Here is a 54,566-nt window from a genome sequence, read left to right as displayed (position 1 = left end):
GGCCGACGGTGTGCGCAAGACGTTTAAGCGGGTATACCGCCAGAACCTGGCTCGGGCCCTCACTCTTCTGGCCGACGACGCCGACCCGGAGCAGGCCCTGAAGGGGATCATGGCCCGGATCGAGGCCGATACCGGCCTGTGCCCCACCCTCAGCGGGAATGAGGCCTATTTTGCCGCCGAGCGCTCCGCACTGGTGCCGGAGTTCGGGGACGAGGCCACGGTGGCCAGGGCCCAGGCCTTCGCCCAGCAGCGGGCGGAGAAGGAGACCGACCGGGCCACCTATCAGGCCATGGAGGCCCTCATCCACAACCTGAACACCATGCACTCCCGTGCCGGCGCCCAAACCCCCTTCTCCTCCATCAACTACGGCATGGACACCTCCCCCGAGGGTCGGCTGGTGATGAAGAACATCCTCCTCACCACCGAGGCGGGACTGGGCGGCGGCGAGACGCCCATTTTCCCCATCCAGATCTTCCGTGTGAAGGAGGGGGTCAACTACAACCCCGGGGAGCCCAACTACGACCTCTTCCAGCTGGCCATCCGGTGTTCGGCCAAGCGGCTCTTCCCCAACTTCTCCTTTATCGACGCCCCCTTCAACCTGCAATATTACAAGCCCGGCCACCCCGAGACCGAGATCGCCTATATGGGCTGCCGCACCCGGGTCATCGGCAACGTGTATGACCCCGAGCGGGAGATCTGCAACGGCCGGGGCAACCTGTCCTTTACCACCGTCAACCTGCCCCGGCTGGCCATCAAGGCCAAGGGGGACCTGAACACCTTCTTCGAGTCCCTGGACCGGATGATGGACCTGTGCGTGGACCAGTTGCTGGAGCGCTTTGAGATCCAGTGCCGGAAGCATGTCTACAACTCCCCCTTCCTCATGGGTCAGGGGGTATGGCTGGACAGTGACAAGCTGGACTGGTCCGACGAGGTCCGGGAGGTCCTGAAGCACGGCACCCTGTCCGTGGGCTTCATCGGTCTGGCCGAGACCCTGAAAGCCCTCATCGGCGCCCACCACGGCGAGAGCGAGAAGGCCCGGGTGCTGGGTCTGGAGATCGTGGGGCATATGCGTGCCCGGATGGACGCCGAGAGCGAAAAGCGGGGACTCAACTTCTCCCTGCTGGCCACCCCGGCGGAGGGCCTCTCCGGCCGGTTTGTCCGCATCGACAAGGAGAAGTACGGCGTCATTGAGGGAGTCACCGACCGGGAGTACTACACCAACTCCTTCCACGTGCCGGTGTATTATCCCATCTCCGCCTACGACAAAATCAAGATTGAGGCCCCCTATCACGCCCTCACCAACGCCGGCCACATCAGCTACATCGAGATGGACGGCGACCCCACCGACAACCTGGAGGCCTTTGAGAAGGTCATCCGCTGCATGAAGGAGAGCGGCATCGGCTACGGCAGCGTAAACCACCCGGTGGACCGGGACCCGGTGTGCGGCTTCTCCGGCATCATCGGGGACCAGTGCCCCGGCTGCGGCCGCACCGAGGCCGACGGGGTGCCTTTTGAGCGCATCCGCCGCATCACCGGCTATCTGGTGGGTACCCTGGACCGGTTCAACAACGCCAAGCGAGCGGAGGAGCACGACCGGGTCAAGCACAGCGTGTAAGGGGATGGAAGAGATGAAAGAAGCGAGCATCCGCCTGCGGCGGGGGGAGGGCCGGTCCTTCAAGGCCGGCGGTCCCTGGATCTATGACAACGAGATCGGTGAGATTTTAGGGGACCCCGCCGACGGAGACGTGGTGGCCATCGAGGACTACAACGGCTATCCGCTGGGTGTAGGCTTTCTCAACCGGGCCTCCACCATCGCCGTGCGGGTCCTGTCCCGGAAGCCGGGCACCGTTATCGACGAGGCTTTTCTGGAGTCCCGGGTCCGGGCGGCCTGGGCCTACCGGAAGGATACGGTGGACACCTCCTCCTGCCGGGTGATCTTTGGGGAGGCTGACTTCCTCCCCGGCCTGGTGGTGGACAAGTTCTCTGATGTGCTGGTGGTGGAGTCCCTGGCCCTGGGCATCGACCGGCTGAAAAAGACCATTCTGGACCTCCTGGTGAAGGTCCTGGCCGAGGACGGCATCGCCATCCGGGGCATCTACGAGCGCAGCGACGCCAAGGTGCGTCTGAAGGAAGGCATGGAGCGGGTGAAGGGCTTTCTCTCCGAGCCCTTCGACCCCATGGTGGAGATCGTGGAGAACGGGGTCCGCTACCAAGTGGACGTGGCCGACGGCCAGAAAACCGGCTTCTTCCTGGACCAGAAGTACAACCGTCTGGCCATCCAGCCCCTGGCCAAGGGCGGGAAGGTGCTGGACTGCTTTACCCACACCGGGGCCTTCGCCCTCAACGCCGCCAAGGGCGGCGCCCGGGAGGTGCTGGGGGTGGACGCCTCCCAGCTGGGGGTGGATCAGGCCACCCGCAACGCCGGGCTCAACGGCATGAGCGACCGGGTCCGGTTCGAGTGCCACGACGTGTTCGAGCTGCTGCCCGCGCTGGAGAAGCAGGGGGAGCGGTTTGACCTGGTGATCCTGGACCCGCCCGCCTTCACCAAATCCCGCTCCTCGGTGAAGAAGGCGGTGACCGGCTACCGGGAGATCAATCTGCGGGGCATCAAACTGGTGAAGAACGGCGGCTATCTGGCCACCTGCTCCTGCTCCCACTTCATGACCCCGGAGCTGTTTACGAAAACCATCGGGGAGGCCGCCCGTGACGCCCGCCGCCGTCTGCGGCAGGTGGAGTACCGCACCCAGTCCCCCGACCATCCGGTGCTGTGGGGCGCCGACCAGTCCCTCTACCTGAAGTTCTACATCTTCCAGGTGGTGGACGATCAATAAACAAAACGGGCTGCTTTGCAGCCCGTTTTTTCAAAGAAGGCAGGTTTTTGTCATGCGCATCGCCAATACGGTATCCGACTCCATCGTGGACGGCCCCGGTCTGCGGTTCACCGTCTTCACCCAGGGCTGTCCCCACCACTGTCCTGGCTGCCACAACCCGGACACCCACGACCCCGCCGGGGGCCGGGAGGTGACCGTGGCCGAGCTTGCCCGGCGGATGGCGGGCAATCCCCTCACCGACGGCCTCACTCTCTCCGGCGGGGAGCCCTTCCTCCAGGCGGAGGACTGCGCCGCCCTGGCCCGGCTGGCCCGGGAAAGGGGCTTGAACGTGTGGACCTATACGGGGTATACTTATGAGAGACTGCTGGAGGGGGACCTGCCCGGGGCCCTGGCCCTGCTGGAGCAGACCGATGTGCTGGTGGACGGTCCCTTCCTGCTCTCGGAGAAGTCCTACGAGGCCCTGTTCCGGGGCAGCGCCAACCAGCGGCTCATCGATGTAAAAAAGAGCCGGGTGGCTGGCCGCGTGGTGCTGTGGAGCCGCCCCGACCCTCTGGCCCACTTTACCGTCCCGGAGTCGTGAAAGGAGGCAGCCATGACCATTTCTGAGCTGGAAGGACGTTTTCTGGACCGGGTCCCCGGCATCATGGGGGTGCGCACCCACTACGCTGTGCTGGTGCCTGTGGTGGAGTGGAACGGCAGGCTCCACCTGCTCTTTGAGGTCCGTTCTGACGCCCTGCGGCGGCAGCCCGGAGAGGTCTGCTTCCCCGGTGGGCGCATGGAGGAGGGGGAAACCCCCACCCAGTGCGCCCTCCGGGAGACGGGTGAGGAGCTGGGCATTCCACCGTCGTCCATCCGCCCCATCGCCCGGCTGGACGATGTGTTCATGCCCTCCCACGGCCTCATGCACCCGGTGCTGGCCCAGGTGGACACCGGCGCGGTGGTCCACATGCAGGCCAGCGCCGCCGAGGTGAAGGAGACCTTCCTGGTACCCGCCGACTTTTTCCGGGATCAGCCGCCCCTCCTCTACAATTTTCCCCTGGTGCCCAAGGTGGACGACGACTTTCCCTACGACCTCATTGGCTTCCCCGAGGGCTATCCCTGGCGGACAGGCACCCATCAGGTGCCCATCTGGACCTACAAGGGCCACGCCATCTGGGGCCTCACCGCCCGTATCCTCCTGTGGAACTTCACAGACCGCGGGCAAAATAGTCCTGCCGCCGGGTCTCTCTGAAACCGAAGGACTCATAGAGGGCACGGGCAGGCCGGTTTCCGCTGTCCACCTCCACCACCAGGGCCCTGTCCCGGGGCAGCACGGCCAGCAGACCGGCCATGAGCCGCCGCCCCAGGCCCTGTCCCTTCCGGGCGGGGTCCACCGCCACGCTATAGATGGACAGGCCCTCCGCTGCCGGGCCCACCCCGGCCGCGGCCAGGAGCCGCTCTCCCTCCCATAACCCCCAGCACTGCCGGGCCGGATCGGAGAGGGTGTTTTCCGCCATGGAGAGGGCCTCCGCCGGGGTGTCGCCGAAGGCCGCCTCCGTGAGGGCGGCCACCCGCTCCAGGTCCGGGAGACCGGCCAGCCGCAGGGCGGGGTCTTTCGTCCCTTCCGGCCGAGGCCCTTTGCACACCATCACGTACTCGCTGTGGTCCAGGGCCAGTCCCCAGCGGGCCGCCACCGCCTGACCGTCGCCGCTCTCCCCGCCGCAGACCAGGAGGAGCCGCTTTGCCCCCTGAGCCCGGCAGGCGACCTCCGCCTCTGCGAGGAGGGCGGAGAAGATCCCCTTCCGCCGGTGTTCGGTGGGGACGAAGACGCTCACCTGGGCGGTATGGCCCAAAGGGATGAAGAGGGTGAGGGAGCCTATCAGCCTGCCCCCCTCCCAGGCCTGAAAGCCGCCGAGCAGGCCGGCGGGCCCTCCCGGAGCCAGGGTGGTGACGGCGCGGATGTCCATGCGATCATTCCTTTTCTCTTTTTTTTCATTTTTCTCATTTTAGCACAAAAGGGGGCCAAGGGCCATGGAGCGGACGGAGCGGCTGGGCCGCTATACCCTCCTTCTGACGGAGGACTGCTTTCCCCTGGGGGGCGACAGCCTGGCTCTGGGCCGGTTCGCCACGGTGCGCCGCCGGTGGAAGGTGTGCGACCTGGGCTGCGGCTCGGGGGTGCTGGGCCTGCTGCTGCTGGACAGGGAGGAGAGCCTCTCTCTCACCGGGGTGGAGGTCTCCCCCGCCGCCGCCGACGTGGCCCGGCAAACCTTTGCCCGAAACGGCCTGGACGCCCGGGTGGTCACCGGGGACCTGCGGGACCGGCGGCTCTTTCCCGCCAACGCCTTCGACCTGGTGATCTCCAATCCCCCCTGGTTCCCCACCGGGGCAGGGAAGTCCGGGGGACCGGCCCGCAGTGAGGAGGGGTGCACCCTCACGGAGCTGTGCGCCACCGCCGGATACCTGACCCGGCCCGGGGGCCGGTTCGCCCTGGTCCACCGTCCGGAGCGCCTGCCCGACCTCTTCGCCGCCCTGCGGGACCACGGCCTGGAGCCCAAGCGTATGGTCCTCCTCCAGCACAGCCTCTCCGCGCCCCCCTCCGCCGCTCTGGTGGAGGCGGTGCGCCAGGGCCGTCCCGGCCTGGAGGTGCTGCCTGTGCAGTTACAGGAGGGGCCCCAGTCCGGCGCCGGTCCGCAGGCCTAACAGGAACCCCTGGCAGGCGTAGCGCCGCAGCACCGCCTCCACATCCCGCCGCTGCTCCGGCGTAACGCTGCCATCCAGCAGGGAGCAGCGGAGAGTGTCCCCGTCGTCCATGGGCTGGGCCAGGATGTGGGGGTGGATGTAGTGGTCGTAGAGCCAACACAGGAAATCATTCATTTCTATCCCTCCTTAAACACACAATTTAATTGTGTGTTTATTATATGCAGAGGGAACTATTTTGTCAAGAGGGGGGATCCGCATGGAGCCTTTGACCACCTTTGCCGCCCGACTCAGAGCCCTGCGTCGGCAGAAAAAACAGACCCAGAAGGACATGGCGGCGCTGCTGGGCTGTACCGTCAGCAACTATCAGAAGATGGAATACGGCCAGGTCAACATCCCCATCACTACCCTCATGGCCCTTGCCGACTATTTTAGCGTTTCAACTGACTACCTGTTGGGCCGTGCGGAAGGGGAGCTGAGAGAGAAATAATGGACTTTTCCGTTTTCTCCGCCCGTCTGCGGGCACTCCGAAAGGAGAAAAAGGCCACCCAGGAGGACCTTGCCCGTCTTTTGAGCGTGACTACCAACCACTATCAAAAGATCGAATACGGCCAGATCAACATTTCCGTGACAGCGCTGGACGCCCTTGCCGACTACTTCGGCGTCACCACCGACTATCTGCTGGGCCGGTCGGAAGAATAATCATGTACAGGAGGCATCATCATGCCCGGAACCCTCTACCTTGTCCCCACCCCCATCGGCAACCTGGGGGATATTTCGGCCCGGATGGCCGACACCCTGGCCGAGGCGGACTTTATCGCCGCCGAGGACACCCGGGTGACCCTGAAGCTCCTCAACCACCTGGGGATTAAAAAGCCTCTGGTGAGCTACTACCGCCACAACACCGGCGAGAGCGGCGCCGCTGTCCTGAGCCGCCTCCTGGCGGGGGAAAGCTGCGCTCTGGTCACCGACGCCGGCACCCCGGCCATCAGCGACCCCGGAGAGGACCTGGTCCGCCAGTGCGCCGGAGAGGGCATCCCCGTGGTCTCTATCCCCGGCCCCTGCGCCCTCATCACCGCCCTGGCCGCCTCCGGGCTGCCCACGGGGCGCTTTACCTTTGAGGGCTTTCTGGCCATGAACAAGAAAAACCGCCGGGCCCACCTGGAAGAGCTGAAGGGAGAGACCCGGACCATGCTCTTCTACGAGGCGCCCCACAAGCTCCAATCCACCCTGGCCGACCTGCTGGACACCTTCGGCCCGGACCGGCGCATCGCCCTGTGTCGGGAGCTCACCAAGCTCCACGAGGAGATCCGCCGCACCACCCTGGGGGAGGCGGTGGCCTGGTACGAAGAAAATCCCCCCAAGGGGGAGTTTGTACTGGTGGTAGAGGGCGGCACGCCCAAGGCCGAAAATGTCCCCACTCTGGAGACAGGCCTCCTCCGTGTGGAGGCGCTGCGGACCTCTGGCGCCTCTCTCCGGGATGCTGCCCGGCAGGCGGCGGCAGAGTTGGGGCTCTCCCGCAAGGCGCTCTACGACCTGGCCTTGGGGAAAGGCGCGTCAGATCTCGTCGTTTGAATTCCTTTTTTGTAATTTTATGGTTATCATGCATATACTATTTGTATATACAATCCACAATATAACTTCGGATGCGAAAGACCTTCAGTAATACAAATGGATTTCGACCGAAACCATTCGAACACGAAAAAACATTTGTTATGTAAAATCTACGTAAAAAATCCGGAGCGGCAGCCGCCACTCCGGATTTTTTGTCCACAGGAAAGGGACACCGAATTCATTTATTCATGAGCTCGCGAATGCAGTTGGGGCATACATTCTTCCCCTTAAAATTGATAACATCTTTGGCATCATCACAGAAAATACAGGCAGGCTGGTACTTTTTTAGGACAATGGAGGCCCCATCCACGTAGATCTCCAGGGAGTCCTTTTCTGCAATGTCGAGGGTGCGGCGCAGCTCAATAGGGAGCACGATCCGTCCCAATTCGTCAACTTTCCGTACGATCCCGGTTGATTTCATAGTTCTGTTTTAGCTCCTTCCCAGATAATGGCGGCGCATAAGCGCGTTTCCGGACCAATATCTGTCATGTATTATAACATGTCGTATAGAAAAGTCAATCAGAATATGGAAATCAGTGTAAAAATATGTCTATCTTACGAAAATGGTGGGTCTCGGATATGTTTTAGCCCATTCTGGCATAGATTTCTGAGTGATAGGGGGGCTTGAAAATGGGGATGTCTGGAATCTGGACGGGGATGGTGGCCGTTTCGCTGGTGTGTGCGCTGGCCACCGGTCGGGGTTCGGAGGTGGCCTCCGCCGCCATGGAGGGTGCCTCCGCCGGGGTGGAGCTGTGTCTGGGGATGGCGGGAGCGCTGTGTCTGTGGATGGGGGTCATGGAGGTGCTGCGTCGGACAGGAGCCATGGGGTGTCTCTCCCGGCTGCTGCGGCCGGTATTGAGCCGGCTCTACCCGGACTTCGCCCGGGACAGCGGCGTGATGGACGCCATCTCGGCCAATGTGTCGGCCAACCTGCTGGGTCTGGGGAACGCTGCCACCCCCTTAGGGTTGGATGCCGCCCGCCGCATGAGCCGCCGCTCGCCGGGGGTGGCCTCCGACGCCCTGTGCATGCTGGTGGTGTGCAACACTGCCTCCATCCAGCTCATCCCCACCACAGTGGCGGCGGTGCGGGCGGGGGCGGGAAGTACCGCCCCCTTTGACATCCTGCCGGCAGTGTGGCTGGCCTCGGCCCTATCGGTGACGGCGGGTATCCTGGCCGCCCGGCTTTTCGCGCGGCTGTGGAGGGACTGATGATGGATGTGCTTGAACTCACCGTCCCCCTTCTGCTGGCGGGGGCGGCCCTGCTGGGCCTGTGGCGCCGGGTGGACGTGTATGACGCCCTTCTCACCGGGGCCGCCGACGGCCTGGGGGTCCTTATCCGCATCGTCCCCGCCCTCATCGCCCTGCTGACGGCGGTGTGGATGCTCCGGGCTTCGGGAGCCTTGGAGCTGCTGGCGGGGCTTCTGGCCCCGGTGCTGGAAAACCTGGGCATCCCCCCGGAGACCGTAGCCCTTTTGCTGGTGCGTCCCGTAAGTGGCAGCGCCGCCCTGGGGGTGGGGGCCGACCTCATCCGTACCTATGGCCCCGACTCCACCGTGGGCCGGACAGCGGCGGTGATGCTGGGCTCCACCGAGACCACCTTCTACACCGTGGCCGTCTACTTCAGCGCCGCCGGCATCAAAAAGACCCGGTACGCCGTCCCCGCTGCCCTGTGCGCCGACCTGGCCGGCTTCGTCTCGGCGTCCTGGGCGGTGCGGCTCTTTTTCCCCACATGACAAAAGAGCGGGCGGACCCAACAGGTCCGCCCGCCCTTTTGCTGTTCAGGTGTCGAAGGAGCCGTCCCACACCGGCAGATTGGTGAGGAAACGTCCCTCCACCGCCGGCACATAGTAGGCCCCGAAGGTCTGGAGGCCGTCCTCCTCCGTCTCCTCCGGAAGCCGGACGTAGAAGCGGTAGTAGGGCATCCAGCAGCCCTCCAGCGCCCCGTTCCGGTAGACCAGCTCCACCTTCTCCACGTACTCCAGCCCCGGCAGCTCATAGGGCACGCTGGTGATGTAGTGGCCCTCTCCCAGCAGCGCCTGCGCCTCCTCCACTGTGATGATGGGGTAGTCCCCAAGCTTCTGGGAGAGGTCGGCCTGGTAAAACCGGATCATCCACAGCCGCCCCTCCTCGTCCGGGTAGAAGGCCACCCGGCGGAAGTGATAGCCCACCAGCTGGTTGGTGAGGTCCCCCACCCCTTCGTAGACTTCGATCTGATACCCCTGCTCCCGGTAGATGTTGTAGTCGCCGCCCCAGAGGCTGAGGGTGGGCGTTTCCATGTCCAGCAGGGTATCGTAGGTCTCCATCAGGTATTCTCCCGCCGCCTCCATAGCGTCACAGGGGGCGTGGTAGCCAAAGTCATATCCCTCCGGCAGGGGGCGCGGGGGCTCGAACTCCAGGGTGACGGGCAGGATGCTGGTCACATCCAGGGTGAGCCCCTCCCCCCGGATGGTCAGCGCCCCCCAGTCAGTCTCCTCGATCTCCGCCCCCTCCAGGCCCAGGCGGCCGGCCGCCTCCTCCAGGGCGGCCTCCATGGCTGCCCGGTCCCCCACCGGCTGTCCGTATTCATCCAGCTCCAGCGGATTTGTGTACACGGGCAGGATGGTGAGCCCGGCCTCCTCCGTCCAGGGGTTGCCGCTGACCAGCTGGGAGATGTCGTAGGCCATGTAGCCCTCAAAGCCCATGCCCGTCTCCCCCAGCTCAATGGTGAGCATGGGCAGGCCGTCCACCGTGGGGACGGGGGCGGCGGTGGTCTGCTCTGTCTCTATCGGAGCCGTAGTCTCTGCCACCGGGGCGGTGGTCTCCGCCGCCGGGGTGGGGACCGGCTCCGCCGGACCGCCGCCCCAGCGGATTGCCCCGAAGAGCACCACCCCGGCGCAGGCCGCCAGGGCGGCCAAGCCCTTCCAATGGTTCCGTCTCACACCTCCGGCACCCCGAACGGCGTCCGTCTCCTCCAGGAGGTCGTCGCCGATGTAGGCCATGGCGTCACTGATGTCCTCCCGCTTCATACCGAAAACCCCTCCCTTCGCAGGTGCTCCCGCAGCCCCAGTCGAGTCCGGTGGAGAAGGCTCTTGGCTTGGGACAGGCCCAGGCCCTGGTCGACCGCCACCGCCCGGATGGGGTCCATGTAGTAGTACCGGGCCACGAAAGCCCGGCGGGCCGGGGGAGGAAGGGTACGGAGGTAGGTGTCGATGGCCTCCCCCAGCAGGTGGAGGTCCACCGCCTCCTGGGTGGCGTCCCCGTCGGAGAGGCATTCGGCCAATTCTTCCAGGGAGAGGGCGTACTCCGACGCCTGGCGCTTCTGCCGGTGCCTGTGGCGGAAGCGGTCGATGGCGCAGCCCCGGACGATCTTCCCCAGGTAGGTGGAGAGCACCGTCGGCCGCTGGATGGGCATAGAGTTCCACGCCTTGAGATAGGTGTCGTTGACGCACTCCTCGCCCTCCTCCCGGTCGTAAAGGATTTGCCAGGCGATCTTGCTGAGATAGGCTCCATACTTTCCCTGGGTGACCCGGATGGCCTCCTGGTTCCGCTGCCAGTAGAGCGCAACGATGGCCTTGTCCTCCATATATAATCCTCCCTTCTGCCCTATATCCCGACAAACGGAGCCGTATGGTTGCACTAAGGCAGAATTTTTTTAAGAAAAACGGCGCGCGGAAAACCGCACGCCGTTTTGGCTTCATTGGCTGTTTTTTTCCTGTCGGGTCAGACGCTTACGCACGTCCCGCTTCAGCAGGGCGTAGAGGATGGAGGCCACCGGCACGCTGAGGAGAACGCCGGCCAGGTCGAAGAGACCGCCGCCCACGGTGACGGCGGTGAGGACCCAGATGCCGGGGAGTCCCAGGGAAGTCCCCACCACTCGCGGGTAGATGACATTGCCCTCGATCTGCTGGAGGCAGACCAGGAAGATGAGGAAGATGAGGGCGTCGATGGGGTCCACCATGACCAGCAGCAAGGCGGAGGTGATGGCACCCACATAGGCGCCCACCACGGGCACCAGAGCGGAAACGCCGATGAGTACAGCGATGAGGAGGGCGTAGTCCAGCCGCAGGATGAGCATGCCGAGGAAGGTAAGTCCACCCAGAATACATGCCTCTGTGATTTGGCCACTGACAAAGCGGCTGAAGGTATCGGCGGTGAGGGAAGCTACATCCAGCACCACATTGTAGACCTTTTTAGGGGCGTATGCCTTGAGGACCCGGCGGCACTGTCCCAGGAGGGTGTCCTTGCCGGAGAGCATATAGACGGAGAAGACCAGAGCCAGCACCATGGTGACCACCACGGAGACCAGTCCGCTGGTGAGAGAGAGGAGCTGAGGGACGGCGGTGGAGAGGGCAGAGAAGAGGCTGTTGACGAATTCCCGCAGCGTCTGACCAAACTGGGAGAGGTCCAGCTCCTCCAGATGGAGCCAGGCCGTGATGTCGTTGATCCAGACTTGGACCTGGGCCAGATAGCTGCTGAGGTTGGCGGCGAAGCGGCCCACGCTGCTGGTGAGCTGGGGAATGACAAAGGCGAAGATGGCGGCAACCACGCCGATCAGAAGCACATAGGAGAGGGCCACAGCCAGAGGAAGGCTGAAACCGGTCAGAGGTGTGCCTTTCAGGCCACGGTCCAACGTCCGCCGGAAGAAGGCACAGGGCCTCGACAGAATAAAGGCAATGGCCAAGCCGGCAAAGAGTGGGGTCAGCTGGGAGAGGATCAGACGGACCATGTGCCAGAGGTCGTCGAACCTGACGATCACGAAAACCAGCCCCACGGTGAAGGTGATGAGGAGTAGGATGCTGCGGAACATTTTTTTGTCCATGGAGGAATTTCCATCCTTATCCGTATGATTTGGGTGACACCAATATAGCATCTCCCCCATGGGGAAGTCAATGCACCACCGGCAAGATGAGAAAAAAGCTCACTCCAGATCCATGTGCCGTTTCCGGTCGGCGGACCAGGCCAGTTTCTTGGTGAGGGCGGCGGTGTCACCCCGCTCCAGCACCTGGCGGTAGGCCCGCAGGTTGTCCTCCAGGTTACGGATGACCTTGGTGAGGGCGGAGGCATTCATGGAGAAGAGCTCGGTCCACAGGGGGACATCCAGGGCGGCAACCCGGGTGCAATCCCGAAAGGAGCCGCCCTCAAAGCCCCTGCATTCGAAGAGGTCGGGGTCGTCGCACACCGCCACAGCCATGATATGCATGACCTGGCTGGTATAGGCGATGATGGCGTCATGTTTTTGGGTGGTGGTCTCTACTACGTCCCGACAGCCGATGTAGGCGGCGATACGCCGGAGAAGGTCCAGGTGCTCGGGACGGTGTCCGGGCCGTGGGGTGAGGATGTAGTGGGCACCCCGGAAGAGATCTCCGTCAGCGTGGAAGATACCCGAGGTCTCCTTGCCGGCCATGGGATGGCCGCCAATGAAATCCACCTCGTGGGGTAGTACGGCGGCGGCGTCCACGATGGCGGTCTTGATGCCACACACGTCGGTGACAAGGCTGCCAGGCTTGAAGTCTCCCCGGTGGGTCTGGAGGAAGTCCACGATGGCGCCGGGGTGGAGGCAGAGAAAGACCACATCGGCGGTGGCGATGACCGCCCCGGCGTCGTCGGTGAAGCGGTCGGCCACATTGTGGGCGGCGGCAAAGTCCAGGGTGGCGGGGGAATTGTCCACCCCCACGATCTCAAAGTCCTCAAAGCCCCGGAGGGCCATGGCCATTGAGCCGCCAATGAGGCCCAGGCCAATAATGGCAATGGTTTTATTCATTGGAAAAACCTCCTAAAAGCCGCAGCAAATCGGGCGGCTCTTTCGCGCGTATGCGCGTCCAAGCGTTTTGCCGGAACCGACAAAACCTTGATGCCGGGGCAATTCATTTGCCCCGAGCAGATGAAATCCAATGGGGTCCCCGCCAGACTTCAGTCCGGTGGGGCGCCGCCAATGAGGCACAGGCCAATGATGGCAATCGTTTTATTCATTGGAAAAACCTCCTGAAAGCCGCAACGAATCGGGCGGCTCATTCGCGCGCAGGCGCGTCCAAGCGTTTTGCCGGAACCGGCAAAACCTTGATGCCGGGGCAATTCATTTGCCCCGAGCAGATGATATCCAATGGGGTCCCCCGCCGGACTTCAGTCCGGTGGGGCGCCGCCAATGAGGCCCAGGACGATAATGGCGACCTGTTTTTTCATCGTCCCTTCTTCCTCAGATCGTCCGGCCCACGCAGGGGGCCAGGGTGCGCAGCTTGCCCATAAGGCCGTCGAACTGGGCGGGGGTGATGGACTGGGCGCCGTCGCACTTGGCGTGAGGGGGATCGTTGTGGACCTCGATGATGAGGCCGTCGGCGCCGGCGGCCACGGCGGCCAGGCTCATGCGCTCCACCATCCAGGCCTGGCCGCAGGCATGGGAGGGGTCCACCACCACGGGGAGGTGGGAGAGCTTTTTGACCGCCAGCACAGCTGAGAGGTCCAGGGTGTTGCGGGTGAAGGTCTCGAAGGTGCGGATACCCCGCTCGCAGAGGATGACCTTGTCGTTGCCGCCGGCCATGATGTACTCGGCGGACATGAGCCACTCCTCGATGGTGGAGGAGAGGCCCCGCTTGAGGAGGATGGGCTTGGTGGTGCGGCCCAGCTGCTTGAGGAGGTCGAAGTTCTGCATGTTGCGGGCGCCCACCTGGATGACATCCACACACATCTCGAACATCTCGATATTGTCGGTGGACATGATCTCGGTGACGATGGGCAATCCGGTGGCGGTACGGGCCTCCTGGAGGAGGCGAATGCCGTCGTTGCCCATGCCCTGGAAGGAGTAGGGGGAGGTGCGTGGCTTGAAGGCGCCGCCCCGGAGGGCGGAGGCGCCGCTCTGCTTGACGGCCTGGGCCACGGCCACGATCTGCTCCTCGCTCTCCACGGAGCAGGGGCCGGCGATGACGGCCAGCTTTTCGCCGCCAATCCGGGCGCCGCCGCCCAGGTCAATGACGGTGTCCTCGGGGTGGTATTTTCGGTTGGCCTTCTTGTAGGGTTCGGTGACCCGCATGACCCGTTCCACACCGGGGAGCAGAGAGAGCTTTTCCTGATCGATGTGGGAGGGATCTCCCTCAGCGCCCAAAATGGTGGTCTCAGAGCCCTTGGAGACCATAACCTTGACGCCGCCCTCCTCCATGGCGTGGATAGCGGATGCCAGCTGCTCCTCGGAGAAGCCCGGCTTCATAATAACGACCATACTTATTCCTTCCTTTCTGTCGGCACGGATAAGAAAAACGCGGCAGCCCCGGTTGGGACCGCCGCGTTGTGATGTCCACACACATTCATAGCGGGCCAGATCCAGGGCACGACAAAACGCCGTTGCCAGCATAGCGGCAGCGGTAGGAATACCCATAGACGTGACCCTGGAACCGTTTCATGTGACACACTTCCTTCTGTTGTGGTACTTTAGCACTTTTTGCCGTTGAAGTCAAGGCCCATGCACCGAATTTTTTTCCATGCTACCAAAATGCTACCAAGAAATTGCCTCAAACCCTTGGGGCGCAAGGGATTCAAAAAACGGCTGAAATAAAATGCTACCAAGATGCTACCAAGGGAACTTTTTTCATCAAAACGGGCAGTCTTTTCCACATTTTGTGGAAAAGACTGCCCGTTTTTTACGGTGTAAGGGGCGTTATACGCCCGTAGTACGTGAAAAAGTTCGTATTTTCAGGCGTTTGACCCCTAAAACCCCAAATTTTAGAAGGAGGAATTCCGAATGAGAAACCTCAAGCGGGCTCTCAGCCTGGCTCTGGCTTTCGTCATGGTTATGTCCATGATGGTCGTTGGCGCCGGCGCTGTGAGCATTGACGACTTCTCCGACAAGGACGAAATCGTCAACAAAGAGGCCGTGACCACCATGGTCTCTCTGGGCGTCATCAACGGCAAGGATGACGGCTCCTATGATCCCTCCGGGATCGTGACCCGTGCCGAGATGGCGAAGCTGATCGCCGTCACCCTGAACGGCGGCAAGGACCCCACCCTGGGCGCCATCACCGCCAACTTCACCGACACCAAGGGCCACTGGGCTGAGTCCTACATCGCCTACGTGTCCAGCCTGGGTATCATCGACGGCCGCGGCGACGGCACCTTCGGTCCCAACGACCAGGTCACCGGCGCTCAGGCTGCCAAGATGATCCTCACCATGCTGGGCTACCGCAGCGACATCGAGGGCTTTACCGGCGCCAACTGGGCCATCAATGTCCAGACCAAGGGCAACGACATTGACCTGTTCGCCGACATGAAGATCAACCCCGATGAGGGCCTGACCCGTGACGACACTGCCCAGATGCTCTACAACGGCGTCCAGTCCTGGATGGTCGAGTACCGCAACCTGGAGGGCAGCTACGACGGTATCGTGTATCCCCAGCCCCTGAACAAGACCAAGGAAGCCTCCACCGTTCTCGTTGAGAAGTTTGGCGTGGTGAAGGTGGAAGGCGTGGTCGTGGCCAACGACGTGTTCGGCCTGGGCTACAACGCCGCTTCCGAGGGCAAGGCTCAGTTCCGCGACACCAACACCTACCGCACCGATGCCGGCCAGCAGGGCAACTACAATGGCGTCTATCCCGTTGATATCCCCAACGAGTACGTCGGTCAGCGGGTGGTCATCTACGTGAAGTTCCCCAACGCTCTGGCCCCCAACGCTGTGGACTCCGTTGTGGTTGGCAGCCCCATCCTCTCCGATAAGAACACCGTTGTCACCACCGGTGACCGGATGAAGGATGCCGATGCTGTCAAGTCCTTCCTGCGCGACAACAACCTGTCCATCAGCGACAAAGACAGCTCCGTTGCCAACGACGGCAGCCGCTACGAGGGCGTCAAGGACCTGACCAAGGATACCTCCGCCTTTGCTGAGGGCCGTGTCACCAGAGAGGCCGTGGCCGTGAACGATCCCGCCGGCCGCAAGGTGACCTTCATCGACCACACCGGCGACGGCACCGTGGACTACGTCATCACTGAGAATCCCACCCTGGCTCAGGTCACCGTTTACAACGAGACCGACGAGGAGCTGACCATCGCCGGCGATGGCTCCATCTCCTTCAAGGAGATCGCCAACCCCTCCGACGTGGCCAAGGGCGACATGGTCCTGTACGTCAAGTATGACGACACCTACTACCTGTCCAAGCCTGAGACCGTCACCGGCACCGTGACCGCTTTCGTCAACGGCACTCCCACCAAGGTGACCATGGACGGTACCAATTACACCCAGTCCAAGAACGGTCTCAATGCCACTGGTACCACTCTGGAGCGGCTGAACGCCGACCAGGAGCTCATTGGCAACAGCTATGTCTTCTATCTGGATGCCTATGGCAACGTCATTGCTAAGGACCTCTACGAGGAGGAGTTTGGCAACTACGCTCTGGTCATCAACTCCGCCGCTGGCGACGCCGCTGGCACCAACCTGGCCAACTCCGGCGAGGTTAAGCTGATGCTCAACGACGGCTCCACTGGCGTCTACAAGGTCAACATGCTGGCCTCCGCCGGCAAGTTCGGCATCGGCGGCACCGACGACCATAAGGAAGCTGGTATGGCCGCTCTCCTGGTGAACGGCGCCATGGCCGGCGGTATCGTCACCTACGTGGTGGACGGCAGCAACGTGACCATCGGCAAGCCCGATGAGATCAACGACCGCTACCACAGCGTGTACGGCAACGCTGCCGAGCAGGTCAAGCGTGCCACCGCCAGCTACGACATCGTTGACAGCACCGGCGCCACCACCAATGTGGTTGTGACCGACAACACCCTGTTCTTCGTGATCTCTCGCACCGGCACCGGCAACCGCTACTCCCTGATCCAGGGTCTGAGCAATGTGCCTGTCAGCCAGATCACCGGCGCTTCTGTGATTGCTGCTGCTTATCAGACCCGCACCGTGGACAACCACACCACCAACACCGCCAAGGCCGTTGTGGTCAACGACGTGAACGACCAATTCAAGGGCAGCCGTGAGTTTGTCTACATCATCGGCAACTACACCCAGACTCAGGACCAGATCAAGAACAACATCTATGAGTATCCCGCCGTCTTTGAGAGCGGCGAGAAGGGCTCCATCCTGGTGAAGAACGGCACCACCGCTACCGACGAGGTCAACGGCGGCACCGCCACCATCAAGAGCGGCATGATCTACGAGTACCGTATGAACGGCGACTATGCCGAGCTCTTCCTCACCTCCAGCACCCTCAACGGTTATGTCACCTCTCAGGTGAAGGGTAAGTCCATGGAGGTCCGTCTGGGCACCAATGGCTCCGACGCCAACAAGAAGACCCACACCCTGGGCACCACCGTCATCAATGTTGAGGACTCCGACCATGTCTACGTGATGGACAGCGAGCCCACCGACGCCATGTCCGTGGCTTACGGTCTGAACACCGACGGCTATGTCTCCCTCATCTTTGTCCGTGACAGCGATGTCCACTTCCGCACCGTCACCAACTGGACCACCAGCACCCTGAACATCAACGGTGCTAACGTGCCCTCCAAGGGTACCATCCAGGTGGCCAACGGCTTCTCCATCACCGTGAAGGCTGAGAATGGCGCCAACCTGGCCAACGGCACTCTGGTGGGCTGGGCTGACTACGACAGCTCCTCCGCTACCGACGAGTACCTCAAGGGTACCATCTCCAACGGCTCCGGCTCCATCACCATGCCCGCCAACGGCGATGTGAAGATCGGCAGTGTGGTCGGCACCCAGTTCGATCCCACCAAGGATCCCTCTGAGAGCGCCACTGGCACCACCGATCCCTCCACCGGCAAGGTGACCCTGACCCTGAACGGCGAGCTGGTTGATGCCAAGGTGTGGAGCGCCGACGGCAAGACCCAGCTGACCGCCACCAGAACCACCGCTTATGGCGCTGCTTATGAGCTCGCCAAGGACACCTCTGTCATCGTGATCGACTCCGATCTGAGCAGCGGCAAGATTGTCTTTGACAGCAACGGCACTCGGGTGGGTACCGTGGGTTCCCGCAATGACCTGACCATCAAGGTCACCGAGAACATGACCATCAGTGAGACCGACGCCGTGGCCACCTATGCCGTGACCGTTGGTTCTGACGTGACTGTCAAGGGCTTTAAGGACGGCAGCGGCAAGGATCTTACCGCTGTCGCTACTGGTGAAGACAACAACGGCAACACCGTGTACTACTTCGACCAGGCCAAGGCTCCCAAGACCTTCAACGTCTACACCACCGAGGCCAGTGCTGTGGTGCTGACCAAGAACGCTGCTACTCCCTTCGGCGGTACCAGCGGCAACGAGACCAGCATCGCTGTGGCTTCCACCAAGGGTGAGAGCAATGCGAAGGACCTCGTCCTGTACAGCGCTGTGATTAACAGCGACGTGTACCTGTACGCTGCCTCCGCTATTAACTTCACCGCCAGCGAGTATGACACCGTTCCCAACGTGGGCGGCAAGAACCTGACCACTGGCGACTATGTCAAGGTCGGCGCCACTGTCAACATGGTTCTGGATGCCGCAAACGGCTCTGCCGTCATTACCGAGACTGCTACCAGCACCACCGATGTGGCTGACGGCTACGAGGTTGGTGACGCCGATGCGACTCTGAAAGCTGCCTGGACTGTGACCCTGAACAACGTGTCCATCAAGGTCAATGCTGATAACACTACCTACACCAATACTGTGTATGTGGCGGCCGGCACCAACCTGAGCTCCGGCTACACCATCGCCACCGCCGGTACTGCTGGTACTGCTGTCCTCGACACCACCAGCGGCAAGGTGTTCGGTTATAACGCTTACGCTGGCGCTGCTGTGTCTGCCGACCTGACCCTGAGCGCTGCTGTGAAGGTCACCCTGAAGGATACTTCTGCACTCGTGGCTAAACTGGTGAACACCGGTGCTTCCGGCGGTCTGGTTGACATTGCTAAGCAGGAGAGCGGTGCTGCGGAGTTCTACATCCTGCCCGGTCAGACCATTGAGGTCACCGATCCCAATGTCGACGGCGCTATCAAGATCACTGAGGACGCTGGCGGCACTGATGTTACCGAGGGCGTTACCATCGACGGCAACCGCGCTGGTTGGCTGCGCTACCAGGTGAGCACCTTCGACGTGTCTCTGGACGACGCGACCTAATCTTTCCCCGCACATTTTATTCCCAGCAAAAAAGACACCCCGGGCCAAAATGGCCCGGGGTGCCTTTTTTGCATATCAAAGAAACATGACGCCATATTCATATACGGTGGCGGAGCTGCCGCTGGATGTGTCCAGGGTAATGCTGATCTCTGCGGAATCACTGCCTGCCACATCCCCTCCGAACTGGAGTTCCCGGCACTCGATGCCGTCTACCGTTTGAGTGGACCATGCTCCCTGTTTTTCCAGGGCCACGCCGTTGACCGCCATAGTGTAGAGTCCCCCCAGAGCGTATTTCACCCAGGCCACCACCCGGGCCCATTCCGCGCCCCCCAGGGAGAGGCGATAGGTGGTCATGGTGCCCATTTTCCCGGCACCGTTAAGCACCAGAGCACCATTCTGTACCACCAGCCCCCCTGTCAAAGAACTGATGTTGGCCTGGCTGAGAAAGCTGTCCATCAGCAGCGCCCGTCGGTAGCCGTGGTACTTGCTCTCGTAGTAGTCCTTCAATGCCAGGTCGTAGACGGTGTAGGCCAGGTTGGGCACCGCCCGGTAGAGCTCGGTGGCCATGCCGTCCACCCGGCCCAACTCTATGTCCAGCTTACTAAAGTCCTCATTGAAATCCGTCCGCAGGAACTTGTCCTCCGGCACCCACTGGTGGAGCCCGTAGTTCGGTGTGTATGTCGCCATAAAAGCATCCCTCCTCACCCCTGCACGCCCCACCGGTCTATGTTGCACGGCTCTTTTGTCCCCGGGCGGCGCCATGCCCGGGCGGCCTTGCTGGTCCCGGAAATGGTACCGCGCGCACGAAAAACACAAAAGACCCGCTGCCAAGGGAGACGAAAGTTCCCTCTGGCAGCGGGTCTTGTTTTGTGTTCCGTTCTCAGGTGTCCGCCTGCTCCGGGCGGATGTCGCCGGTGACGGCGTTCCAGTAGTAGGCGCCGTTGTCGGTGGTCACGTACCAGGTGGGGATCAGCCGGGTGGGCTCCGTCTGGGCGTCCATGGCGTAGCCGGCGGAAAAGCCGGTGATCTGGCTGCACACACGGCTGTTCTGCTTGACATAGTCGGCAAACCGCAGTAGCAGCGTCACCGTGTCCAGACAGCCCTCACTGCTGACGGGCTGGGGCGTGCCCACCAGGCGGTGGCTGGTGTCCCGCTGGATCTCCCGCAGCTCGCCGTCCTGAAAGACCAGGGTGGCGGTGCAGTCGAAGATGGGGACACCCTCCCAGCTCTCCCGGACGATGACCACCGCCTGCCGGGGCCAGGCGGCGGTGTCGGCCGCCTGCACCTGGGCGTCGATCCCAAGACCCTCCATGAGGGTGAGGGCAAATTCCTCCGGCGTGCTCTCGCCCACCGGATAGGCCCCCTGCACGAACTCCGCGGAAAAGGCGCCGTTGATATAAAATTGAGCGGCGCCGTTGGCCCCCTCATACCGCATGGAGTCCGACGGCGTGGCCGTCAGTTCACCCAGCAGCGCGGCGGCCTGGCTCTGCTCCAGGGCCTGATCCCGCTGCACCACCATGGGCAAAAGCTCCATCTCCTCCGGCAGCAGCTCCCGGTCCAGCTCAATCCGACAGGTGTTCCACAGCACGGTGATGGCATCCTCCCGGGCGTTCTCCGAGTAGCTCTGGATCTCCTGCTGGCGGTGGAGCACCAGCACCAGCAAAAAGAAGTTCACGCAGGCCAGCATGATGATGATGATATTCTTCAGCTTAGACCACTCCAGGATGCCTCGCCTCCTCTCGCGGCGCGGACTCAGAACGCGCCCCAGTCCGCGGTGACCTCGTCGCCGCGCAGATCGTCATAGTAGTAGAGCAGCAGCTCCGAGCCCTGGGCCTTCTGCGCCTCCAGTGCGGCGGTGGCCTGGAGCTCCGGCAGTACCTGGGGCCCCTGCTGCAAGTAGGTGTACTTGCGCAGCTGGAGCTGGAACCCGGTGATGGCGCCGTCGGAAATCTCGATGCGGGCGGCATAGCCCAGCTGTCCCACCAGCACGGCAGCGCCGTCCAGCTGGTAGCCGATGAGGACGGCCACACCGTCCTCCGTCTCCTCCAGGCCCTGGACATACAGCCGCGCGTCCCCGCACAGCGAGGAGGCGGAACTGGTCTGAAAGACACGCTCCACAAAAGCCCAGGCGCTCCCCACCAGCTCCCACTCCGTGGGGTTCTGGCTCAGGCCCTGGAGGGGAAAACGGGGATCGCTGCGCTCGGCGGCCTCGTAGGTCACCTGGCCGCTGTTACTGAAGCGCAGCTTCTCCGAGCCCTCCTGGATGGTGACGCCGTCCCGGCTCCGGTAGGACATAGACTGAGGCTGGAAGGACAAGCTCCGGACCAGAGCCTCAAAGGCGTCGCCGTAGTCCTCCTCGCCGTCGGTGATGGGGACCGGATTGGCCACGGAGAACCGGTCCGGCTGGGGCGGGACACCGCCCCCCAGCAGCGTATAGGGCGCCAGGCTGGCGTAGGCCTCCCCGCTTTGGAAGGCAAAGGAGGCACCGTTGGGCGAGACCCCTGCCACGAACCGCTCCAGCCGCTGGGCCAGATCGGAGGCCGTCTCGGAGACATAGCAATTGCCGGTGTTCTCGTCAATGAAGTAGAGCATCACCCGGCCGTCCTCATCCAGGGTGAGGAGCATCCGGCGGACGCTCTGGGTCAGATCGGTGTTCACTGCCCGGCCGCCGCTGAGCCAGGCCGTCAGGTTGGCCAGCGGCACCCGCCCCAGAAGATCCAGATAGATCCCGGGTCGCTGGGCGCTCAGCGCGGCCTGGAATTCCTCCTCACTGACCTGCTCCGGCGCTCCAGCGCCGGTGAGAGCGTCGGCCAAGGGATTGGTGAACTCCAGAAAGAGGCTGTCCAGAGCGGTGTTGTCGTACTGGATGCCGGCGCTGCCCTGGGCCGTGAGGACCACCATGCGGACCGGGCGGGGCAGGGTGCCCTGGCTCCAGTCCCCCAGCACCTGGCTGGGGGAGACGGGCTCCTCCTCGGAAAAAATGGACTTCAGACCGGACAGCAGGTGGCCGCCGCTGGCGGCGCCGTCTACGTAGAGCTGTGTGCGGCCCAACAGGTACAGCGCCGACAGGGCCAGCAGCACGATGAGCACGTTCTTCCCCCACTCGATGAGGGAGCGATTTTTCTCATTTCCCATGGGCAGGTCCCTCGATGGGCAGCTCGATGCGGATGGTGGTGCCGGGGCCCGGCCGGTCCACCAGGGCGATGATGCCCTCGTGGCGGTCTACGATCTCCTTGGCGATGGAAAGACCCAGGCCGGTGCCGCCCGACTCCCGGGATCGGGCCTTGTCCACCCGGTAGAAGCGCTCAAAGATACGGGGACGGTCGGCCTCGGGGATGCCGATACCGTTGTCGGACACCTCCATCCACACCCGCAGAGGATTCCGTCCGGCGGAAATGGCGATCTGGCCGCCGTCGGGGGTGTACTTGATGGCGTTGGAGACCACGTTCATCATCACCTGGAGCACCCGGTCCCGGTCGCCCACGATGTCGGGAATGTCCGCGGCGATCTCCAGGGTAAGGGTATGGCCGTGGCGCTGGGCGTCCATGAGCACGGCGTTGTAGATGTCCCGGACGGCGGCGGAGAAGGAGAAACGCTCCAGCTTGAGCTCGCTGCGGCCGGAGTCGAACCGGGACAGGGTGAGCAGATCCTGGACGATGTGGGTCATGCGGTCGGACTCGTTGAGGATGACCCCCAGGAAGTTTTTCTCCATGGCAGGGGGAATGTCCCCGGCGCTGTCCACCAGGGTCTCTGCGTAGCTGCGGATGTTGGTGAGGGGGGTGCGCAGCTCGTGGGACACGTTGGCCACAAACTCCCGGCGCATCTCCTCGTTCCGACGCTGGGTGGTGACGTCGTGAATGACTACCATTACGCCGCCCTGGCCGCTCTCCTGGTCAAAGGGCGCCAGCAGCAGCTCCAGGCTCCGGTTTCCGGCGGTGCGCTCGGCCTCCTGGTAGCCGGGCTGATCCAGGCTCAGGATCTGGTCCAGAGGCGCCAGGTCCCCGAAGAGGCTCTCATAGGTGTCCTCGGGCAGGATGCGGCGGCCCAGCATGTCCTCGGCCGCCGGGTTCTTCTGGATCACCCCGCCCTCCCGGCTGAAGGCCACCACGCCGTCGGTCATGTGGAGGAAGAGGGTGTCCAGCTTGTTGCGCTCGTTCTCCGCCTCCCGGATGGTGGCCTGGAGCTGCCGGGCCATGGAGTTGAAGGTGGCGGTGAGCACACCGATCTCGTCCTTGGAGGCCACCTCCAGCTTCCGGGAAAAATCCCCGGAGGCCACCCGCTTGGCGCCGGCGGTGAGCCGCTCGATGGGGGTGATCATGGTCTTGGCCAGCAGGAAGGAGAGAAGCACCGAGGAGATGAGGCCGAAGATCAGCGCCTGGATGATGAGCATGAAGATGGAGCTGTTGAGCTCGGTCACCGTCTGGCGGTTATCGTAGATCTGGATGATGTAGGGCACCTCGCCCCGGGTGATGGGGATGGCCACGTCCATGAAGTCGGCGGTGATGTCGCTGCCGGTGGCCGGTTCCCCGGTGGCCAGCGCCCTGAGCACGTTGGGACTCTTGTCCAGACTCTGGCCCAGCTGGTCGTCGGAGCCCGCCAGATAGGCTCCGGTGGTACCGTCCAGAATAAAATAGTAGCGGGTACGCCCGTCCACGCCCAACTCGCCCATATTGGCCCTGAGCACGTCCTGGAGACCCTCCACGCCGTTCTCCTCCCCCTCATAGGGGCTGGTGAGGTCCTCATAGAGGTCCTGGGCCGAGAACATGCTGCTCATGCGGGTATTAAAGTCGTCCAGGTAGTACCGCACCACAGCGTTCATCAGGAAAGCGCCCACTACCGTCATCAGGGAGATGATGAGCAGCACCATGATGAGCACCAGCTTCATATGGAGAGAGCGAAACATGGGAGCGGACCTCCTTTCTCAGGCGTGATTGGGGCGTGGGAGATGCTCAGGCGTTGAAGAGATAACCCAGGCCGCGGCGGGTCACCACAAACTGGGGACTTGCCGGGTCGTCCATCTCCCCATGCGGCTCCCGCCGCACGGGGACCCCGCAGAGGACTTGACATGCTCAGGGCAAATGAATTGCCCCTGCGCCAAGGTGCCGTAGGCACCCTGTACCGCCTGACGGCGGTCCCATCTGCGATGGGGCCCTGTGGAGGCCGACCCGGCCCGAGCGGTTTAGGGGTTCAGGCGTTGAAGAGGTAGCCCAAACCACGCCTGGTCACCACAAACTGGGGACTCGCCGGGTCGTCCATTCCCCATGGGGCTTCCGCCCCACGGGGACCCCACAGATGACTTCACATGCTCAGGGCAAGTGAATTGCCCCTGCGCCAGAGTGCCGCAGGCACCCTGTACCGCCTGACGGCGGTCCCATCTGCGATGGGGCCCGGTGGTGGACGGCCCGGCCCGAGCAGTTTGAGAATTCAGGCGTTGAAGAGATAACCCAGGCCGCGGCGGGTCACCACAAACTGGGGACTCGCCGGGTCGTCCTCCACTTTTTCGCGCAGGCGGCGGACGGCCACATCCACCGCCCGGACGTCGCCCACGTAGCCCTCGTAGTTCCACACGTTCTCCATGAGGGCCTCCCGGGAGAAGACCTTCCCCGGATTGGAGGCCAGGAACTTCAGCAGCTCATACTCCCGCTGGGTCAGGTCCAGAGGGGCGCCGTCCTTATAGGCCATGAGCAGGTCGGTGTCGATGGTGATGCGCCCCAGCTCCAGACGGCCGGCAGCCGGCTTGGCAGAGGGCTCCGCCGGGACCATGTTGCTGCGTCGGATGTTGGCCTTCACCCGGGCCATGAGCTCCCGCATGGAGAAAGGCTTTGTGATATAGTCGTCGGCCCCCAGCTCCAGGCCCAGGACCTTGTCGGTCTCCTCCTCACGGGCGGTGAGCATGAGGATGGGGGTGGTGCGCCCCGCCTGCCGGATCTCCCGACAGACGTCGAAGCCGTTCTTCTTGGGCAGCATCAGGTCCAGCAGGATGAGGTCGGGGTCCTGCTCCAGAGCCAGCTGCAGCCCGGCCTCCCCGTCGTAGGCCTCCAGGGCGGTATAGCCCTCTTTGGTCAGGTTATAATTGAGAATGTCGACGATGTTCTTCTCGTCCTCCACGATCAGAATGGTCTTTCCCATTTTACGCCTCCCAGCTTGTCCATGTCGGTGTCGGTCACAGGCCCAGCAGCACTTTGGTCTTGAGCAGCCCGGCCACGGTCTTGGCGTCCTGGAGCCGGCCGTCCATGGCCTGCTCCAACAGCGATTCAAAGGGCACCCGGTCCAATTCCAGAAACTCGTCGGGGTCGGGGTGGCAGGGTCCCTGGTGGAGCCCCCGGGCCAGATAGAGGTGAATCACCTCGTCGGAAAAGCCCGGCGAGGACAGCAGTCCGCCTAGATATTCAAAGGAATCGGCGGTGAGACCGGTCTCCTCCTCCAGCTCGCGGATGCCGGCCAGGCGGTGGTCCTCCCCGCGCTCCAGCTTGCCGGCAGGCAGCTCGGTGATGACCTTGCCGAAGGGGTAGCGGAACTGCCGCACCACGGTGACGGTGCCGTTGTCGTGGTAGGGCACCACGCACACGCCGCCCGGATGGGAGACCACCTCACGGCTTGACTCAGCGCCGTTGGGCAGGGTCACCCGATCCACCCTCAGGTCCACGATGACGCCTTTAAAGATCGGCTTGCTGGATACCGTTTTTTCATACATTTCCATGTCCACCGCTCCTGTTTGCAGAATCAAAATCAGTATACCACGGTTTGCTGTGGACTGCAATCACCGGCAGTCTCAGACACACCGGCAAAAGAAAAGATTTCCAGTGGAGAAAGCCGTAACATTCGTGTAAAATTTCTTTTGCTTTTACATACTAGGGATGGTATAATATCATCGCATCGGAGCGGGCACCTGTGGGCGTCCGCCTGTAAAAGAAACATTTACCGGGCCTGGGACCATTTCCCGGCCCTTGACGCGCCCCTTCGGCGAGCCGGAGGGTGCGGGAGAATAGAAGGTGCGGTTTTGACGAAGTATGTGATTCACGGGGGCAGACCGCTGTACGGAGAGATCGAGATCAGCGGCGCCAAAAACGCCGCGGTGGCCATCATTCCCGCCGCCCTGCTGGTGGACGGCGTGTGCCGGATCGAGAACATCCCCCAGATCAGCGACGTGACCCTTCTTTTGAAGATCCTCCAGGAGTTGGGCGCCGATGTGCGCACCGTGGACCGGACCACGGTGGACATCGACTGCACCCACATCCGCAACGCCAAGGTACCCGACGGGATGGCCCGGCAGATCCGGGCCTCCTATTATCTCATCGGCGCCCTGCTGGGCCGGTTCGGCTTCTCCCAGGTGCCGCCTCCGGGAGGCTGCCACCTGGGGGCCCGCCCCATCGACCAGCACATCAAGGGCTTTGTGGCCATGGGGGCCGACGTGGACGTGAGCGGCGGCTATATCAACGCCAGGGCCCAGGGGGGCCGCCTCCAGGGGGGGCAGGTCTACCTGGACATCGTCTCCGTGGGGGCCACCATGAACATCATGCTGGCCGCCGTGCTGGCCAAAGGTATGACCATCATTGAAAACGCCGCCAAGGAGCCCCACATCGTGGATCTGGCCAACTTCCTCAACTCTATGGGGGCCGACATTATGGGGGCCGGCACCGACGTCATCAAGATCCGGGGCGTGGACCGTCTGAGCGGCGGCACCTACTCCATCATTCCCGACCAGATCGAGGCGGGCACCTATATGGCCGCCGTAGCCGCCGCCGGCGGCGAGGTCCGCATCAAGAACGTGATCCCCAAGCACCTGGACTGCATCACCGCCAAGCTGGTGGAGATGGGGGTGGAGGTGGAGGAGTCCGACGACTCCGTACTGGTCCGCCGGGACCCCAACCGCCGGCTCACCCGCACCAACGTAAAGACACTGCCCTACCCCGGCTTCCCCACCGACATGCAGCCCCAGATCGCCGTGGCCCTGTGCCTGGCGGAGGGCACCAGCGTCATCACCGAGGGCGTCTGGGACAGCCGCTACCGCTATGTGGACGAGATCCGCCGCATGGGGGCCAAGGTACAGGTGGACGGCAAGATCGCCGTCATTGAAGGGGTGGACAAGCTCACCGGCGCCCCGGTGCAGGCCTGTGACCTCCGGGCCGGCGCCGCCATGGTCATCGCCGGTCTGGCCGCCGAGGGCACCACCGAGGTGGACTGCATCCACTATATCGAGCGGGGCTATGAGGACATCGTCCGCAAGCTCTCCGGCGTGGGGGCCGACATCCGCGTGGTGGTCACCCCCGACGAGGAGAAGGCCCAGGCCTCCGTGGGCTGAGAATGTAACATGAGGGCGGCGGTTTCAGGACCTGCCGCCCATGTTTTTTGCACATTTGCAAGCATACTGACATGAACACTGGGAGCGATTACCATTGCTGACATTGACCACACTGGCCAGCGGCTCCTCCGGCAACTGCGCCCTCCTCTCCGACGGGGAGACCCATCTGCTGCTGGACGCGGGCATCTCCTGCCGCCGGATCTGCACCGCCCTGGCCGGGCTGAACATCCCGCCGGAATCTCTGGCCGGGGTCCTCATCACCCATGAGCACGCCGACCACATCTCCGGCCTTGCCACCCTACATAAGCGGTTCCGCCTGCCGGTCTACACCAGCCCCGGCACCGCCCGGCAGCTGTGCTACCGCATCGCCGCCCTGGAGGACGTGGTCCGGACCTGCGCCCCGGGGAGCAGCTTCACCGTGGGGGGCCTGGACGTGGAGACCTTTCCCATCTCCCACGATGCCGCCGAGCCCATGGGCTTCGCCGTCTCCAGCGGGGACCGGAAGGCCGCCCTGGTCACTGACCTGGGGGTGGTGACCCAGGCCGTCCGGGACGGCATGGCGGGGGCCCAGCTGGTGCTGGTGGAGGCCAATCACGACCCCGACTGGGTCCGCTCCGGACGCTACCCCTACTACCTCCAGGCCCGCATCCTGGGGGAAAAGGGCCACCTGTCCAACGAGGACGGAGGCGCCCTGGCCCTCTCCGCCGTGGACGGAGGCGCCCGGGCCGTGGTGCTGGCCCACCTGTCCAGGGAGAACAACACCCCCCAGCGGGCCTTTGATGCCGTCAGCGCCATTCTGAGCGACCACGGCGCCCGGGAGCCGGGCCTCACCCTGGCGGTGGCCCCCCGGGACCAGACCGGACCCGTCTACACCGTATAAGGAGGCCGCTATGCTGGACGTTCACATCCTCTGTGTGGGGAAGCTGAAGGAGAAATTCTATACCGAGGCGGCGGCGGAGTACGTCAAGCGGCTGGGGGGCTACTGCCGCCTCACCCTGACAGAGCTCCCCGAGGAGCGGCTGCCCAAGTCGCCCTCCCGGGCCCAGATCGACGCCGCCTTGGAGAAGGAGGCCGCCGCCGTCCGTGCCAAGCTGCCCCCCAACTCCAGCCTGGTGGCCCTGTGCGTGGAGGGGAAGCTGTGCTCCAGCGAGGACCTGGCCAAGCTGGTATCCGACTGGAGCCTGAGCAGCGCCAAGCATCTGGTCTTTCTCATCGGCAGCTCCTACGGCCTCCACCCCTCCCTGAAGGCCCAGGCCTGGGTGAAGCTGTCCATGTCCCCCATGACCTTCCCCCACCACCTAGCCCGGGTCATGCTGCTGGAGCAGGTCTACCGGGCCTTCAAGATCAACGAGGGCTCCGATTACCACAAGTGAAGCCGTTTCTCTGTCAGTTTTCAACAAATAACCATTGTAGTCTACCCGGAGATTGTGCTATAATTTTGACAACAAAGATGATGGGAGGTCCTTCCAATGTCCTACCGAGATACATATGAAAAGTGGCTCCACAGCCCCGCCCTGTCTCCCGAGGAGAAGGCCGAGCTGGAGAATATTTCCGGCGACGAAAAGGAGATCGAGAGCCGTTTCTTCGCCCCGCTGGAGTTCGGCACCGCCGGACTCCGGGGCACCATGTGCGTGGGTCTGCACCAGATGAACGTCCATGTGATCCGCCACGCCACCCAGGCCTTCGCCGAGGTCATCAAGGCCGAGGGGAAGGAGGCCATGGAGCGGGGTGTGGCCGTCTGCTTCGACTGCCGCAACCATTCCGCCGAGTTCGCCCGGGAGACGGCCTGCGTCATGGCGGGCAACGGCATCAAGGTCCGGCTCTTCGAGTCCCTGCGTCCCACCCCCGAGGTGTCTTTCGCCGTCCGGGAGTACCACTGCATCGCCGGCGTCAACGTCACCGCCAGCCACAACCCCAAGGAGTACAACGGCTACAAGGTCTACTGGCAGGACGGCGCCCAGCTGCCCCCCCACCACGCCGACGCCATCGCCAAAAAGATGGCCGAGCTGGACCTCTTCGACTCCATCGTCCGCATGGACTATGACGAGGCGGTGAAGGCCGGCCTCATCACCCTCATGGGGGCGGAGACCGACGAGAAGTTTTTGGCCAACGTCATGGGCCAGGTCAACGACAAGGCGGCGGTGGAGAAGGTGGCCGATACCTTCAAGATGATCTATACCCCCTTCCACGGCACCGGCTACAAGCTCATCCCCGAGGTGCTCAAGCGCTTGGGCATGAAGCACGTCATCTGTGTGCCCGAGCAGATGGTGGTGGACGGCAACTTCCCCACCGTGGTCTCCCCCAACCCGGAGAACCCCGAGGGCTTCTACCTGGCGGTGGACCTGGCTAAGAAGGAGGGCGCCGACTTCATCCTGGGCTCCGACCCCGACGCCGACCGTGTGGGCATCATGGTGAAGAACGACAAGGGCGAGTATGTCACCATCACCGGTAACCAGACCGGCGTGCTGCTGCTGGACTACCTCATCGGGGCCAAGAAGCGCACCGGCAAGATGCCGGAAAAGCCGGTGGCCCTCAAGACCATCGTCACCACCGAGATGGCCCGGAAGGTGGCCGAGACCAACGGCCTCCAGTGCTATGACACCTTCACCGGCTTCAAGTTCCTGGCCGAGAAGAAGGACAAGCTGGAGAACGCCGGCGAGGGCAAGGTGATCTTCGCCTACGAGGAGAGCTACGGCTACATGCTGGGCGACTACGTCCGGGACAAGGACGCGGTGACCGCCGCTCTGTGCCTCACCGAGATGGCGGCCTGGTACGCCGGGCAGGGCATGACCCTGTACGACGCCCTCCAGAAGTGCTATGAGAAGTACGGCTTCTACGCTGAAAAGACCCTCAACCTGGTCATGCCCGGTCTGGACGGCCTCAAAAAGATGGCCGACCTGATGGCCGGCCTGCGGGAGCACCCCCCGGTGGAGATCTCCGGTGTGGCGGTCCTCCAGCAGAAGGACTACAAGGACGGCTCCGTGGTCAACGTCTCCGACGGCGCCAAGTCCGCCATGGAGCTCTCCGGCTCCAACGTGCTGCGCTATGAGATGGCCGACGGCACCAGCCTCATCGTCCGGCCCTCCGGCACCGAGCCCAAGGTCAAGGTCTACATCCTGGCCAACGGCGCGACCCAGGCCGAGTGCGACGAGAAGGTGGCCAAGTACGCCGTCTGGGCGGAGTCCCTCAAGGGCTGAGCACAGACCAAAACGACGACAGCCCCGCTGTCTCCTACGGGAGATGGCGGGGCAGTTTTTGCCTTTTTTCGTTCTGTAGATCCCGGTTATGGGACTGCTCCCCGTAAAACAGCAGCAGAGTTTCCTTTATCTTCCAAAAAGTACAACTTTACCGGCTGGTACAACTATGGTTGAGGAGGGATGCAATTATGGCAACATACACACCGAACTACGGGCTCCACCAGTGGGCCCCGGAGGACAAGTTCCTGCGGACGGATTTCAATGAGGACTTTTCCAAACTGGACACGGCGCTGAAGGCGGCGGAGGGGGAGATCGCGGCGGCGGAGGCGCGGAGCACAGAGCGGCTGGCGGTGGTGGGACACGATGTCTACAATCTGATGCTCCAGAGCCACTATGACGGTAAGGTCACAGGTTGGAAAAAGGCCCTGGTTTTTGACGGTTTTCAGGACAAGAACCTGGTGGCAGAGGCGTCAAATAGTCTGGCTTTTTTGGATCGTGAAGTAGGTCTGGGGCGGACGGCACAAAATAGCATCAGTCTGGGTTATGGAGCGCAGCCACTCTTCCTGTCTAATATACGAAAAACACCTGTCCGTAGCAGCCTGGGGTATGCCCTGCTCACCGGGATCAAGGTCAAGACTCAGGTACAATATGTAGAACAAGATTCCGCAAAGACCAATTACCAGGTGGACATCAACAATGTGGAGGCGGCGAGCGGACAATCTTCCCTTGTTTTTCAAGGAACCCCGTTGGAACAGACCGTACTTTTTTCTTCTCCGGTGATGCTGTGCCCGGGGGATTCTGTAACGGTGAGCCTGTCGTTCAGCGCCAACTCCTGTATGGTCTTTCCCAGCGCCGGCGGCACAACCGACCTGGGCGGTACTCTGCTGATCACCCCGCTGTATGGAGAAACGGGTACGATCACTACCCCGGCGCTGACATTACCCGTCCGTCAGTCCTGCCGGGCGTGGGTACGCCACATGGGCGGGCAGGTGGCGCTTACAGTCCGGGACCAGGACGGAGCGGAGACGCCCCTTCCCGCTGTGGGCAGCCGAACCACGGTTAACGCAGCCGGGAACGCCTGTGTGGAACGGGAATTTTATCTCCCGAACGCCCCGCAATCGGAAACACTCGCTTTTTCCCTGAATCTCCAGCTTGGGGAAAGCGATGCCATGCAGGTGTATGACTACGGTATTTTACTGCTATAAGTAGAATAATAAAGACCCGAGCCATTTGGCTCGGGTCTTTGTGCTAATTGATGCCGTAGTATGCTACAATTTAGGTAAGAGAATCAGTCAGCGTGGGAGAAACATCAGCATCAGCAGTAGCAGTCACAGTGCCGGTGATGGTGAAGGTACCGCTAGTCGAAGTGCTGGATCCAGCGGTAATGGTGATCACCAGACCAGTCATGGAGCAGTTGGTGCCATCAACCTTGGTGGCAAGACCAGGAAGACCGCCCAGCTTGTCAAGAGTAATGTCACCAGACTTGGTGGCAGTACCATTCACAGTCACAGTGTAGGTAACAGTGTCACCAGACTTCACGTGGTCCTTGTCTGCGGTCACAGCCACACTCACACCACTGCCGTTCACCTCAGCAGAGGAACGATCGGTAATGGCATAGTAACCATCATCCAGAACCACGTCCTGGGCAGGCATGGTCCAGCTGCTCAGGCTGGAGATGGCCACGGGAGTGGCGCCATTGATGCGGACACAGGTGCCGGTCAGGCCCTTGCTAGTCAGGTTGACAGTCTCACCAGCCAGGTGAGTCTCAGAGGGCTTACCGGGGATGGTCAGGGTATAGGTGGCAGCAGCCCCGATTACAAAGGTGTACTTGGTCTCCACAGGAACCTTGGCGCCATCAGTGGTGGTGACGGTCAGGGTCAAAGTGCCGGCCTCGCCGTTTGCGGTAGCCACGTACACGTCAGCCAGAGTGCCGTCGTTGCGGAACACAACCTTCCGGGCATTGTCGGCATCCAGAGTGCCAGTGACCTCAACGTCGGTAACCTCAGAGGTGCCGGTGGAAACCAGGCCCAGCTGAACCTTGGTGCCGGTCTCAGAGCCGGTGATCTTCCACTCGGTCTTGGCATCGTCGGCGGTCAGGTTGACAGTCTTGGCGTTGTAAGCGGTATCCACGGCGCCCTTGGTAGGAGCCTCAACGTTGGCGGTGGTGGGCTCGGCAGAGACGTTGTAAACATTGACCACATAGGTGATCACGCGGGTAGCCTTGCCGTCCTCGGAGATGTTCACCTTCACGGTGACCACACCGCCATTCTCCAGAGCGCCAGCGGTGTAGACAGTAGTGGTGGCCAGATCCATACCCTTACCAGGATTGGCAACAGTAGCCTTGCTGCCGGTACCGGTCTCAATAATGGAAACCTCAATTTTCTGATTTGCCTTATAGGTGCTGTTCAGAGTGACAGCCAGCTGCAGAGTGTTGCTGCTGGCAGCATTGATCCAGTTAGCGGTACCACCGTTGGCATCAAAAGTAACGGGGTTGCCCTTATCATCCACCAGGCTGCCGCCAGTGACGGTCAGAGTAGCGGAGGTAGGAGCAGCGGTCAGGTCGCCGTCCACACGGTCATAGACGAAGGCGGCCTTCACGTTCTTGTCGGAGTCGAACACCAGGGCGACCTTGTCCAGCTTCTGGAAGCTGGTCTCGAACACGCTCTTGGCGTCCTCGGCGTCCACGTCCTCCACGTTCCAGATCTTGGCGTTGGACAGAACGGCATAGCTGTTCACGCGGGCGGTGTTGTTGTCGGCATCGGCCACGGAGATGCTGCCGTTGCCCACAGCGGTAACCTGCAGGCCATTGTCCAGGTAGGTGGTCTGGTTGTCAAAGGTGACATACTCGCCGCTCATCTGATACTCGTGGACGTTGGACTTGCTTGCGCCCTTGTCGGTCTTGGAGCTGACGGTGCTGATCTCGCCGTTCTCCAGAACCACAGGGTAGGTGTAGATGGTCTCGCCGTTCACAGTCTTGGAGCTGTAGTTGCTGTACACGAAGGCGTAGTTGGAGTTGGAGGTGTAGGAATCAGTCACCTCAACATAGATGGCCTTGGCAGCAGCGGTGGAGCCGGCGGGCTGATAGTAGATGGCCTGGCTGGTGCCCTTGGTGGTCAGATCATTGGCACGCAGGTTGTTCAGGCCGTTGACCACGCTGTAATTGCCGTCCTTGTCCTTCACGAAGAAGACAGTCTTGTTGTCGGCCATCAGGCTGACAGCGCTGTTATCAGTCTGCTTCAGGAAGTCATACTTGGACAGGCTGTTGCGCAGGGTCATGGAAGTGGTGTTGTAAGCGTTGTGATAGTTCTGGGTGCTGGCATCAGGATTGATCAGGGTGATGGTGTTGCCGTCCAGAGCATAGCTCACCAGAGTGGGGGTGCCGGCCATAGCCATCACGGTGTCGTACATGGCCTTCTCCTTGACGGAGGTGGAACCGGTCTTGCCGAACTTGTTGGCGGAAGCCAGCAGGTTCACGTCGTACTTGCCGGTGGAGCCGTCGGCCAGGATGACCTTGACCTCAGCAGCCCAGAAGCCGGAGATGCTGCCGGTGGAGTTGACGCCGGTGATCACGGCGTAGTTGCCGATGACGCCCTCGTCCTCAACATAGCCCAGGATGTTGCCGTTGGGATCCAGGTACAGGGTGTAGGCGCCGTCCACCATCTCCTGCATGGTGGTAGCCAGAGCGGCGGGAGCAGTGGAATCCAGATACTGCACGTCGGGAGCCAGGTTCTTGCCGGAGCCCTGGCCATACTTGACGTCGTCAATGGTGATCTTGCTCAGCTGGGCATAGGTGGCGTTGTCGGTATAGGCGGACACGGTGCCGGACACGGTGGTAGCCTTCTCCAGCACGTAGGTGTCGTCGTAGTTGTAGACCAGGACATAGTCGCCCTGAGCCACATCCTTAGGATTCAGCACGTCGACGAAGTCAACAGAGCCAATGCCGGAGATATTCAGCTTCTCGTTGGACTCGCTGTAGGTGTTGATCTTGGCCAGAGCGGGGTTCTTGGCGATGATGTAATCAACAGTACCATCAGCGTTGTTGTCGATGAAGGTCTGGGTCACGCCGGGCATACCCTGGGTACCAGTATAACCAAAGCCAGCCTTGGCGGTATCATCCTCAGTGATGGTCACACCAGCAGCACCGCCGCCAGTGACAACGCCAGAAGCGTTCACTTCCAGATCTTTAACAGCAATGCCGGAACCCTTCAGGGCGTCCTTCACATCGGAGGCCTTGGCCAGACGACCGGTGGTAGTGACCACGGTGTTGTCCTGAGACACGATGGGAGTGCCGATGACCTTGGAGGAAGCGGCGTTAGGAGCCAGATCGTTCAGGCCCTGAACATACAGGACGACCTTCTGGCCCAGCAGGGAGCTGTCAATGTCCACAGGGAAGGTCCGGTCGGCAGGAGCAGCGGGGCTGCCGGTCATAATGACGTCGCCGCCATTGATGGACACGTTGGTCAGACGAGTCTTGCCAGCCACGGTGGTGGTGCCGTCCAGAGAGATGAGGCTGGTGGCCTCAACAACGCCCTCGACCTTGTCCACCTTGAACTTCTCAACGAGAACGGTGGAGTCCTCCTTGGTCTTGTTCAGGGGCTGGGGATACACGACGCCGTCGTAGCTGCCCTCCAGGTTGCGGTACTCGACCATCCAGGACTGGACGCCGTTGTACAGCATCTGGGCGGTGTCGTCACGGGTCAGGCCCTCATCGGGGTTGATCTTCATGTCGGCGAACAGGTCAATGTCGTTGCCCTTGGTCTGGACATTGATGGCCCAGTTGGCGCCGGTGAAGCCCTCGATGTCGCTGCGGTAGCCCAGCATGGTGAGGATCATCTTGGCAGCCTGAGCGCCGGTGACCTGGTCGTTGGGACCGAAGGTGCCGTCGCCGCGGCCGTCGATGATACCCAGGCTGGCAACGTAGGCGATGTAGGACTCAGCCCAGTGGCCCTTGGTATCGGTGAAGTTGGCGGTGATGGAGCCCAGGGTGGGGTCCTTGCCGCCATTCAGGGTGACGGCGATCAGCTTCGCCATCTCAGCACGGGTCACGATCCCGGAGGGATCATAGGACCCGTCGTCCTTGCCGTTGATGACGCCCAGGGATACCATGGTCATCACGGCCTCAGTGTTGACGATCTGGTCCTTGTCGGAGAAGTCGTCAATGCTCACAGCGCCGGCGCCAACGACCATCATGGACATGACCATGACGAAAGCCAGAGCCAGGCTGAGAGCCCGCTTGAGGTTTCTCATTCGGAATTCCTCCTTCTAAAATTTGGGGTAAATGGAGTATTTTAGCTAAGAATCCGAACTTTTTCGGGCATTAGCCAAGTATAACGCCCCTTACACTGCAAAAAACGGGCAGTCTTTTCCACAAAATGTGGAAAAGACTGCCCGTTTTGATGAAAAAAGTTCCCTTGGTAGCATCTTGGTAGCATTTTATTTCAGCCGTTTTTTGAATCCCTTGCGCCCCAAGGGTTTGAGTCGGTTTTTTGGTAGCATTTTGGTAGCATCGCAAAAATTTTTTCCTCATTGGTGTACGCAAGCGTGCAACTTTTGGGGGTGTTTTCAGGTAGGTTGAGAGGAGGGTGCCGGTGAAAAACGAAAGGCAATGGAGAGACGATGTGCTCCGAAGGCTGGAACGACTGGCTGACCAAAAAGCCAACGACGCCGTCAAACTGGCCTTCCTGACCGAGGAGCGGATCGAAGAGATCGACCAGATGGATCTGCGGGCCCTGACCGAGCTCAAACGACATGGTAACGGCGCCGTGGAGATCAAGCTCATCGACAAGGTCCTGGCCCTGGAAAAGCTCTGCGAGATCGCTCACAAGGGCGGCGACGGCGCCGAACACTTCTTCCGCGCCCTGGAGAGCTCCGCACGGGGCCGGGACGGCGGCCAGGACGGAGAACAGGAGGAGATCAAGTGATCCGGGGATTTTCCCCAAAACAAAAGCAGGTCCTCACCTGGTGGTGTGACCCCAGGACCCGGGGTCGGGAGGCCGTCATCTGCGACGGCGCCGTCCGCAGCGGCAAAACCATGTGCATGGGCCTGAGCTTCTTTTGCTGGGCCATGGCCTCCTTCCAGAAACGGCAGTTCGCCCTGTGCGGGCGCTCCATGGGCAGCGTGCGGCGGAACCTCCTGGCCCCGGTCCGGCCCCTCCTGGAGGAACTGGGCTTCGAGCTGGAGGAGCGGCTCTCCCGCAACCTGCTCACCGTCCGCTTCGCCGGAAGGGAAAATACCTTCTACCTCTTCGGCGGCAAGGACGAGGCCAGCGCCGCCGCCATCCAGGGCGTCACCCTGGCCGGCGTCCTCCTGGACGAGGTGGCCCTCATGCCCCGCTCCTTCGTGGAGCAGGCTGTGGCAAGGTGCTCCGTGGAGAGAAGTAAAGTGTGGTTTTCCTGCAACCCCGAGGGTCCGGGACACTGGTTCTTCCGGGAGTGGATCGCCCGCAGGGAGGAAAAGAGAGCCCTCTACCTCCACTTTACAATGTGGGACAACCCCTCCCTCTCCAGGGAGACCATCCTGCGCTACCAGCGGCAGTTCCGGGGCAGCTTCTACCGCCGCTTCGTCCTGGGGGAGTGGACCACACCCGAGGGGCTGGTCTACGACTTCTTCGGCCCCGACTATGTTCAGAGCTCCCCCGCGGAGCCCATGGAGGCATGGCGGGTCTCCTGCGACTACGGCACCGTCAACCCCGCCTCCTTCGGTCTGTGGGGTAAACAAAACGGAGTCTGGTACCGGGTGCGGGAGTTCTACTTTGACTCCAAAAAGGAGGGCTGCCAGCGCACCGACGGTGAGTACGTCCGGGATCTCCGGCGGCTGGCCGGAGGGCGGAAGCTCCAGCGGGTCATCGTGGACCCCTCCGCAGCCAGCTTCCTGGAGGCCCTCCGCCGGGAGGGCTTCCCCGTGGTCAAGGCCAAAAATGACGTCCTCTCCGGTATCCGCACTACCGCCGAGCTGCTGCGCCAAAGGCGCATCGTCATCTGTGAGGACTGCCCCGACATCCTCCGGGAATTCGGCCTCTACCGATGGGACCAGAAGGCCGGTACCGACCGGGTGCGGAAGGAGTTTGACCACGCCATGGACGATATGCGCTACTTCGCCGCCGACCTGGCCGCCGAGACACATACCGCCGCCGCCGTGGGCTTCGTGGAGCGGGGACGCTTTTGAGAACGACCGACAAAGGAGGGTTTGCCATTGCGCTTTGAAAAGAAACCGCCCGCCATCGCCACCGCCGCCGCCCAGCTCCGGGGCGGCGGGCGGCACCCCTTTGGGGTGCTGGACCGATACGTCCCCCTGGACACCGCCCAGATCCCCCTCTACCGGGCTGTGCGGGAGGCCGTCCCCATCGTGGACGCCGCCCTCTCCAAGCTCATCCGGCTGGTGGGCGGACTGACGGTGGTCTGCGACCACACCGCCGCCCAGGCGGGGCTGGAGCGTTTCCTCACGGAGGTGGACACCGGCAGGGGACAGCGGGGACTCCAGTCCTTCCTGGACTGCTATCTGGATACCATGCTCACCTGCGGCCGGGCCGTGGGAGAGCTGGTGCTGGACCGGGAGGGTAGAGAGATCGCCGCCCTACTGTGCGGCGACCCCGCCTTCCTGGAGATCCGGGAGGGAGACTCCCCCCTGGACTTTCAGCTGTGCGCCCGGGATGAGAGCGGGCAGATCAAACCCCTGCCCTACCCGGACCTGCTCCTCTTCACCCCCTTCCAGCCCCAGGCCGACTGCCCCTACGGCGTGTCCCTCCTGCGGTCCATGCCCTTCCTCACCGAGATCCTCCTAAAGATCTATCAGGCGGTGGGCATGAACTGGGAGCGGGTGGGCAACCTGCGCTTCGCCGTCATCAACAAGCCCGAACAGGGATTGGACGGCGCCAGCGCCCAGGAGCGGTGCGCCGCCCTGGCACGGGAGTGGTCCGCCGCCATGCAGGCCGGCCGGGACGGTAGCGTTCGGGACTTCGTGGCCGTGGGCGACGTGGACATCAAGGTCATTGGCGCCGACAACCAGATCCTGGACAGCCAGGTGCCCGTGCGGCAGATTTTAGAGCAGCTGGTGGCCAGGACAGGCATTCCACCCTTCCTGCTGGGCCTGTCCTGGTCCTCCACCGAGCGGATGAGCACCCAGCAGGCCGACATGATGACCAGTGAGATCACCGCCATCCGCCGCTCCCTGGAGCCGGTGGTCCGGCGGATCTGCCGGCTGTGGCTGGCCGTCCACGGCTTCGGTACCGACGTCCGCATCGAGTGGGAGGACATCAACCTGCAGGATGAGGTGGAGGAGGCCAAGGCCGACCTCTACCGGGAGCAGGCCAGGGCTCTGGCCATACAGAACGACGGAGAGAAGTGATTGGAGGGATGGATTTGGAGGTAAAGAAAGCCGCCGGTGTGGATGCCGGTCAGGTCGCCGATGAGGCCGAGCTGGCCCTCATCCACCGGTTCAGCCGGAAACAGCTTACCGCCGACGAGGTGTACCTCTTTACGGTGCGGCTGTGCGACAACGAGGTGGACCGGGACGGAGAGCGGTTTGCCCCCGAGACACTGGAGGCCCTGGCACAGGCCTTCGTGGGCAAGAGCGGGATCTTCGACCACCAGTGGAGCGCCCGGGGACAGACCGCACGGATTTACCGGGCGGAGGTGGTCACTGAGCCCGGCCGCCTTACAAAGGCGGGAGATCCCTACCGATATCTCAAGGGCTGGGCCTACATGCTCCGGACCCAGGCCAACGCCGACCTCATCGCCGAGATCGAGGGCGGCATCAAAAAGGAGGTCTCCGTGGGCTGCGCCGTGGAGCGGACCGTCTGCTCCATCTGCGGCGGCAACATGGCCGCTGGGGACTGCGGACACATCAAGGGACACGAGTACGACGGAAAGCTGTGCTGGGGAGAGCTCACCGGGCTTACCGACGTCTACGAGTGGTCCTTCGTGGCTGTCCCTGCCCAGCCCGAGGCCGGCGTCCTCCAAAAGTCCAAGGCCGCCGGAGTGCTGCGGAAGGCCCTGGCGGGACAGGACCGGCCCATGGAGGCCCTGGAACAGCTGGAGCGGGAGGCCAGCCTGGGCCGGCGCTATTTGGAGGGGCTCCGGAAGGAGGTGGCCCGGCTGGGCGGCCTGGCCGGTACCGGCCTGGACGCCGCCGCCCTCCGGCCCATGGTGGACAAGCTGGAGGAGCCTGAGCTCCTGGCGCTGAAGAAGGCCTATCAGGCTAGGGTGGCCCAGCGCTTCCCCGTGGAGGTGCAGCTCACCTACCGGGGGGAGCGCCGAAACGACGAGAGGCAGGACGGCGCCTTTTTGATCTGAGTTTCCACACATTTTATATATGGAGGTCGAGAGAATGAAGAAGGTTTCGTTTGAGGAGATCGGCGCAGTGGTGGCTACCTTCCTGGCCGGCGAAAACGCCAAAAAGGGTCAGATGGTGAACCTCTCCGCCGCCAACACCGTGGACGGCTGCTCCGCCGACGGCAAGTTCTGCGGCCTGGCTCTGGATGTCACCGGGGACGGTGTAGCCAGCGTCCAGGTGTGCGGCTTCGCCCAGGTGCCCTGCAACGACGCCGGCGTTACCCCCGGCTGGGTAGCCCTGGCCGCCGACGGCACCGGCGGCGTGAAGAAGGCGGCCAGCGGCGGCAAGGAGTATCTGGTGGTCAGCGCCGACGCCGACGCCCAGACCGCTGTGGTATTGCTCTAAGAAGAAAGGGAGGATGCTGAATATGGCTTACACTTACGACGCCCTGAAGCTGGAAAAGGGGATGTACCACGAGGCGGGGAAGAGCTTTACCCAGGTGCTGGAGAGCTGTGACCCCAGCGAGGCCTACCGGGGCACCGCCCTGGAGGGTCTGGACGCCTACCAGCGGCAGCTCAAGCGCTTCGATATCAAGGTGAAGGGCACCGGCTCCGACGTGGTGGAGAAGTTTTTCCGCACCTCGGACTCCGCCGTCCTCTTCCCCGAGTACATCGCCCGCTCCGTCCGGCAGGGCATGGAGGAGGCCAACCTCCTCCCCGAGATCACCGCCGCCGTCACCCGTTTTGACGGCCTGGACTACCGCTCCATCACCTCCGCCCCCGGCGAGGAAAAGGAGCTGCGCCGGGTGGAGGAGGGCGCCGCCATTCCCGCCACTACCGTCAAGACCCAGGAGAACCTGGTCAAGCTCCACAAGCGGGGCCGGATGCTGGTGGCCTCCTACGAGGCCATTCGCTATCAGAAGCTGGACCTCTTCTCCGTCACCCTGCGGCAGATCGGCGCCCACATCAACCGCATGCTCCTGGAGGATGCCATCGACGTGCTGGTAAACGGCGACGGCAACGGCAACCCCGCAGAGGTCTTTTCCGTGGGCTCCGGCGATATCGGCGGCTCCTCCGGTACCCTGGACTACGACGCCCTGGTGGACTTCTGGGCCCAGTTCGAGCCCTACGAGATGAATACCCTGCTGGTACCCACCGACGTCATGGTGAGCATGCTCAAGCTGCCCGAGTTCCAGAATCCCCTCACCGGCCTCAACTTCCAGGGCACCGGAAAGCTGGCCACCCCCATGGGCGCCAAGCTCCTGCGGACTTCCGCCATGGAGTCCGGCAAGCTCATCGGCCTGGACAGCCGCTTTGCCCTGGAGATGGTGCAGGGCTCCGACGTCACCGTGGAGTACGATAAGCTCATCGACCGGCAGCTGGAGCGGGCCGCTATCACCGCCATCGCCGGCTTCGCAAAGCTCTTCCAGGACGCCGCCAAGGTACTGGAGATCTGAGCACGGCGGTGAGAGAAGAGGAGGTGAGAGGGTGGACCAGGAGATCCTTGCCCTGGCCATGGTGCTGGGAAATGTGAGCGAGAGCGACCGGCAGCGGCTGGAGGTGCTGTGCAAAAACGCCCGGCAGGAGCTGGAGGGACAGCTCCGGAGCGGGGTGACCGCCCAGGACTGCGGCGACGCCCTGGTGCTCGCCGCCGCCTGGCTGGCCCTGGCCGACCTGCGGACGGGTGACGCCGCCGCCGGCATCACCGCCTTCTCGGCGGGCAATCTCTCCATCCAGACCGGAGAGGGGGCATCCGGCGAAGTCCTCCGGGGCCGGGCCCGCCGCCTGATGGCACCCTATCTGCTGGATGGGGGCTTCTGCTTCCGGGGGGTGAGGGGCTGATGATAGCGGGCGTCCTTCAGGGCCTGCTGGACCGGTACGGCCAGGCGGTCACCGTCCTGGGCGGCGGCGCGCAGGAGCCGGTCGCCGGCCGGGCCTTTCTCCAACCCATTCTGGACCGCCGGGAGGACTGGAAGCAGCGGCGGCCCAGCCCCCTGGGGCTGGCCAGAAAGGACCGGTTCCTCTACCTGGGAGAGCCGGACCTGCCTCTGAGCATGGGGGACAGGGTGAGCTGTCTGGGCGTGGACTATGAGGTCCAGGCCGCCCAGCCTATCTGGGTGGGCAAGGTGCTCTCCCACTGGTGGGCCGTGCTCAGAGTGCGGGACAGAGAGGAAGGTGAGCAGGATGGGCAGTGAGCGGACTGAGCTGGACGCCCTGCGGACCTATATGGTAGACCTCCTGCGCAGACAGGGGGTGAAGGCGATGGAGGCCTGGCCCCAGGAGGAGAGGTCCAGGATCACCGGCGTGACAGCAGTGGTCTCCATCCGCTCCTGCAAGGCCGAGCCCGGCGCCTTCTGGGAGTACCTGGGGGAGGAGCAGGACCCCGACACCGGCACCTGGCGGGAGCGCTACGGCCGGCGGCTGGAGGTAGTCTTCGGCCTGGACCTCTACGCCCCTGGCGAGGGTGGTGGCGGAGCGTGCCAGGAGGGCTTCGACGCCCTGGCCGGAGTCCTGAACACCGGCGGCTCCGGTGGGCTTCGAGTGCGGACCCTGGCCCGGGGCGAGGTGGGCTACGACCAGGACCTGGACGTGCTCAAGTGCCCCGTGGAGGTCCTCTGCCAGGCCTACCTCTACGCCGCCGCCCAGGAGAGCGGCAGCTTTACAGACTTTGTGGTGAAGGGAGAGATCTTATGAATATGACGGACCATGAGCGGCCGGGGGTATATTCCTCCTATGACGCATCCGCCATCGTCAGCGGCAGCGGCGCCGGAAAGACCGTGGGGCTGGTGGGTGTGGGCACCTGCGAGGAGATGGGGGCGGTGGTCCCCATCAGCCGACAGGAGGAGGCGGTGACCGCCTTTGGCGCGGGCACCGCCCTTACGGAGTTGGTGCGGCTCCTCCTCCTCAACGGCGCCGCCGCCGTCCGGGCTGTGGCGGTGACGGGCACTGAGGACTATGCCGCCGCCTTTGCCGCCCTGGAGGCGGAGGAGGATGTGGGCATCGTGGTGTGCGACAGCGAGGAGCTCACCGTACAGCAGGCCCTGCGGGACAGCGTGGTCGCCGCTTCCCAGGCCCGTAAGGAGCGCATCTGTGTGGTGCCCGGCGGCCAGGGAGAGGACGTGAGCGCCCTGGTCACCCGTGCCCAGGCCATCAACAGCGAGCGGGTGGTGGTGACTGCCCCCAGTCCCCAGGCTGGGGACGGCGCACGGGTGGCCGCCGCCGTGGCCGGGGCCATCGCCGGGGAGAGCGACCCCGCCATTCCCCTGGGCGGCGCCGTCCTCAAGGGTGTGGAGGACATCGTCGCCCGGTACACCGACAACGAGATCGACCTGCTGGTCCGGGGCGGCGTCACCGCCGTGGAGAACGTGGGGGGCGTGGTCTCCGTCGTCCGGGCAGTCACCTCACGGACCAAGACCGGAGAGGCCAGCGACATCACCTGGCGGGAGCTCACAACCATCCGCATTGTGGACGACGTGATTCCCACTGTGCGCAACAGTCTGCGCAGCCGGTTCAACCGGGCCAAAAACACCGAGCAGAGCCGGGGCGCCATCCGGGCCCAGGTCATTGTGGAGCTGGACAACAAGGTCAGCCGGCAGATCATCACCAGCTACGACGCCGTTACCGTCTCCGCCCTGGCTGACGACCCCACCGTCTGCCTGGTGGAGTTCTCCTTTACCGTGGCCCACGGCCTCAACCAGATCTGGCTGAGCGCCCACATCACGGTCTGACCGGCCCATGAGAGAGGAGGAAGCACATGAATACGACTGGTTTTCCCACCAGCAGTGACATCTACCTGGAGGCCGACGGCAGAAAGATTGCCGTGGTTCAGAGCTATACCGCCAAGACCACCAAGACCAGCCGGACGGTGGAGGCCTTCGGCGAGGATCAGCCCGTGGCCACCATCCCGGGACAGCAGAACCACGTGGTGGAGCTCACCCGGCTCTACGCCACCGACGAGGCCATCCGGGACGGCATCAACTTCCACGACCTGGAGGACTTTTCCCTGGTGATCTGCAAGCCCGACCGGCGGGTCATCTACTCCGGATGCCAGTGGAGCGCCATTGGTGAGACCGGTACCCTGGGCGACATGGTGGTGGAAAAGGTGACCATCGTGGCCGCCAAGCGGCTGGAGACCACCGCTTGAGTCGGCAGGAGATGAGCCCCTTCCCGCCCTGCGGCACCAGGCGGACGGCGGTCCTGGCCCGGCCCGGTCTGACCCTGCGGGTCCTCTCCGCCTGGGAGGTGCTGGAGGCCCGGCGGGAAGGGCGGGCCATGGAGGAGACGGGGCGGGAGGCCGCCCTGTGCGCCAACGCCTGCCTGCTCTCAAAGGCCCTGGAGCGGGAGGGAAAACCCCTCTATCCAGACGGGGAGGCCGTCCTCCGGGGACTGACCGTGGCGGAGATCGCCCAACTGGCCCGGCAGTGGGCGGAATTCTCCCGGGAGGCCGATCCCTCCCCCCGGGACCCGGAGGCGGTGGACGGCCTAAAAAAAGCCTGGAGCACACGCCTGACGCGCGCCTTCAGTGGCGTGTGCTCCGGACGTTTGGGGCGCTGCCCACCGAGGCGCGGGTCAGAGAGATGACCGACGGCGACTACCTCTGGTGCGCCGTCAACCTGCTGCTGGATGACGAGGAGACTCTCTCCCAGCTGTGTCCCGCCTGCCGGGAGCGGGCGTTGGAGGCGCGCTGCCCCGTGTGTGGTGCGCCCACTGGCGGGGATCAGGTGGGCGAGAACCCCGCCTTCGACCAGGAGCGCTTTGAACAGCTGCGGCGGGGGGTGATTCCATGACAGATTGGCTCGCCTGGATGCTGGAGGAACTGGAGGAGGAAGAGGACCAGGGGGAGGACCTGGACTGGAATGCATACGTCTTGCCCAGATGGCAGGAGAAAGAGAAAAGCTGGGAAGAGGAAAACAGGCGGCTGGGAGAGGCAGTACAGGTCGGTGAAGAAGGAGAGACGGATCGCACCGATACCAGCCAGCCCACCGCCAGGACTGCCGATGCAGACATGCTGAAGGCGGAGACGGAAGGGCGGATCAGCCGGACGGAGGAGGACAGGGAGGGGGCGTCCCTGTCCATCCCTCTGGCGGTGAAACGGGAGCAGACAATGGCACTGGCCCAGGCGGACCGCAGGATGGGGACCGAGCCGGAATGGTCCTGGCAGGAGGGGACACCGGCGGGGACGGGAGACGTCCGGACGGCGGAGCCCGGCCGGAGGGAGCGCTGGCTGCCGGCGGGCGGTATGAGGCTTCGGACAGAGGCCGACCCGGCCGACAGCCCGGGCCGGACCGCCTCAGCCCAGGGGGAGGGATACCTCTATGCCGCAGTACAGGGAGGCGAGTATCTCTATACCGCGGCCCGCCGTGCCAGAGCGGCCGTAGAGCAGGCACGAGTCCTGCAGCAGGCCGGGCCGGTGGTCATCCGGGAGCCGGCTACGGTGGGTGGAAAGTGGCCCACACCGGCAGAGCTGGACCGGATCTTCCAGCGGGATGCCCGGCGCTATGACGGCGGGTTCACACTTTTCTAAGGGAGGTGGTCCGCGTTGAGACTGGCGGCCATGCGCTACAAAAACTATGTCTGGCCCCACAACCCCAGGACCTACACCATCGACTACGAGCGGAAGATGGCGGCACAGAAGGTGCCCTTCGGCGGCTATCACCTGCAGGACCTGGGGCTCACCCGGCGGGTCATGAAGGGTGAAGGCGAATTTGTGGGGCCCACGGCCTACGAGGAGTTCAAACGGCTGGCGTCGGTATTCTACCAGTCCGGGCCGGGCCCCCTCGTCCACCCGGTGTGGCAGGCGGCGGAGGTCTACTTCGTGGAGCTCAGCCTCCGGCAGGAGCCCAGGGCGGACTATGTGAGCTATTCCTTTACCTTCTGGGAAAGCAGTACCCAGACCGACACCACCATCCGGCGGGAGGAAAACGTGGCTGCGGGCAGCGGTACCACGGCAGTCGGCAGAGGCGCCGGACAGACCCATACGGTGGCGGCGGGAGAGACACTGTGGGGCATCGCCCTGGACTACGGGCTGGAGCTCACCGAGCTCATAGCCCTCAACCCCCAGATCAAAAACCCCAACCTGATCCTGCCTGGAGAGCAGGTGACGGTGGGATGATGGAGTGGAGACTCTCCTGCTGGGACGGCACCGTGCTGCTGCTGCCGGAGCCCCTGGAGTGGGAGGTAGAATATACCGCCGGAGTGCCCTGCGACAGCTTCCGCCTGCTGTGCGCCTGGGAGCCGGATGTGGCCAGCGGCGCCGAGAAGGCGGTGACGGTCACCCTGACGATGGATGGCTCAGTCTACTTTAAGGGTATTGTGGACGAGGTGGAGCACCGGATTGAAGGCTCCGGCGGGTATCTGGAGGTGAGCGGCCGGGGCATAGCCGCCCTGCTGTTGGACAATGAGGCCATGCCTGTCGATTATCTCACTGCCACGGCAGAGGACATCCTCCGGGACCACGTAGTGCCCTACGGCATTCAAGTGGGCAGGGTATCCGAGCTGCCGGTGGTGAGCGGCTTCTCCGTCCAGAGCGGACAGAGCGAGTGGCAGGTCCTCTATCAGTTTGCCTGTTACTACGGCGGCATCACGCCACGCTTCGACCGGCAGGGACAGTTGGTCATCGCCCCCTTTTCCGACGGGGAGACCCTGGTCCTCCAGGGGGAGACCGCCGTCACCGCCATCGCCTGGAGGGTGCGGCGCTATGGAGTCCTTTCCGAGATCTGGGTCCGGGACAGGACCCGGATGGCGGTGGAAGAGGTCAAAAACACCGGCTTTGCAGGCCAACAGATCCGGCGGCGGCAGGTCATGACCATGCCGGGAAAAAGCAATTATCAGGCCATGCGTTACAGCGGCGACTTCCAGCTCCGGCAGTCGGCCAAGGAGTTCCAGCGGCTCACCGTTACGGTGCCGGAGCTCTTTTTCGCCTGGCCCGGGGACTTGCTGCGGATGGAGCGGCCCGGCTGGGACTGCACTGGCACTTGGCGGGTGCTGGAGGCTAGGGTGACCGCTGGCGCCGACGGAGGGACCACCACCCTCACCCTGGGGGAACCTGGCGCGGCTATTTAGACAGAGGGGGGGAAGGACGATGTGGCTTTCCAAGCAAAATCATAAGGATAAAATCCGGGAACAGACGGCTGAGGTGGGGATCGTCACCCTGGAGGGTGGCCGGCCGGCCGTCTGTCTCACCGGAGAGCGGCGGAACCTGCCCATACTCACCCCGGGTGGCTATTACTGGCAGCCTGCTGCGGGCGATACCGTACTGGTGCTCAAATCCGGTGCCGACGGGGAACAGGCCTGGGTACTGGGCATGCCGGGAGGAGGGGACCTCCGGCCCGGTGAAGTCTGGATCCAGGGAATCGGAAGCGGCATCCATTTGGATGTCAGCGGGGCGGTGGACCTGCGGGGCATCGTGAAGCTCAACGGAACCAACATCGAAGATATCTTTGAACGAAAGAAAAGTGGGGGGTAGAGGACCATGGCGCTGCTGCTCAAAGATGGCGACTATGTGGCCGACGAGCGGGGGGGACTCCAGACCGTGGAGGGTGCCCAGGATCTTCTCCAGCGGGTCCTCTTCCGGCTCCAGGCCCGGCGAGGGAGCTTCCCCTTCCTGCCAGAGTTGGGAAGTCGGCTCTACCTGCTGGTCCGTGAAAAGCCCGGCGACCGGCAGGCTCTGGCCCGGCAGTATGCCGCCGAGGCCCTCCGAGAGGAGGACGTGGAGGTCACCGGGGTAACCGTGGAGGAGAGCCAGCCCGGCAGGCTTCGGGTAGGGGTGGACATGGAGTGGAACGGTGTGCACCTGGCGGCGGAGGTAACCGTTTGAGGCGAGGGAGGAGTTTGTCGTGAAGAGCGTAGAGGAGATCTACAATGAGATGATGGCGGCCTACGCCGATGCCACCGGAGCCGAGGCGGCGGAAAGCGGCGACCTGGCAGTGCGGATGTACGCCATGGCCGCCCAGGTCTTTGCCCTCTATGTCCAGTGTGACTGGGTGGAGCGGCAATGCTTCCCCCAGACGGCGGAGGGGACGTGCCTGGATATGCACGCCCAGCTCCGGGGACTGGAGCGGCGGGAGGCCACGGCGGCGGAGGGGGTCCTGCGCTTTACCGTGGACACCGCCGCCGAGCAAGACCGGCAGATCGCAGCCGGGACCGTGTGTATGACGGCGGGACTGGTGCGGTTCGAGACGGTGGAGGATGGCGTGCTCCGGGCTGGCACCACTCAGGCCAACGTCAAGGCGGTGGCCCTGGAGCCGGGCAGCGCCGGCAATGTGGCGGCGGGGACCATCCTCACCATGGCTGTGGCTCCGATGGGGGTGAGCCGGTGCACCAACCCGGAGGCCTTTTACGGAGGCACCGACCGGGAGGACGACGAGACCCTACGCGCCAGGGTGCTGGAAACCTACCGCCGGATGCCCAACGGAGCCAACGCCGCCTTTTATCAGCAGGGGGCGCTCTCCTTTGAGGAAGTGGCGGCGGCCACGGTGATCCCCCGGCCCCGGGGCGTGGGGACGGTGGACGTGGTGGTGGCCACGGCGGCCGGTGCGCCTGGTGCCGAGCTGCTGGAGGAGCTGACCGCCTACTTCGAGGAGCGGCGGGAGATCGCCGTGGAGGTCCAGGTCCGGGCCCCCACCATGAAAGAGATTACGGTCTCCGTCCAGGTGGCGGCGGCCGCCAACAAGGACGCCGAACAAGTGCGCACGGCGGTGGAGTCCGCCCTGAGGACCTGGTTTGACGGCCACCGGCTGGGGGAAAACGTGCTGTTGGCCAGGTTGGGGGACCTCATCTACGCCGTGGACGGCGTGGAGAACTACCGGGTGACCTCACCTGAGGCAGACGTGGCGGTGGCTGCCGATGAGCTGCCCCAGCTGTCCGGTCTGACCGTGGAGGCGATGGCATGAGTTACGCGGAGGCACTGAAAGACTTGCTGCGGCCCCTGGGGGTCTATCGCCTGGAGGAGGGCTACGGCGCCGGAGAGCTCACCGGCGTCGGCGCCGGTTTGGACGGCTGCGGGTCCGAGCTGGACCGGGTGGAGCGGGAGATGCTCCTCACCACCGCCCAGGACACCGGACTGGAGGCGGTGGAGAGCCTGCTGGTCCGCCGGCCGGTGACAAATTCACTGGAACGGCGGCGGGCGGCCCTGGCTGCCCTGTTGCGCATCGGCGGGGACAGCTTCACCCTGACGGCCATCAACGACAACCTGGCCGGCTGCGGCCTCAACGCCGTGGCCAGCGAGACCGGCACGCCAGGCTATGTGGAGGTGCGCTTCCCCGATGTGCCCGGCATCCCCGATGGCTTTGAGGAGCTGAAACAGATCATCGAGGACATCCTGCCCTGCCATCTGGGGATTGAGTATGTCTTCTGGTACGTCACCTGGGAGCGGATGGAGGCCCTGTTTGGCACCTGGGGCGACATTGAGGCCGGAAACTACACCTGGGAGACACTGGAAAAGCTGGTGCGGGACACATAGAAGGGAGCGAGAGACATGAGAGCAGAGCAGATCGCCCGTGGGGTGATCCTCTATGAGAAGGACCGGTACGACCTGGAGCAGGAGGCTGTCCTGCTGCTGGCCAGGCAGCAGGCCGCAGTCCTGGCCGATGAGGAGGCCGCCCAGGTGGGCGCCCTCTTCCCGGCGTGGACGGCGGGGACAGCCTACACTGCCGGGGAGCGGATCTCCGATGCCCAGGGAAACCTTTACCGGGTGGTCCAGGACCACACCAGTCAGGCCGACTGGCTTATAGACGCCACCCCTGCCCTATACACCCCCCTGGGGGCAACCACGGAGGAGCCGGACGCCATCCCGGAGTGGGTGCAGCCTTCCGGCGCCCATGACGCCTACAAGACCGGCGACCGGGTGCTCTACCAGGGCAAGGTCTATGAGAGCACCATGGACGGCAATGTGTGGGCACCCGACGTGACGGGCTGGATCGAGGTGGAAGTGTGAACAGACTGAAAGAGGCTGTGTTGGCCGTGGCCGCCATGTTTGGAAGCGCCCTCTCCGCCGCCCTGGGAGGGTGGGATGCCGCCTTACAGACCCTGGTGGCCTGCATGGTGTTGGACTACCTCTCCGGTGTGGTGGTGGCCGGGGTCTTCAAGCGATCTGAAAAGAGCAGCGACGGCGCCCTGGACAGCCGGGCGGGCTTTCGGGGGCTGTGCAAGAAGGGGGCTGAGCTGGCCTTGGTGCTGGTGGGGGCCCGGCTGGACCACCTGCTGGGGGGTGACTGGGCCAGAACGGCGGTCATCCTGTTCTTTATCGGCAACGAGGGACTCTCCATTCTGGAGAATCTGGGGCTCATGGGGGTGCCCTATCCGGCCTTCCTCCGGGAGGCTCTGGATGTGCTCAAAGAACAGAATGACCAGGGACAAAAATAATTGCGAAACGTAGAAAGAGGTCGTCAGTTTCCAATTCGGAATCTGACGACCTCTTTTTATGCCTGTTCATAGCGGAACCGGTGGAAAATATCGATGGCCTCGGACGGCGTCAGGGTGCCGCCGGGGTCCAGCCGTCCTCCCGGGGACCACTCCAGCAGGCCCGAGTCTGTGGCCCAGTACAGGGAGTCGTCCGCCCAGGGGGAGATGTCGACGTAGTCGTTACATTCGGCCACGCCGTCGGGGAGAAAGGTGTCCCGGCCCTGAAGGGCCGCCCAACGACGAAGGAGGACGGCGGCCTCCTCTCGGGTGATGGGGCGGTCCGGCTCGAAGCGACCGCCGCCGGTGCCCAATACCAGCCGCCGCTCCGCCGCCCACCCCACCGCCGTGGAACAGTTGTCATCTTTCAGCACGTCGGAAAAGCCCAGGGCGGCATCTCCGGGGACGGCCCCGGCGCTCTCCCACAGCAAGACTACAAACTCCCCACGGGTGACGGCAGCGGGGGTAGAGGCGGCCCTGGCCCGGGGAAACAGCAGGAGGAACAGCAGCAGTAGAGCGGCGGAAATTCGCATGGCACTCCCTCTTTTCACAGTGGTGTGCCATAAAATACCATTTATTGGGAGAGAGGTCAAGGGGAAGGCTGTCGGGGGCAGATGGGAAATACAAGCTCCCGTCAGGAAAGGCCGGAGTCGTAAATCAGCCGCCCGTCGGCGCCATAGCCCCGGAGGGAGTGGTTGGCGGAGTAAGCGCCGCCGCGTCCCTCCAGAGGGTCCGGGAGCCGGACCCGGGCCAGCCACACTCCCGACCCCATGGGCTGGGCCTGGGCGGTGACCGGGGCGGACTCCATGGGATCGCTGAAATCCACGTCGGTCCCCAGGCGGTAGGTGTAGTTCATGGTCAGCTCCACCCGGACGATGGCGGGGTCCAGGGCACAGATGGCCCACAGATATTCCGAATGAAGAAGAAAGGGTGTGCCGACCGGGCGGCTCCCAAAGGGACCGTCTCCCCGAGCCAGCACGGCGGCGGCCAGCGGGGCTTCCTCGGTGGGGGTGAGGACCCGGAAGGAGTAGTACGGCGGGTCGTTCCCCCGCCATAGGGGGCCGGGGGCCTGTTCCAGCACCGAAAAGGCGAAGGAATCGCCGGAGCGACCCGCCATCCAGGCGGAGAAGTCGGCGCCGCTCTGGTTGGAGTAGCCCTTCTCAAAGGTGACCTCCCCCTGAGCCACGATCTCCCCGGGACCGAAGCCGTGGGCGGTCTCCAGAGCCCGGTAGGCCAGTTCCCTGGTGGGCCAGGCCCAGCCGGTGGCCCACCAGGCCAGGAAGAAGGTCAGGACCAGAAGAATAAGGCTCAGAACCAGACGGACCCGGACAGGAAGGGGGCGCAGGGACTGTTTCATGTGTGTTCTCCTCCTTCCAGCGCGACGGTAAAGGTGATGCTCCCACGGTCGGTGTCCAAGGTGAAGGTGAAGCGGCGGGCGGCGGGGTCGGGGTCCTCCAAAAAGACCCGGCAGAGGTCCCGCAGGCGTCCGCCGGTGCTCAGAAAGGAGACCTGGTCGGGGCCATAGCGGTTGCCCAGATCGTCCACAGCGGAGCAGGGCTGACCGTCCGGGTACAGACTTTCCAGCCAGGGCTGAGGATGGAAGGTGGAGACCAGGAAGGCCAGCCGGGTATCGCCGTTCTCCTGGGCCAGGAAGAGGGCCTCCCCGGCGGGGGAGAGGCGGTAGGGGCCGATGGCCCCGCCGCCGGTGACGGTGCCGGTGGTTTGGACGGTGTCACTGTCGGTGAGGACGTAGCGGTCCATGATGTACTGGGGATCTCGCTCCTTCAGGGCATAGCCCAGGTCCTCCAAAAGGGCGTTCACAGAATCACCGTTCCCGAAAAAGGAGCCAAGTCCCAGACAGAGGGCCAGCACCAGAAGGGCAATGGCAACGGCCCGGACGGCGTGGTAGATCCGCCAGGGCCAGGGGGAGTGAAGGACATCCAGGGCCTTCCCCAGCTCCTCCGGGTCCCCCATGGCGGCCACGGCGGCCTCCTCCGCCTGGTCCCGACCCATACCCTCTGCCATGAGGGCGGCCTGGTGGTCCTGAATGTGGTCGGAGAGCTCCTGCCAGACGGCAGGGGCCTCCCACTTGCACCGGAGCTGCCCGGTGACGAGCTCACAGAATTGGTGGCGGTACATGGAGACCCTCCTTTCACTGGGGGATATAGGTATAGACCAGTTCTCCGGCGGCGTCGTAGCCACGGAGGACGATGTAGGTGCCGCCGCCGGTCTCCTCCAAGGTGATGGGGGCAAGCCACAGGCCGCTGCCCGGTTCGGTCTCCGCCGCCTCCACGGTGACCCCGTGGTGGAGGCCCCAGTCCGGGTCCTGTTCCAACTCGTCCCGGTTTACCAGGTCCATGGTCACCTCCACCCGGACGATGTCCGGGTCGGCGGAGGCCACCAGCAACAGGTATTCCCAGCCGGAGGTCCCGACCATGCCGGAATTGACGGTGTAGATGGGGTCGCTGACCAGGAAACCGTAGGCAAGAGGTTTTTCCTCGGTGGGGGTGAGGACCTGATAGGACCAGAAGAGATCATCGGTGCTCCGCCACAGGAAGCCCCACTTGGGCCGGAGGACGGAGACGGCGTAGCGGCCATCCCGCTCACTCACGACAAAGTGGGTGCCCGGCTGATGCATGGGGGAGGCTTCCTCAGAGCGGGTGATCTCCCCCTCCGCCACGATCTCCCCTCGGCCGAAGAGATGCTCCCGCTCCAGGGCTCGGTGGGCCAGGGTCCGGGTGGGCCAGGCCCAGCCGGAGGGCCACCACAGCAGAAGGAGGGCCAGGACCAGGAACAGGGCGGAGAGCCCGGCCCGGAGGCGGATGGGCAGGTCCTCCCAGTGCTCCCACAGTCTCATGTGGACGCACCTCCTTCCTCCAGAGTCACGGTAAAGGTCAGCCGCTCCCCGGCGGCGGCCACGGTGAAGGTGAAGCGTCGGGCCTCCGGGTCGCCGTCGTAGAGGGAGAACTCCTGATAACCCAGGAGCCGCCCGCCGGTGGACACCGAATAGGTGCCCAGATCCTCCGGGCCATAGGTGTTGCCCCGGTCGTCCCGGGCGGAGAGGGCGTACCAGGGGATGTCCACGTCATCCAGCCAGGGCTGGAAGTGGGTGGTCTTGACCAGGAAGGTAAGCCGCAGTCCGCTGGGGTAGACGGTGCCGTCATCGTATGTATGGTCGGGACGGTAGACCAGAAGGGCCTCCCCCTGGGGGCGGAAGGTATAGTCACCCAGCCTGCCGCCGCCGGTGACGGTGCCGACGGCCCGGACCTCCTCCTCCCAATTCTCCCGGAGCAGGTCCTGAGCGACGGAGGAGGCCGTGGCGGTGGGGAGGAACCGAGGGGAGGGCAGGTCCTCAGTCATCAGGTTCTGGAGAGTCAGAACTACGGCCAGCACCAGAGCGATCTTGCAGCACCGGGCGCATAGGAGAGAGATCCGCCAAGGCCAGGGAGAGTGGAGGGCGTCCAGGGCCCTGCCCAGAGTCTCCGGGTCGCCCATGGCGGCCACGGCGGCCTCCTCGGCTTCCTCACGGCCCATGCCGCCGGAGAGAAGGGCGTCCATGTGGTCCTGGATGTGGTCGGAGAGCTCCTGCCGGACGGTGGGGGCCTCCCACCGACACCGGAGCTGCCGGGTGACGGTATCACAGAATTGTCGGCGGTCCATGGAACACCTCCTTGCAGGTCCCGGGCAGCAGGTCAAAAGAGGCGTCCATCAGGCCAGGGCGGGGGCGCAGCCCGCCAGGATGGCGTTTACCTTCTCGGAGAACTCCACCCACTCCTTCTTCTGTTCCTCTAGAGCCCGCAGGCCCTTTTTGGTGATCCGGTAGTATTTCCGGGTCCGGCCGGTGTCGGCCTCCTTGGTGTAGGACTTCACCGCCCCCTCCTTCTCCAGACCGTGGAGGATGGGGTAGAGGGTCCCCTCCTTCAGGGTGAAGGTGTGGTCGCTCCGGGCATCCAGCTCGGCGATCATCTCATAGCCGTACTTGTCGCCAGTGGAGAGCAGGGAGAGGACCAGTAGGGTGGTGCTGCCGGAGAGCAGATTTTTGTCCGCCTTCATGGAAGTCGCTCCTTTCTGTCAAGATCAAAAATACCTCGGCTTTCTAGGGAATCTCTGATTTAATCCGCACTACCATAAAGGCTCCGGATGTGGGATAATAACACTATCAACGCAATGGTGGTGTATGGGGATGAAGAAACAGGAAACATTTACGG

Annotated in this window: 58 protein-coding genes and 2 pseudogenes (1 of these 60 running past the window's edge); 38 read left to right on the top strand and 22 right to left on the bottom strand. The window is 63.5% G+C overall.

The window, feature by feature from the left end:
- The 4 genes in view from ACTNBK_RS04150 to ACTNBK_RS04135 are tightly spaced (at most 52 nt apart) and all read left to right on the top strand, a layout consistent with a single transcriptional unit that may run on beyond the window.
- On the top strand, positions 1 to 1,615 hold the 3' portion of the coding sequence (locus tag ACTNBK_RS04150; protein WP_441143875.1) for an anaerobic ribonucleoside triphosphate reductase. The gene continues 707 nt to the left of window position 1, outside the view; the window shows 1,615 of its 2,322 coding nt (coding positions 708-2,322); its start codon lies beyond the left edge, outside the window; it ends in the stop codon at positions 1,613 to 1,615.
- Between the two features lie 13 nt (positions 1,616 to 1,628).
- Positions 1,629 to 2,831: a class I SAM-dependent rRNA methyltransferase gene (locus ACTNBK_RS04145; protein ID WP_441143873.1), complete on the top strand. Its 1,203-nt coding sequence runs from the start codon at positions 1,629 to 1,631 to the stop codon at positions 2,829 to 2,831.
- Positions 2,832 to 2,883: 52 nt separating this feature from the next.
- Positions 2,884 to 3,411: an anaerobic ribonucleoside-triphosphate reductase activating protein gene (gene nrdG, locus ACTNBK_RS04140; RefSeq protein WP_441143871.1), complete on the top strand. Its 528-nt coding sequence runs from the start codon at positions 2,884 to 2,886 to the stop codon at positions 3,409 to 3,411.
- Positions 3,412 to 3,423: 12 nt separating this feature from the next.
- Positions 3,424 to 4,062 carry an NUDIX hydrolase gene (locus ACTNBK_RS04135; protein WP_441143869.1) on the top strand — a complete coding sequence of 213 codons (639 nt, stop codon included), beginning with the start codon at positions 3,424 to 3,426 and terminating at the stop codon, positions 4,060 to 4,062.
- Here the strand turns inward: ACTNBK_RS04135 and ACTNBK_RS04130 are convergent.
- Positions 4,019 to 4,777, bottom strand: coding sequence for a GNAT family N-acetyltransferase (locus ACTNBK_RS04130; RefSeq protein WP_441143867.1), 759 nt, complete (start codon positions 4,775 to 4,777; stop codon positions 4,019 to 4,021). The genes ACTNBK_RS04135 and ACTNBK_RS04130 overlap by 44 nt on opposite strands.
- A gap of 64 nt (positions 4,778 to 4,841) precedes the next feature.
- On the opposite strand from ACTNBK_RS04130, the gene ACTNBK_RS04125 reads away from it, so the two are divergent.
- Positions 4,842 to 5,510 carry a tRNA1(Val) (adenine(37)-N6)-methyltransferase gene (locus ACTNBK_RS04125; RefSeq protein WP_441143866.1) on the top strand — a complete coding sequence of 223 codons (669 nt, stop codon included), beginning with the start codon at positions 4,842 to 4,844 and terminating at the stop codon, positions 5,508 to 5,510.
- On the opposite strand, the gene ACTNBK_RS04120 is transcribed toward ACTNBK_RS04125, so the two are convergent.
- Positions 5,469 to 5,684, bottom strand: coding sequence for a hypothetical protein (locus tag ACTNBK_RS04120; RefSeq protein ID WP_441143864.1), 216 nt, complete (start codon positions 5,682 to 5,684; stop codon positions 5,469 to 5,471). The two genes, ACTNBK_RS04125 and ACTNBK_RS04120, sit on opposite strands and share 42 nt — an antisense overlap.
- An 82-nt stretch (positions 5,685 to 5,766) precedes the next feature.
- Here ACTNBK_RS04120 and ACTNBK_RS04115 point away from each other — a divergent pair, with 82 nt between their 5' ends.
- From ACTNBK_RS04115 to rsmI, 3 genes are read left to right on the top strand one after another with little or no spacing between them, the layout of a single operon-like run.
- A complete protein-coding gene (locus tag ACTNBK_RS04115; RefSeq protein WP_441143862.1) occupies positions 5,767 to 5,997 on the top strand; it encodes a helix-turn-helix domain-containing protein in 231 nt (76 codons plus the stop codon).
- Positions 5,997 to 6,209, top strand: coding sequence for a helix-turn-helix domain-containing protein (locus ACTNBK_RS04110; protein WP_441143860.1), 213 nt, complete (start codon positions 5,997 to 5,999; stop codon positions 6,207 to 6,209). Before ACTNBK_RS04115 ends, ACTNBK_RS04110 begins: the two co-directional genes overlap by 1 nt.
- 21 nt (positions 6,210 to 6,230) lie before the next feature.
- Positions 6,231 to 7,082, top strand: a complete 852-nt coding sequence (gene rsmI, locus ACTNBK_RS04105; RefSeq protein ID WP_441143858.1) for a 16S rRNA (cytidine(1402)-2'-O)-methyltransferase — start codon at positions 6,231 to 6,233, stop codon at positions 7,080 to 7,082.
- Between the two features lie 217 nt (positions 7,083 to 7,299).
- On the opposite strand, the gene ACTNBK_RS04100 is transcribed toward rsmI, so the two are convergent.
- Positions 7,300 to 7,542 carry an AbrB/MazE/SpoVT family DNA-binding domain-containing protein gene (locus tag ACTNBK_RS04100; protein ID WP_130851073.1) on the bottom strand — a complete coding sequence of 81 codons (243 nt, stop codon included), beginning with the start codon at positions 7,540 to 7,542 and terminating at the stop codon, positions 7,300 to 7,302.
- Between the two features lie 209 nt (positions 7,543 to 7,751).
- Here ACTNBK_RS04100 and ACTNBK_RS04095 point away from each other — a divergent pair, with 209 nt between their 5' ends.
- Positions 7,752 to 8,330, top strand: a complete 579-nt coding sequence (locus ACTNBK_RS04095) for a spore maturation protein A (RefSeq protein ID WP_441143856.1) — start codon at positions 7,752 to 7,754, stop codon at positions 8,328 to 8,330.
- A complete protein-coding gene (locus ACTNBK_RS04090) occupies positions 8,330 to 8,854 on the top strand; it encodes a spore maturation protein (RefSeq protein ID WP_441143854.1) in 525 nt (174 codons plus the stop codon). The genes ACTNBK_RS04095 and ACTNBK_RS04090 overlap by 1 nt, the downstream gene beginning before the upstream one ends.
- A gap of 45 nt (positions 8,855 to 8,899) precedes the next feature.
- On the opposite strand, the gene ACTNBK_RS04085 is transcribed toward ACTNBK_RS04090, so the two are convergent.
- From ACTNBK_RS04085 to aroF, 5 genes are all read right to left on the bottom strand, one after another.
- Positions 8,900 to 10,126: a hypothetical protein gene (locus ACTNBK_RS04085; protein ID WP_441143852.1), complete on the bottom strand. Its 1,227-nt coding sequence runs from the start codon at positions 10,124 to 10,126 to the stop codon at positions 8,900 to 8,902.
- Entirely contained in the window at positions 10,123 to 10,683 is a 561-nt protein-coding gene (locus tag ACTNBK_RS04080) for an RNA polymerase sigma factor (protein WP_441143850.1), read from the bottom strand. Before ACTNBK_RS04080 ends, ACTNBK_RS04085 begins: the two co-directional genes overlap by 4 nt.
- 111 nt (positions 10,684 to 10,794) lie before the next feature.
- Positions 10,795 to 11,919 (bottom strand): AI-2E family transporter, encoded by a 1,125-nt coding sequence (locus ACTNBK_RS04075; RefSeq protein ID WP_441143848.1) that lies wholly within the window; start codon positions 11,917 to 11,919, stop codon positions 10,795 to 10,797.
- Between the two features lie 99 nt (positions 11,920 to 12,018).
- Positions 12,019 to 12,861, bottom strand: coding sequence for a prephenate dehydrogenase (locus ACTNBK_RS04070; RefSeq protein ID WP_441143846.1), 843 nt, complete (start codon positions 12,859 to 12,861; stop codon positions 12,019 to 12,021).
- A 432-nt stretch (positions 12,862 to 13,293) separates the two neighbouring features.
- On the bottom strand, positions 13,294 to 14,310 hold the full coding sequence (aroF, locus tag ACTNBK_RS04065) for a 3-deoxy-7-phosphoheptulonate synthase (RefSeq protein WP_441143844.1): 1,017 nt from the start codon (positions 14,308 to 14,310) through the stop codon (positions 13,294 to 13,296).
- A 519-nt stretch (positions 14,311 to 14,829) separates the two neighbouring features.
- Between aroF and ACTNBK_RS04060 the strand changes: the two genes are divergently transcribed.
- A complete protein-coding gene (locus ACTNBK_RS04060; RefSeq protein ID WP_441143842.1) occupies positions 14,830 to 19,191 on the top strand; it encodes an S-layer homology domain-containing protein in 4,362 nt (1,453 codons plus the stop codon).
- A gap of 75 nt (positions 19,192 to 19,266) precedes the next feature.
- On the opposite strand, the gene ACTNBK_RS04055 is transcribed toward ACTNBK_RS04060, so the two are convergent.
- The 7 genes and pseudogenes from ACTNBK_RS04055 to ACTNBK_RS04025 form a co-directional block, all read right to left on the bottom strand.
- Positions 19,267 to 19,878: a hypothetical protein gene (locus ACTNBK_RS04055; protein WP_441143840.1), complete on the bottom strand. Its 612-nt coding sequence runs from the start codon at positions 19,876 to 19,878 to the stop codon at positions 19,267 to 19,269.
- Positions 19,879 to 20,071: 193 nt separating this feature from the next.
- Entirely contained in the window at positions 20,072 to 20,878 is an 807-nt protein-coding gene (locus ACTNBK_RS04050; RefSeq protein WP_441143838.1) for a hypothetical protein, read from the bottom strand.
- A gap of 65 nt (positions 20,879 to 20,943) precedes the next feature.
- On the bottom strand, positions 20,944 to 22,326 hold the full coding sequence (locus ACTNBK_RS04045) for a hypothetical protein (protein WP_441143836.1): 1,383 nt from the start codon (positions 22,324 to 22,326) through the stop codon (positions 20,944 to 20,946).
- Positions 22,316 to 22,660: pseudogene (locus tag ACTNBK_RS04040) on the bottom strand (sensor histidine kinase); the annotation flags it as partial. The gene ACTNBK_RS04045 and the pseudogene ACTNBK_RS04040, both read right to left, overlap by 11 nt.
- Before the next feature lie 159 nt (positions 22,661 to 22,819).
- Positions 22,820 to 23,581 (bottom strand): annotated as a pseudogene (locus tag ACTNBK_RS04035) (histidine kinase dimerization/phospho-acceptor domain-containing protein); the annotation flags it as partial.
- Positions 23,582 to 24,615: 1,034 nt separating this feature from the next.
- Positions 24,616 to 25,320, bottom strand: a complete 705-nt coding sequence (locus ACTNBK_RS04030) for a response regulator (RefSeq protein WP_441143834.1) — start codon at positions 25,318 to 25,320, stop codon at positions 24,616 to 24,618.
- Positions 25,321 to 25,354: 34 nt separating this feature from the next.
- Complete coding sequence (locus ACTNBK_RS04025; RefSeq protein WP_441143832.1) at positions 25,355 to 25,891, bottom strand: NUDIX hydrolase; 537 nt, start codon at positions 25,889 to 25,891, stop codon at positions 25,355 to 25,357.
- Positions 25,892 to 26,191: 300 nt separating this feature from the next.
- Between ACTNBK_RS04025 and ACTNBK_RS04020 the strand changes: the two genes are divergently transcribed.
- From ACTNBK_RS04020 to ACTNBK_RS04000, 5 genes are all read left to right on the top strand, one after another.
- Positions 26,192 to 27,493, top strand: coding sequence for a UDP-N-acetylglucosamine 1-carboxyvinyltransferase (locus ACTNBK_RS04020; protein ID WP_441143830.1), 1,302 nt, complete (start codon positions 26,192 to 26,194; stop codon positions 27,491 to 27,493).
- A gap of 94 nt (positions 27,494 to 27,587) precedes the next feature.
- Positions 27,588 to 28,373 (top strand): MBL fold metallo-hydrolase, encoded by a 786-nt coding sequence (locus ACTNBK_RS04015; RefSeq protein WP_441143828.1) that lies wholly within the window; start codon positions 27,588 to 27,590, stop codon positions 28,371 to 28,373.
- A 10-nt stretch (positions 28,374 to 28,383) separates the two neighbouring features.
- Entirely contained in the window at positions 28,384 to 28,866 is a 483-nt protein-coding gene (locus ACTNBK_RS04010) for a 23S rRNA (pseudouridine(1915)-N(3))-methyltransferase RlmH (RefSeq protein ID WP_130851057.1), read from the top strand.
- A gap of 96 nt (positions 28,867 to 28,962) precedes the next feature.
- Positions 28,963 to 30,690, top strand: a complete 1,728-nt coding sequence (locus ACTNBK_RS04005) for a phospho-sugar mutase (RefSeq protein WP_441143826.1) — start codon at positions 28,963 to 28,965, stop codon at positions 30,688 to 30,690.
- 188 nt (positions 30,691 to 30,878) lie between these two features.
- Positions 30,879 to 31,895, top strand: coding sequence for a hypothetical protein (locus ACTNBK_RS04000; RefSeq protein ID WP_441143824.1), 1,017 nt, complete (start codon positions 30,879 to 30,881; stop codon positions 31,893 to 31,895).
- Positions 31,896 to 31,965: 70 nt separating this feature from the next.
- Here the strand turns inward: ACTNBK_RS04000 and ACTNBK_RS03995 are convergent, their stop codons facing one another.
- A complete protein-coding gene (locus tag ACTNBK_RS03995) occupies positions 31,966 to 35,937 on the bottom strand; it encodes an S-layer homology domain-containing protein (protein ID WP_441143822.1) in 3,972 nt (1,323 codons plus the stop codon).
- Positions 35,938 to 36,278: 341 nt separating this feature from the next.
- On the opposite strand from ACTNBK_RS03995, the gene ACTNBK_RS03990 reads away from it, so the two are divergent.
- Genes ACTNBK_RS03990 through ACTNBK_RS03885 form a run of 22 tightly spaced genes read left to right on the top strand, consistent with a single transcriptional unit; the run spans position 36,279 to position 50,322 of the window.
- Positions 36,279 to 36,611, top strand: a complete 333-nt coding sequence (locus tag ACTNBK_RS03990) for an XRE family transcriptional regulator (protein ID WP_441143820.1) — start codon at positions 36,279 to 36,281, stop codon at positions 36,609 to 36,611.
- The gene (locus tag ACTNBK_RS03985; RefSeq protein ID WP_441143818.1) at positions 36,608 to 37,855 is read left to right on the top strand and encodes a PBSX family phage terminase large subunit; all 1,248 of its coding nucleotides are present in this window, start codon (positions 36,608 to 36,610) and stop codon (positions 37,853 to 37,855) included. The genes ACTNBK_RS03990 and ACTNBK_RS03985 overlap by 4 nt, the downstream gene beginning before the upstream one ends.
- A 27-nt stretch (positions 37,856 to 37,882) precedes the next feature.
- The gene (locus tag ACTNBK_RS03980; protein WP_441143816.1) at positions 37,883 to 39,034 is read left to right on the top strand and encodes a serine/threonine protein phosphatase; all 1,152 of its coding nucleotides are present in this window, start codon (positions 37,883 to 37,885) and stop codon (positions 39,032 to 39,034) included.
- 14 nt (positions 39,035 to 39,048) lie between these two features.
- Complete coding sequence (locus ACTNBK_RS03975; protein WP_441143814.1) at positions 39,049 to 39,981, top strand: hypothetical protein; 933 nt, start codon at positions 39,049 to 39,051, stop codon at positions 39,979 to 39,981.
- A 34-nt stretch (positions 39,982 to 40,015) separates the two neighbouring features.
- A complete protein-coding gene (locus tag ACTNBK_RS03970; RefSeq protein WP_441143813.1) occupies positions 40,016 to 40,366 on the top strand; it encodes a hypothetical protein in 351 nt (116 codons plus the stop codon).
- Between the two features lie 22 nt (positions 40,367 to 40,388).
- Positions 40,389 to 41,417 (top strand): phage major capsid protein, encoded by a 1,029-nt coding sequence (locus ACTNBK_RS03965; protein ID WP_441143811.1) that lies wholly within the window; start codon positions 40,389 to 40,391, stop codon positions 41,415 to 41,417.
- A 31-nt stretch (positions 41,418 to 41,448) separates the two neighbouring features.
- A complete protein-coding gene (locus ACTNBK_RS03960) occupies positions 41,449 to 41,802 on the top strand; it encodes a hypothetical protein (RefSeq protein WP_441143809.1) in 354 nt (117 codons plus the stop codon).
- The gene (locus ACTNBK_RS03955) at positions 41,802 to 42,155 is read left to right on the top strand and encodes a hypothetical protein (RefSeq protein WP_441143807.1); all 354 of its coding nucleotides are present in this window, start codon (positions 41,802 to 41,804) and stop codon (positions 42,153 to 42,155) included. The genes ACTNBK_RS03960 and ACTNBK_RS03955 overlap by 1 nt, the downstream gene beginning before the upstream one ends.
- Complete coding sequence (locus tag ACTNBK_RS03950; RefSeq protein ID WP_441143805.1) at positions 42,145 to 42,654, top strand: hypothetical protein; 510 nt, start codon at positions 42,145 to 42,147, stop codon at positions 42,652 to 42,654. The genes ACTNBK_RS03955 and ACTNBK_RS03950 overlap by 11 nt, the downstream gene beginning before the upstream one ends.
- Complete coding sequence (locus ACTNBK_RS03945) at positions 42,651 to 43,688, top strand: phage tail sheath subtilisin-like domain-containing protein (protein ID WP_441143803.1); 1,038 nt, start codon at positions 42,651 to 42,653, stop codon at positions 43,686 to 43,688. Before ACTNBK_RS03950 ends, ACTNBK_RS03945 begins: the two co-directional genes overlap by 4 nt.
- 26 nt (positions 43,689 to 43,714) lie before the next feature.
- Complete coding sequence (locus tag ACTNBK_RS03940) at positions 43,715 to 44,104, top strand: hypothetical protein (protein WP_441143801.1); 390 nt, start codon at positions 43,715 to 43,717, stop codon at positions 44,102 to 44,104.
- Positions 44,101 to 44,541: a hypothetical protein gene (locus ACTNBK_RS03935; RefSeq protein WP_441143800.1), complete on the top strand. Its 441-nt coding sequence runs from the start codon at positions 44,101 to 44,103 to the stop codon at positions 44,539 to 44,541. The genes ACTNBK_RS03940 and ACTNBK_RS03935 overlap by 4 nt, the downstream gene beginning before the upstream one ends.
- On the top strand, positions 44,538 to 44,747 hold the full coding sequence (locus tag ACTNBK_RS03930; protein ID WP_441143798.1) for a molybdopterin oxidoreductase: 210 nt from the start codon (positions 44,538 to 44,540) through the stop codon (positions 44,745 to 44,747). The genes ACTNBK_RS03935 and ACTNBK_RS03930 overlap by 4 nt, the downstream gene beginning before the upstream one ends.
- Entirely contained in the window at positions 44,744 to 45,484 is a 741-nt protein-coding gene (locus tag ACTNBK_RS03925) for a hypothetical protein (protein WP_441143797.1), read from the top strand. Before ACTNBK_RS03930 ends, ACTNBK_RS03925 begins: the two co-directional genes overlap by 4 nt.
- Positions 45,485 to 45,514: 30 nt before the next feature.
- The gene (locus ACTNBK_RS03920; RefSeq protein ID WP_441143943.1) at positions 45,515 to 46,072 is read left to right on the top strand and encodes a LysM peptidoglycan-binding domain-containing protein; all 558 of its coding nucleotides are present in this window, start codon (positions 45,515 to 45,517) and stop codon (positions 46,070 to 46,072) included.
- Positions 46,069 to 47,022, top strand: a complete 954-nt coding sequence (locus ACTNBK_RS03915) for a hypothetical protein (protein WP_441143795.1) — start codon at positions 46,069 to 46,071, stop codon at positions 47,020 to 47,022. Before ACTNBK_RS03920 ends, ACTNBK_RS03915 begins: the two co-directional genes overlap by 4 nt.
- Before the next feature lie 19 nt (positions 47,023 to 47,041).
- Entirely contained in the window at positions 47,042 to 47,425 is a 384-nt protein-coding gene (locus ACTNBK_RS03910; protein WP_441143793.1) for a hypothetical protein, read from the top strand.
- Positions 47,426 to 47,431: 6 nt separating this feature from the next.
- On the top strand, positions 47,432 to 47,776 hold the full coding sequence (locus ACTNBK_RS03905) for a hypothetical protein (protein ID WP_441143791.1): 345 nt from the start codon (positions 47,432 to 47,434) through the stop codon (positions 47,774 to 47,776).
- Positions 47,777 to 47,795: 19 nt separating this feature from the next.
- Entirely contained in the window at positions 47,796 to 48,851 is a 1,056-nt protein-coding gene (locus ACTNBK_RS03900; RefSeq protein WP_441143790.1) for a baseplate J/gp47 family protein, read from the top strand.
- On the top strand, positions 48,848 to 49,420 hold the full coding sequence (locus tag ACTNBK_RS03895; protein ID WP_441143788.1) for a DUF2313 domain-containing protein: 573 nt from the start codon (positions 48,848 to 48,850) through the stop codon (positions 49,418 to 49,420). Before ACTNBK_RS03900 ends, ACTNBK_RS03895 begins: the two co-directional genes overlap by 4 nt.
- A 15-nt stretch (positions 49,421 to 49,435) precedes the next feature.
- Positions 49,436 to 49,894 (top strand): carbohydrate-binding protein, encoded by a 459-nt coding sequence (locus ACTNBK_RS03890; protein ID WP_441143786.1) that lies wholly within the window; start codon positions 49,436 to 49,438, stop codon positions 49,892 to 49,894.
- Positions 49,891 to 50,322, top strand: a complete 432-nt coding sequence (locus ACTNBK_RS03885) for a phage holin family protein (RefSeq protein ID WP_441143784.1) — start codon at positions 49,891 to 49,893, stop codon at positions 50,320 to 50,322. The genes ACTNBK_RS03890 and ACTNBK_RS03885 overlap by 4 nt, the downstream gene beginning before the upstream one ends.
- A 56-nt stretch (positions 50,323 to 50,378) precedes the next feature.
- Here ACTNBK_RS03885 and ACTNBK_RS03880 read toward each other — a convergent pair whose 3' ends face one another.
- The 6 genes from ACTNBK_RS03880 to ACTNBK_RS03855 form a co-directional block, all read right to left on the bottom strand.
- Positions 50,379 to 50,891 carry an S-layer homology domain-containing protein gene (locus ACTNBK_RS03880; protein ID WP_441143782.1) on the bottom strand — a complete coding sequence of 171 codons (513 nt, stop codon included), beginning with the start codon at positions 50,889 to 50,891 and terminating at the stop codon, positions 50,379 to 50,381.
- Between the two features lie 101 nt (positions 50,892 to 50,992).
- The gene (locus ACTNBK_RS03875; protein WP_441143780.1) at positions 50,993 to 51,715 is read right to left on the bottom strand and encodes a hypothetical protein; all 723 of its coding nucleotides are present in this window, start codon (positions 51,713 to 51,715) and stop codon (positions 50,993 to 50,995) included.
- The gene (locus ACTNBK_RS03870; protein WP_441143778.1) at positions 51,712 to 52,497 is read right to left on the bottom strand and encodes a permease prefix domain 1-containing protein; all 786 of its coding nucleotides are present in this window, start codon (positions 52,495 to 52,497) and stop codon (positions 51,712 to 51,714) included. Before ACTNBK_RS03870 ends, ACTNBK_RS03875 begins: the two co-directional genes overlap by 4 nt.
- Before the next feature lie 13 nt (positions 52,498 to 52,510).
- Positions 52,511 to 53,215, bottom strand: a complete 705-nt coding sequence (locus ACTNBK_RS03865; RefSeq protein WP_441143776.1) for a DUF5044 domain-containing protein — start codon at positions 53,213 to 53,215, stop codon at positions 52,511 to 52,513.
- The gene (locus ACTNBK_RS03860) at positions 53,212 to 54,018 is read right to left on the bottom strand and encodes a permease prefix domain 1-containing protein (protein ID WP_441143774.1); all 807 of its coding nucleotides are present in this window, start codon (positions 54,016 to 54,018) and stop codon (positions 53,212 to 53,214) included. The genes ACTNBK_RS03865 and ACTNBK_RS03860 overlap by 4 nt, the downstream gene beginning before the upstream one ends.
- Positions 54,019 to 54,066: 48 nt before the next feature.
- Entirely contained in the window at positions 54,067 to 54,411 is a 345-nt protein-coding gene (locus ACTNBK_RS03855) for a PadR family transcriptional regulator (RefSeq protein WP_130848475.1), read from the bottom strand.
- Positions 54,412 to 54,566 lie beyond the last annotated feature (155 nt).

The sequence above is a fragment of the Intestinimonas sp. HCP28S3_D6 genome (genome assembly GCF_052065695.1).
Classification (GTDB): Bacteria; Bacillota; Clostridia; order Oscillospirales; family Oscillospiraceae; genus Intestinimonas.
Note: the sequence above shows the minus strand (reverse complement) of the source record. Positions and strands in the feature narration are given on the sequence as shown.

What these genes read in the sequence shown, in the direction of transcription:
- ACTNBK_RS04095 (WP_441143856.1), top strand. Translation starts at nt 7,752, where the DNA reads ATGGGGATGTCTGGAATCTGGACGGGGATGGTGGCCGTTTCGCTGGTG.
- ACTNBK_RS04070 (WP_441143846.1), bottom strand. Translation starts at nt 12,861, where the DNA reads ATGAATAAAACCATTGCCATTATTGGCCTGGGCCTCATTGGCGGCTCA.
- ACTNBK_RS04120 (WP_441143864.1), bottom strand. Translation starts at nt 5,684, where the DNA reads ATGAATGATTTCCTGTGTTGGCTCTACGACCACTACATCCACCCCCAC.
- ACTNBK_RS04115 (WP_441143862.1), top strand. Translation starts at nt 5,767, where the DNA reads ATGGAGCCTTTGACCACCTTTGCCGCCCGACTCAGAGCCCTGCGTCGG.
- ACTNBK_RS04045 (WP_441143836.1), bottom strand. Translation starts at nt 22,326, where the DNA reads ATGGGAAATGAGAAAAATCGCTCCCTCATCGAGTGGGGGAAGAACGTG.
- ACTNBK_RS04080 (WP_441143850.1), bottom strand. Translation starts at nt 10,683, where the DNA reads ATGGAGGACAAGGCCATCGTTGCGCTCTACTGGCAGCGGAACCAGGAG.
- ACTNBK_RS03950 (WP_441143805.1), top strand. Translation starts at nt 42,145, where the DNA reads ATGGGCAGTGAGCGGACTGAGCTGGACGCCCTGCGGACCTATATGGTA.
- ACTNBK_RS04055 (WP_441143840.1), bottom strand. Translation starts at nt 19,878, where the DNA reads ATGGCGACATACACACCGAACTACGGGCTCCACCAGTGGGTGCCGGAG.
- ACTNBK_RS03870 (WP_441143778.1), bottom strand. Translation starts at nt 52,497, where the DNA reads ATGTACCGCCACCAATTCTGTGAGCTCGTCACCGGGCAGCTCCGGTGC.
- ACTNBK_RS04075 (WP_441143848.1), bottom strand. Translation starts at nt 11,919, where the DNA reads ATGGACAAAAAAATGTTCCGCAGCATCCTACTCCTCATCACCTTCACC.
- ACTNBK_RS04060 (WP_441143842.1), top strand. Translation starts at nt 14,830, where the DNA reads ATGAGAAACCTCAAGCGGGCTCTCAGCCTGGCTCTGGCTTTCGTCATG.
- ACTNBK_RS03905 (WP_441143791.1), top strand. Translation starts at nt 47,432, where the DNA reads ATGGCGCTGCTGCTCAAAGATGGCGACTATGTGGCCGACGAGCGGGGG.
- ACTNBK_RS03995 (WP_441143822.1), bottom strand. Translation starts at nt 35,937, where the DNA reads ATGAGAAACCTCAAGCGGGCTCTCAGCCTGGCTCTGGCTTTCGTCATG.
- aroF (WP_441143844.1), bottom strand. Translation starts at nt 14,310, where the DNA reads ATGGTCGTTATTATGAAGCCGGGCTTCTCCGAGGAGCAGCTGGCATCC.
- ACTNBK_RS03910 (WP_441143793.1), top strand. Translation starts at nt 47,042, where the DNA reads ATGTGGCTTTCCAAGCAAAATCATAAGGATAAAATCCGGGAACAGACG.
- ACTNBK_RS03855 (WP_130848475.1), bottom strand. Translation starts at nt 54,411, where the DNA reads ATGAAGGCGGACAAAAATCTGCTCTCCGGCAGCACCACCCTACTGGTC.
- ACTNBK_RS03875 (WP_441143780.1), bottom strand. Translation starts at nt 51,715, where the DNA reads ATGAAACAGTCCCTGCGCCCCCTTCCTGTCCGGGTCCGTCTGGTTCTG.
- ACTNBK_RS03965 (WP_441143811.1), top strand. Translation starts at nt 40,389, where the DNA reads ATGGCTTACACTTACGACGCCCTGAAGCTGGAAAAGGGGATGTACCAC.
- ACTNBK_RS04000 (WP_441143824.1), top strand. Translation starts at nt 30,879, where the DNA reads ATGGCAACATACACACCGAACTACGGGCTCCACCAGTGGGCCCCGGAG.
- rsmI (WP_441143858.1), top strand. Translation starts at nt 6,231, where the DNA reads ATGCCCGGAACCCTCTACCTTGTCCCCACCCCCATCGGCAACCTGGGG.
- ACTNBK_RS04090 (WP_441143854.1), top strand. Translation starts at nt 8,330, where the DNA reads ATGATGGATGTGCTTGAACTCACCGTCCCCCTTCTGCTGGCGGGGGCG.
- ACTNBK_RS04110 (WP_441143860.1), top strand. Translation starts at nt 5,997, where the DNA reads ATGGACTTTTCCGTTTTCTCCGCCCGTCTGCGGGCACTCCGAAAGGAG.
- ACTNBK_RS03915 (WP_441143795.1), top strand. Translation starts at nt 46,069, where the DNA reads ATGATGGAGTGGAGACTCTCCTGCTGGGACGGCACCGTGCTGCTGCTG.
- ACTNBK_RS04005 (WP_441143826.1), top strand. Translation starts at nt 28,963, where the DNA reads ATGTCCTACCGAGATACATATGAAAAGTGGCTCCACAGCCCCGCCCTG.
- ACTNBK_RS04145 (WP_441143873.1), top strand. Translation starts at nt 1,629, where the DNA reads ATGAAAGAAGCGAGCATCCGCCTGCGGCGGGGGGAGGGCCGGTCCTTC.
- ACTNBK_RS03930 (WP_441143798.1), top strand. Translation starts at nt 44,538, where the DNA reads ATGACCGACGGCGACTACCTCTGGTGCGCCGTCAACCTGCTGCTGGAT.
- nrdG (WP_441143871.1), top strand. Translation starts at nt 2,884, where the DNA reads ATGCGCATCGCCAATACGGTATCCGACTCCATCGTGGACGGCCCCGGT.
- ACTNBK_RS04085 (WP_441143852.1), bottom strand. Translation starts at nt 10,126, where the DNA reads ATGAAGCGGGAGGACATCAGTGACGCCATGGCCTACATCGGCGACGAC.
- ACTNBK_RS03865 (WP_441143776.1), bottom strand. Translation starts at nt 53,215, where the DNA reads ATGAGACTGTGGGAGCACTGGGAGGACCTGCCCATCCGCCTCCGGGCC.
- ACTNBK_RS03945 (WP_441143803.1), top strand. Translation starts at nt 42,651, where the DNA reads ATGAATATGACGGACCATGAGCGGCCGGGGGTATATTCCTCCTATGAC.
- ACTNBK_RS04130 (WP_441143867.1), bottom strand. Translation starts at nt 4,777, where the DNA reads ATGGACATCCGCGCCGTCACCACCCTGGCTCCGGGAGGGCCCGCCGGC.
- ACTNBK_RS03890 (WP_441143786.1), top strand. Translation starts at nt 49,436, where the DNA reads ATGAGAGCAGAGCAGATCGCCCGTGGGGTGATCCTCTATGAGAAGGAC.
- ACTNBK_RS03955 (WP_441143807.1), top strand. Translation starts at nt 41,802, where the DNA reads ATGATAGCGGGCGTCCTTCAGGGCCTGCTGGACCGGTACGGCCAGGCG.
- ACTNBK_RS04025 (WP_441143832.1), bottom strand. Translation starts at nt 25,891, where the DNA reads ATGGAAATGTATGAAAAAACGGTATCCAGCAAGCCGATCTTTAAAGGC.
- ACTNBK_RS03940 (WP_441143801.1), top strand. Translation starts at nt 43,715, where the DNA reads ATGAATACGACTGGTTTTCCCACCAGCAGTGACATCTACCTGGAGGCC.
- ACTNBK_RS04125 (WP_441143866.1), top strand. Translation starts at nt 4,842, where the DNA reads ATGGAGCGGACGGAGCGGCTGGGCCGCTATACCCTCCTTCTGACGGAG.
- ACTNBK_RS03925 (WP_441143797.1), top strand. Translation starts at nt 44,744, where the DNA reads ATGACAGATTGGCTCGCCTGGATGCTGGAGGAACTGGAGGAGGAAGAG.
- ACTNBK_RS03920 (WP_441143943.1), top strand. Translation starts at nt 45,515, where the DNA reads ATGCGCTACAAAAACTATGTCTGGCCCCACAACCCCAGGACCTACACC.
- ACTNBK_RS03970 (WP_441143813.1), top strand. Translation starts at nt 40,016, where the DNA reads ATGAAGAAGGTTTCGTTTGAGGAGATCGGCGCAGTGGTGGCTACCTTC.
- ACTNBK_RS03860 (WP_441143774.1), bottom strand. Translation starts at nt 54,018, where the DNA reads ATGGACCGCCGACAATTCTGTGATACCGTCACCCGGCAGCTCCGGTGT.
- ACTNBK_RS03880 (WP_441143782.1), bottom strand. Translation starts at nt 50,891, where the DNA reads ATGCGAATTTCCGCCGCTCTACTGCTGCTGTTCCTCCTGCTGTTTCCC.
- ACTNBK_RS04030 (WP_441143834.1), bottom strand. Translation starts at nt 25,320, where the DNA reads ATGGGAAAGACCATTCTGATCGTGGAGGACGAGAAGAACATCGTCGAC.
- ACTNBK_RS04100 (WP_130851073.1), bottom strand. Translation starts at nt 7,542, where the DNA reads ATGAAATCAACCGGGATCGTACGGAAAGTTGACGAATTGGGACGGATC.
- ACTNBK_RS03895 (WP_441143788.1), top strand. Translation starts at nt 48,848, where the DNA reads ATGAGTTACGCGGAGGCACTGAAAGACTTGCTGCGGCCCCTGGGGGTC.
- ACTNBK_RS04050 (WP_441143838.1), bottom strand. Translation starts at nt 20,878, where the DNA reads ATGCTGGCCTGCGTGAACTTCTTTTTGCTGGTGCTGGTGCTCCACCGC.
- ACTNBK_RS04135 (WP_441143869.1), top strand. Translation starts at nt 3,424, where the DNA reads ATGACCATTTCTGAGCTGGAAGGACGTTTTCTGGACCGGGTCCCCGGC.
- ACTNBK_RS04010 (WP_130851057.1), top strand. Translation starts at nt 28,384, where the DNA reads ATGCTGGACGTTCACATCCTCTGTGTGGGGAAGCTGAAGGAGAAATTC.